General features: G+C 72.6%; 39 protein-coding genes and 1 pseudogene (1 of these 40 running past the window's edge). 9 read left to right on the top strand and 31 right to left on the bottom strand.

Translation table 11 applies throughout. The features are described 5' to 3' along the window. Positions 1 to 89: 89 nt before the first annotated feature. The 3 genes and pseudogenes from ACIQIB_RS27885 to ACIQIB_RS27875 all read right to left on the bottom strand — a co-directional run. Positions 90 to 839, bottom strand: a pseudogene (locus tag ACIQIB_RS27885) (ABC transporter substrate-binding protein); the annotation flags it as partial. Between the two features lie 36 nt (positions 840 to 875). Continuing rightward, positions 876 to 1,754 carry an ABC transporter permease gene (locus ACIQIB_RS27880; protein ID WP_400761346.1) on the bottom strand — a complete coding sequence of 293 codons (879 nt, stop codon included), beginning with the start codon at positions 1,752 to 1,754 and terminating at the stop codon, positions 876 to 878. Continuing rightward, on the bottom strand, positions 1,744 to 2,580 hold the full coding sequence (locus tag ACIQIB_RS27875; RefSeq protein ID WP_400761343.1) for an ABC transporter ATP-binding protein: 837 nt from the start codon (positions 2,578 to 2,580) through the stop codon (positions 1,744 to 1,746). The genes ACIQIB_RS27880 and ACIQIB_RS27875 overlap by 11 nt, the downstream gene beginning before the upstream one ends. A 348-nt stretch (positions 2,581 to 2,928) precedes the next feature. Between ACIQIB_RS27875 and ACIQIB_RS27870 the strand changes: the two genes are divergently transcribed. Both ACIQIB_RS27870 and ACIQIB_RS27865 read left to right on the top strand, forming a co-directional pair. Next, complete coding sequence (locus ACIQIB_RS27870) at positions 2,929 to 4,500, top strand: ATP-binding protein (protein WP_400761340.1); 1,572 nt, start codon at positions 2,929 to 2,931, stop codon at positions 4,498 to 4,500. After that, positions 4,500 to 5,189: a response regulator gene (locus ACIQIB_RS27865; RefSeq protein WP_400761337.1), complete on the top strand. Its 690-nt coding sequence runs from the start codon at positions 4,500 to 4,502 to the stop codon at positions 5,187 to 5,189. The genes ACIQIB_RS27870 and ACIQIB_RS27865 overlap by 1 nt, the downstream gene beginning before the upstream one ends. A 77-nt stretch (positions 5,190 to 5,266) precedes the next feature. On the opposite strand, the gene ACIQIB_RS27860 is transcribed toward ACIQIB_RS27865, so the two are convergent. The 6 genes from ACIQIB_RS27860 to ACIQIB_RS27835 all read right to left on the bottom strand — a co-directional run bounded on the left by ACIQIB_RS27860 (position 5,267) and on the right by ACIQIB_RS27835 (position 12,260). Continuing rightward, the gene (locus tag ACIQIB_RS27860; RefSeq protein ID WP_363613171.1) at positions 5,267 to 6,937 is read right to left on the bottom strand and encodes a cation acetate symporter; all 1,671 of its coding nucleotides are present in this window, start codon (positions 6,935 to 6,937) and stop codon (positions 5,267 to 5,269) included. After that, entirely contained in the window at positions 6,934 to 7,392 is a 459-nt protein-coding gene (locus tag ACIQIB_RS27855; RefSeq protein WP_363613169.1) for a DUF485 domain-containing protein, read from the bottom strand. The genes ACIQIB_RS27860 and ACIQIB_RS27855 overlap by 4 nt, the downstream gene beginning before the upstream one ends. 84 nt (positions 7,393 to 7,476) lie before the next feature. Further along, entirely contained in the window at positions 7,477 to 8,259 is a 783-nt protein-coding gene (locus ACIQIB_RS27850; RefSeq protein ID WP_400761334.1) for a response regulator, read from the bottom strand. An 18-nt stretch (positions 8,260 to 8,277) separates the two neighbouring features. Next, positions 8,278 to 9,468, bottom strand: a complete 1,191-nt coding sequence (locus tag ACIQIB_RS27845; protein ID WP_363613165.1) for a histidine kinase — start codon at positions 9,466 to 9,468, stop codon at positions 8,278 to 8,280. Positions 9,469 to 9,502: 34 nt separating this feature from the next. Next, positions 9,503 to 9,988 carry a DUF1453 domain-containing protein gene (locus ACIQIB_RS27840; protein WP_400761331.1) on the bottom strand — a complete coding sequence of 162 codons (486 nt, stop codon included), beginning with the start codon at positions 9,986 to 9,988 and terminating at the stop codon, positions 9,503 to 9,505. A 160-nt stretch (positions 9,989 to 10,148) separates the two neighbouring features. Next, the gene (locus ACIQIB_RS27835) at positions 10,149 to 12,260 is read right to left on the bottom strand and encodes a DNA topoisomerase IV subunit B (protein WP_363615332.1); all 2,112 of its coding nucleotides are present in this window, start codon (positions 12,258 to 12,260) and stop codon (positions 10,149 to 10,151) included. Positions 12,261 to 12,797: 537 nt separating this feature from the next. Between ACIQIB_RS27835 and ACIQIB_RS27830 the strand changes: the two genes are divergently transcribed. Further along, positions 12,798 to 13,031: a hypothetical protein gene (locus ACIQIB_RS27830; protein WP_363615334.1), complete on the top strand. Its 234-nt coding sequence runs from the start codon at positions 12,798 to 12,800 to the stop codon at positions 13,029 to 13,031. Positions 13,032 to 13,209: 178 nt separating this feature from the next. On the opposite strand, the gene ACIQIB_RS27825 is transcribed toward ACIQIB_RS27830, so the two are convergent. From ACIQIB_RS27825 to ACIQIB_RS27795, 7 genes are all read right to left on the bottom strand, one after another. Then, entirely contained in the window at positions 13,210 to 14,106 is an 897-nt protein-coding gene (locus ACIQIB_RS27825) for a S1 family peptidase (protein WP_400761328.1), read from the bottom strand. Positions 14,107 to 14,322: 216 nt separating this feature from the next. Next, the gene (locus tag ACIQIB_RS27820) at positions 14,323 to 15,969 is read right to left on the bottom strand and encodes an RNA polymerase sigma factor (protein WP_363609508.1); all 1,647 of its coding nucleotides are present in this window, start codon (positions 15,967 to 15,969) and stop codon (positions 14,323 to 14,325) included. A 432-nt stretch (positions 15,970 to 16,401) separates the two neighbouring features. Then, a complete protein-coding gene (locus ACIQIB_RS27815) occupies positions 16,402 to 17,334 on the bottom strand; it encodes a FadR/GntR family transcriptional regulator (protein ID WP_363609510.1) in 933 nt (310 codons plus the stop codon). A 118-nt stretch (positions 17,335 to 17,452) separates the two neighbouring features. Then, entirely contained in the window at positions 17,453 to 18,358 is a 906-nt protein-coding gene (locus tag ACIQIB_RS27810) for a hypothetical protein (RefSeq protein WP_400761325.1), read from the bottom strand. Between the two features lie 3 nt (positions 18,359 to 18,361). Then, complete coding sequence (locus ACIQIB_RS27805) at positions 18,362 to 19,816, bottom strand: ATP-binding cassette domain-containing protein (RefSeq protein ID WP_400761323.1); 1,455 nt, start codon at positions 19,814 to 19,816, stop codon at positions 18,362 to 18,364. 272 nt (positions 19,817 to 20,088) lie between these two features. Continuing rightward, on the bottom strand, positions 20,089 to 20,847 hold the full coding sequence (locus tag ACIQIB_RS27800; RefSeq protein WP_363609516.1) for an NUDIX domain-containing protein: 759 nt from the start codon (positions 20,845 to 20,847) through the stop codon (positions 20,089 to 20,091). A gap of 148 nt (positions 20,848 to 20,995) precedes the next feature. After that, on the bottom strand, positions 20,996 to 23,104 hold the full coding sequence (locus ACIQIB_RS27795; protein ID WP_363609628.1) for a glycogen debranching N-terminal domain-containing protein: 2,109 nt from the start codon (positions 23,102 to 23,104) through the stop codon (positions 20,996 to 20,998). Positions 23,105 to 23,885: 781 nt separating this feature from the next. On the opposite strand from ACIQIB_RS27795, the gene ACIQIB_RS27790 reads away from it, so the two are divergent. Next, on the top strand, positions 23,886 to 25,199 hold the full coding sequence (locus ACIQIB_RS27790; protein WP_400657372.1) for an alpha/beta fold hydrolase: 1,314 nt from the start codon (positions 23,886 to 23,888) through the stop codon (positions 25,197 to 25,199). A gap of 87 nt (positions 25,200 to 25,286) precedes the next feature. Here ACIQIB_RS27790 and ACIQIB_RS27785 read toward each other — a convergent pair whose 3' ends face one another. Next, positions 25,287 to 26,840, bottom strand: a complete 1,554-nt coding sequence (locus tag ACIQIB_RS27785) for a DUF4192 family protein (RefSeq protein WP_400761320.1) — start codon at positions 26,838 to 26,840, stop codon at positions 25,287 to 25,289. Between the two features lie 229 nt (positions 26,841 to 27,069). Between ACIQIB_RS27785 and ACIQIB_RS27780 the strand changes: the two genes are divergently transcribed. Together ACIQIB_RS27780 and ACIQIB_RS27775 are read left to right on the top strand one after the other, a co-directional pair. Next, entirely contained in the window at positions 27,070 to 29,310 is a 2,241-nt protein-coding gene (locus ACIQIB_RS27780) for a RecQ family ATP-dependent DNA helicase (protein WP_400761318.1), read from the top strand. Between the two features lie 464 nt (positions 29,311 to 29,774). Then, positions 29,775 to 30,431, top strand: a complete 657-nt coding sequence (locus ACIQIB_RS27775; RefSeq protein WP_363609526.1) for a hypothetical protein — start codon at positions 29,775 to 29,777, stop codon at positions 30,429 to 30,431. Between the two features lie 125 nt (positions 30,432 to 30,556). Here the strand turns inward: ACIQIB_RS27775 and ACIQIB_RS27770 are convergent, their stop codons facing one another. The 3 genes from ACIQIB_RS27770 to ACIQIB_RS27760 form a co-directional block, all read right to left on the bottom strand. After that, positions 30,557 to 31,234 (bottom strand): hypothetical protein, encoded by a 678-nt coding sequence (locus ACIQIB_RS27770; RefSeq protein ID WP_400761316.1) that lies wholly within the window; start codon positions 31,232 to 31,234, stop codon positions 30,557 to 30,559. A 100-nt stretch (positions 31,235 to 31,334) separates the two neighbouring features. Beyond that, the gene (locus tag ACIQIB_RS27765) at positions 31,335 to 32,045 is read right to left on the bottom strand and encodes a ribonuclease HII (protein ID WP_363609530.1); all 711 of its coding nucleotides are present in this window, start codon (positions 32,043 to 32,045) and stop codon (positions 31,335 to 31,337) included. Between the two features lie 134 nt (positions 32,046 to 32,179). Further along, on the bottom strand, positions 32,180 to 32,773 hold the full coding sequence (locus ACIQIB_RS27760) for a TetR/AcrR family transcriptional regulator (RefSeq protein ID WP_363609532.1): 594 nt from the start codon (positions 32,771 to 32,773) through the stop codon (positions 32,180 to 32,182). A gap of 427 nt (positions 32,774 to 33,200) precedes the next feature. Here ACIQIB_RS27760 and ACIQIB_RS27755 point away from each other — a divergent pair, with 427 nt between their 5' ends. Then, positions 33,201 to 34,748 (top strand): MFS transporter, encoded by a 1,548-nt coding sequence (locus ACIQIB_RS27755; RefSeq protein ID WP_400657385.1) that lies wholly within the window; start codon positions 33,201 to 33,203, stop codon positions 34,746 to 34,748. A gap of 115 nt (positions 34,749 to 34,863) precedes the next feature. Here the strand turns inward: ACIQIB_RS27755 and ACIQIB_RS27750 are convergent, their stop codons facing one another. Further along, positions 34,864 to 36,447 (bottom strand): DUF4153 domain-containing protein, encoded by a 1,584-nt coding sequence (locus ACIQIB_RS27750; RefSeq protein WP_400761314.1) that lies wholly within the window; start codon positions 36,445 to 36,447, stop codon positions 34,864 to 34,866. Positions 36,448 to 36,665: 218 nt separating this feature from the next. After that, positions 36,666 to 36,797, bottom strand: coding sequence for a hypothetical protein (locus ACIQIB_RS27745; protein WP_400761311.1), 132 nt, complete (start codon positions 36,795 to 36,797; stop codon positions 36,666 to 36,668). Here ACIQIB_RS27745 and ACIQIB_RS27740 point away from each other — a divergent pair. After that, the gene (locus ACIQIB_RS27740) at positions 36,796 to 37,002 is read left to right on the top strand and encodes a hypothetical protein (RefSeq protein ID WP_400761308.1); all 207 of its coding nucleotides are present in this window, start codon (positions 36,796 to 36,798) and stop codon (positions 37,000 to 37,002) included. The two genes, ACIQIB_RS27745 and ACIQIB_RS27740, sit on opposite strands and share 2 nt — an antisense overlap. A 106-nt stretch (positions 37,003 to 37,108) precedes the next feature. Here ACIQIB_RS27740 and ACIQIB_RS27735 read toward each other — a convergent pair whose 3' ends face one another. The 7 genes from ACIQIB_RS27735 to nrdR all read right to left on the bottom strand — a co-directional run bounded on the left by ACIQIB_RS27735 (position 37,109) and on the right by nrdR (position 45,451). Further along, positions 37,109 to 38,029 carry a carbohydrate ABC transporter permease gene (locus tag ACIQIB_RS27735; protein WP_363609538.1) on the bottom strand — a complete coding sequence of 307 codons (921 nt, stop codon included), beginning with the start codon at positions 38,027 to 38,029 and terminating at the stop codon, positions 37,109 to 37,111. Continuing rightward, a complete protein-coding gene (locus ACIQIB_RS27730; RefSeq protein WP_363609540.1) occupies positions 38,026 to 39,048 on the bottom strand; it encodes a sugar ABC transporter permease in 1,023 nt (340 codons plus the stop codon). Before ACIQIB_RS27730 ends, ACIQIB_RS27735 begins: the two co-directional genes overlap by 4 nt. Positions 39,049 to 39,210: 162 nt before the next feature. Continuing rightward, positions 39,211 to 40,596 carry an ABC transporter substrate-binding protein gene (locus tag ACIQIB_RS27725; RefSeq protein WP_400761306.1) on the bottom strand — a complete coding sequence of 462 codons (1,386 nt, stop codon included), beginning with the start codon at positions 40,594 to 40,596 and terminating at the stop codon, positions 39,211 to 39,213. Between the two features lie 286 nt (positions 40,597 to 40,882). After that, entirely contained in the window at positions 40,883 to 41,446 is a 564-nt protein-coding gene (locus ACIQIB_RS27720; RefSeq protein ID WP_363609544.1) for a Clp protease N-terminal domain-containing protein, read from the bottom strand. A 3-nt stretch (positions 41,447 to 41,449) separates the two neighbouring features. Continuing rightward, positions 41,450 to 41,686 carry an RNA polymerase subunit sigma-70 gene (locus ACIQIB_RS27715; RefSeq protein WP_400761304.1) on the bottom strand — a complete coding sequence of 79 codons (237 nt, stop codon included), beginning with the start codon at positions 41,684 to 41,686 and terminating at the stop codon, positions 41,450 to 41,452. 163 nt (positions 41,687 to 41,849) lie between these two features. Further along, complete coding sequence (locus ACIQIB_RS27710; RefSeq protein ID WP_400761302.1) at positions 41,850 to 44,741, bottom strand: vitamin B12-dependent ribonucleotide reductase; 2,892 nt, start codon at positions 44,739 to 44,741, stop codon at positions 41,850 to 41,852. A 212-nt stretch (positions 44,742 to 44,953) separates the two neighbouring features. Continuing rightward, complete coding sequence (gene nrdR, locus ACIQIB_RS27705; RefSeq protein ID WP_363609550.1) at positions 44,954 to 45,451, bottom strand: transcriptional regulator NrdR; 498 nt, start codon at positions 45,449 to 45,451, stop codon at positions 44,954 to 44,956. Positions 45,452 to 46,013: 562 nt separating this feature from the next. Between nrdR and lexA the strand changes: the two genes are divergently transcribed. Continuing rightward, on the top strand, positions 46,014 to 46,676 hold the full coding sequence (gene lexA / locus ACIQIB_RS27700) for a transcriptional repressor LexA (protein WP_400657444.1): 663 nt from the start codon (positions 46,014 to 46,016) through the stop codon (positions 46,674 to 46,676). Between the two features lie 252 nt (positions 46,677 to 46,928). On the opposite strand, the gene ACIQIB_RS27695 is transcribed toward lexA, so the two are convergent. Further along, positions 46,929 to 49,082 (bottom strand): ATP-dependent DNA helicase, encoded by a 2,154-nt coding sequence (locus ACIQIB_RS27695; protein WP_363609554.1) that lies wholly within the window; start codon positions 49,080 to 49,082, stop codon positions 46,929 to 46,931. 12 nt (positions 49,083 to 49,094) lie between these two features. Then, a protein-coding gene (locus ACIQIB_RS27690) for an IucA/IucC family siderophore biosynthesis protein (protein ID WP_363609556.1) crosses the window boundary here: on the bottom strand, positions 49,095 to 49,795 show its 3' portion. 1,126 nt of this gene lie beyond the right edge of the window; 701 of the gene's 1,827 nt are visible here — the last part of the coding sequence; the start codon falls outside the window, past its right edge; the stop codon is at positions 49,095 to 49,097.

The raw sequence follows: 49,795 nt of genomic DNA, 5'->3' as shown, positions 1-49,795 counted from the left end.
CTGCCTCCAGCTTCACCCCACCGCTACGGCGGAAGGGAGATGAAGGTCTTCCACCCCCATTCGGTACAACAACAGAGCCTCGTGGCGCACTCGGTGTTCATGTAGAGCGAGGACGAGGGGTAGAGGCCGCCGAGCGCCTCGCGCGAGCCCTCGGGGGTCCGCATGTCGTAGAGGATCTTGCCGAGGCCCTTGTCGAGGACGGTCGCGACCGTCGGGTCCGTCGTCATACCGGCGTCGATGCTGCCCTGTTGGAGGGCGGCGATGAAGGTCTGGCCGGCGCCGACCGCGATCGGGCTGAACTCGGCCACCGCGGTGCCGTTCTTGACGGCGAGGTACTTGGTGAGGAAGTCGGTGGAGGAACCGACGCTGGTCACGCCGAGCTTCTTGCCCTTGAAGTCCGCACCGGACCTGATGGCCTCGGCCTGCTTGGTGGAGACGAGCTCGACCTCGCCCGGGGCCTGGGAGAACTGGACCACGGACTCGACGTTCTTGCCCTTGGCCTGGAGGTCGATGGTGTGGTCGTAGAAGCCGACCGCGCCCTGGACGTCCCCGGCGAGCAGCGCGGTGGTGGCGTTGACGCCGGCGGGCTCGCTCATCAGCTCGACGTTGACACCGGCGTCGGCGAAGAAGCCGAGGCGCTGGGTGAGCATGGCGGGCAGGTAGATGACCTTGTCCAGGCCACCGACCATGATCTTGACCTTGGGCCCGTCGACCTGCCGGCCGGCCGGGGCCGCGCCGTTGTGCGAGGAGGCGGCGTCGTTGGCGCAGGCGGCGAGCGGGAGGAGGAGGACGGCGGCGAGGGCGGCTGCGGTGGTTCTGCCGATCGGGTTGCGGCGCATGGGTGGGGGTGCCTCTCTACGGAACGGGGGTGGGGGTCAGCGGCCGTCGCCGGAGTCGGCGGGCTTCCAGCGGAACAGCTTCTTCTCGGCGAAGGTCAGCAGCCCCTCGGTGAGCAGCGCGACGACCGCGAGGATCGTCATGGCGGCGTACACACCGGCCGCGTTGAAGGTGCCCTGGGCGGCCGCGACCAGCAGGCCGAGACCCTTGGTCGCGCCGATGTACTCGCCGACGATGGCGCCGATCAGCGCGAAGCCGAAGCTGACGTGCAGGCTGGTGAAGATCCAGGTGGTGGCTGCGGGGATGACCACCTGAAGGGTGACCTTGCGGTTGTCGGCGCCCAGGATGCGGGCGTTGGCGACGAGGTTGCGGTCCACCTCGCGGGCGCCCTGGAAGGCGTTGAAGAACACCGGGAAGAACACCAGGACCACCGCCGAGGCCACCTTGGAGGCCGGGCCGAGACCGAACCAGATCAGGAAGATCGGGGCCAGCACGATCCGCGGAATGGCGTTCAGCACCTTGATGTAGGGCCCGAACACATCGGCCAGGAAGCGGATCCGGCCGAGCGCGATGCCCAGCAGCACACCGCCGGTGACGCCGATCACCCAGCCGGTGAGGGCCTCGTAGAGGGTGTAGCCGATCTGCTCGCCCAGCGAGCCCTGCGCCGTGCCGTGGGTGGTCCACTGCCAGATCTGCGCCCAGATCTTCGACGGCTGCGAGAAGTTGAACGGGTCGACGACCTCGGTCCGGGCGCAGAGCTCCCAGAGGCCGAGGAAGGCGACGAGCACCGCGACCCGGGCCCCGTACACCCCCAGTCTCCGGTTGCGGGCGGCCCGTTGGCGGGCCTCGGTTCTGCTGGCGGCGACGGCCGCGGGCTTCCCGGCGACGGCGGCGGTCGAAGCGGTCTCAAGCGGCACGACCCGCTCCTCTCTCCCGGGTGATGCGCACCTCTTCGCCGAGCGAGGCCCAGATCTCGCGGTACAGCTCGACGAACCTCGGCTCCAGCCGGACGGCCTCCACGGTGCGCGGGCGCGGCAGGTCGACGGTGAAGATCTCCTTGACGGTGGCCGGGCCGGCCGTCATCACCACGACCCGGTCGGCGAGCGCGATCGCCTCGTCCAGGTCGTGCGTGACGAAGACGACCGAGGCCGCGTTGCCGGCGGTGCCCGCACCGGCCCACAGCTCCAGCAGCTGGTCGGACATCAGGGCGCGGGTCTGCACGTCCAGCGCCGAGAAGGGCTCGTCCATCAGCAGGATCTTCGGCTCGTTGACGAAGGTCTGGGCGAGCACGACGCGCTTGCGCATACCGCCCGACAGCTGGTGCGGATAGCGGTCCTCGAACGCGCCCAGGCCCACCCGGGCCAGCCAGTCCCGGGCCCGTTCCCGGGCCTCGGTGGCGGGAACACCGCGAAAGCGCGGGCCGGCCGTGACGTTCGACAGAACGGTCCGCCAGGGGAACACGGCGTCCTGCTGGAAGACGAAGCCGACCTGCGGGTTGATCCCGTCGACCGGCTCGCCGTACACCCGGACCTCTCCCTCGGTGGGCTCCTCCAGGCCGCTGACCAGGGTCAGCGTGGTGGACTTGCCGCAGCCGGTGGGGCCGACGACGGCGACGAACTCGCCCTCGGCGACGGTGAGGCCGAGATCGCGGACGGCGGTGTGCAGGGCCCCGGAGGGGGTGCGGAACCGCTTGGTCGCGCCGGTCAGCTCGATCGCCGGGACCGGCGCCGGGGTTGTGCTCATATGACCTCCCGGGTCTGTGCTTGCTCCGGGAGGCTAGGAGTGGCCCGGGGGGTGGCGGGAGGCTTCTCGGCGTACTGCGGGTTCTCCGCGTTGAGGGGTGTTCTGCTCGTTTTGCTTCCGCTACAACAACGGGGGGCGCGGCTGACAGAAACACGTCGGAAACATAGGGTGTGCCACCACCCCTGCGGCGCGCACCAGCCGCACCACCCGCCCGTCCGCTGCCGAGAGGAGGCCCGGATGTCGCGCCCCCACCGCCCACACCGACCGCACGGGCCGCACGGGCCTCGTCCGTCCCATCGGCCCCGCCTGACCCACCGTCCCCGGTGGCCCCGCCGGGTCTTCGCCCAGTTGCTGCTCGGCCAGACGGTGGTCACCGTCGGCGTCACCATCGTCACCGCCGGACTGTTCCTCGCACCGGTCAGCTCCGAGCTGGACCACGACGCGATGCAGCGCGCGCTGTCGATCGCCCAGGCCACCGCCGCCGACGAGACGATCGCCCGGGCCGCCGAGGACCGCGACTCCGCCGCCGCCCAGCGCAACGCCGAGCAGATCCGGCTGGCCACCGGCGCCAGCTTCGTCGTGGTCACCGACCTGGACGGGATCCGGCTCTCGCACACCGACCCGGTCCGGATCGGCCACCGGGTCAGCACCGATCCCGAGCCCGCGCTGAGCGGGCGCAGCATCACCGCCATCCAGGAGGGCACGTTGGGGCGCACCGCGCGCGGCAAGGTGCCGCTGCGGGTCACCGACGGGCGGATCGTCGGCGAGGTGTCGGTGGGCATCAGCGACGACTCGATCCGGCGCCGGCTGCTGAAGATGCTCACCGGGATCCTGCTCTGCGCGGGCGCGGGCCTCACCGCGGGCACCGTCGCCACCCTGGCGCTGGCCCGACGGCTGAAGCGCCGCACCCACAACATCGCGCTGGCGGACATCTCGGCGCTGCTGGTCAAGCGCGAGGCGATGCTGCACGGGATCCGTGAGGGCATGGTGGCGCTGGACGAAGGGGGCCGGATCCGGCTGGCCAACGACGAGGCGGGCCGGCTGCTCGGCCTGCCCGACGACTGCGCCGGCCGGCCGATCGACGAGGTGCTGCCGGCCGGGCGGCTGGCCGATGTCCTGACCGGGCGGATCACCGGCGCCGATCTGCCGGCCGTCCGGGACGACCGGGTGCTGGTGGTGAACCGGATGGCGACGGCCGAGGGCGGCGCGGTGGTGACGCTGCGCGACCGGACCGAGCTGGAGTCGCTGGTCCGGGAGCTGGACACCACCCGCAGTCTCACCGAGGCGCTGCGGGCGCAGGACCACGAGCACGCCAACCGGATGCACACCCTGCTGGGGCTGCTGGAACTGGGCCGGCACGAGCAGGCGGTGGAGTTCATCTCGGAGCAGTCCGGTTCGCACGCGGCGGTCGCGGCGCGGATCGCCGAACAGGTGCAGGACCCGCACGTCGCGGCGCTGCTGGCCGGGAAGTCCGCGGTGGCGGGCGAGCGCGGGGTCCGGTTGGTGGTCGCCCCGGCCGCGCATCTGCCGGACGCGGTGGTGGACGCCCGGACGCTGGTCACCGTGCTCGGCAATCTGGTCGACAACGCCGTGGACGCGCTGGCGCCCGGCGGGGGCGGGCAGGTGGCGGTGACGCTGGCGGCGGCCGGCTCCACCTTGCTGGTCGAGGTCGCGGACAGCGGACCGGGCGTTCCGGAGCGTCTGCGTGAGCAGGTCTTCGAGGAGGGGTGGAGCAGCAAGGACGCGCCGGCGCACCGGCCGCGCGGGCTGGGGCTGGCGATGGTCCGGCGGCTGGTCGAACGGACCGGCGGCCGGATCGTGCTCGACACCGGACCGCTCGGCGGCGCCCGGTTCACCGTGGAACTGCCCGAGGCCCTGCGCACCGGGGCCCTGCCCGCCGCACCGCTCGTGGAGGCGTGATGATCGACGTACTCGTGGTGGACGACGACTTCCGGGTCGCCGATGTGCACGCCGCGTACGTGGCCAAGGTGCCCGGCTTCCGGGTGACCGGCACGGCGCACTCGGCCGGCGAGGCGCTGGCCGCGCTGGAGCGCCGCCCGGTGGACCTCCTGCTGCTCGACCACCATCTGCCGGACGAGACCGGGCTCGCCCTGGTACGGCGGCTGCGCGAACGGCAGGTGAGCTGCGACGTGATGATGGTGACGGCCGCCCGCGACGTCTCCACCGTGCACGCGGCGATGCAGCACGGCGCGTTGCAGTACCTGGTCAAACCGTTCACCTTCGGCGGGCTGCGGGAGAAGCTGGTGGCGTACGCGCAGCTGCGGCACGCGCTGGCCGGGCCGGCCGCACGCGAGGCCGGGCAGGACGAGGTGGACCGGCTCTTCGCGACCCTGCGCGGTACCGCCTCCCCGGCCACCGCCCTGCCCAAGGGGCACTCGGCGCCCACCACCGACCTGGTGCTCGGGGTGCTCCGCCGGGCCGCCCAGCCGCTCTCGGCGCAGGAGGTCGCCGACGCCACCGGGCTGAGCCGGTCCACCGCGCAGCGCTACCTCAAGCAGCTGGAACGCGACAGCCGGCTGCGGCTCACCCTCCGGTACGGCGACACCGGGCGGCCCGAGCACCGCTACGGACTGGCCGTCAGGGCGTGAGACCCGGACGTGGTGAACCCCGGCGGGCCCGAGGCCCCACCGGGGTTCACCGTCGCCGTTCGGTGCGGAGCGGCTTCTCAGGCGGCACCGGCGCCGGTCAGGGCGCGGACCTCCAGCTCGGCGTAGCGGTCCGGATCGGCCGGCTCGGCCGAGGTCATCGTCCCGATCCAGCCGGCCAGGAAGCCGAGCGGGATGGAGACCACTCCCGGGTTCTCCAGCGGGAACCAGTGGAAGTCCATCCCGGGGAAGAGCGCCGTCCTGGTGCCGGAGACCACCGGTGAGAAGACCACCAGCAGCACCGCCGGAATCAGCCCGCCGTACACCGACCAGACCGCGCCCCGGGCGGTGAACCGCCGCCAGAACAGGCTGTAGAGCAGCACCGGCAGATTGGCGGAGGCCGCGACGGCGAAGGCCAGACCGACCAGGAAGGCGACGTTCAGCTGCTGGGCGAAGAGGCTGAGCACGATCGCGATGGCCCCGATCCCCACCGCCGCGATCCGGGCGACGCCGACCTCCTCGTGCTCGACGGCCTCCCCGTCCGACTGCCGGGAGGCCGGAACCGCGCCCTGTCCGCGGCGCGGACGGCCGCGCCAGGCGCCCGCCCAGATGTCGTGGGCGAAGGCCGCCGAGGAGGCCAGGGTCAGCCCGGCGACCACGGCGAGGATGGTGGCGAAGGCGATCGCCGAGATCAGCGCGAACAGCACGACCCCGCCGGTGCTGCCGTTGCCGCCGCCGAGGACCAGGGCCAGCAGCGGAACGGCCGTGTTGCCCGCCGCGTTGGCGTGCCGGACCTCGCCGGAGCCGACCAGTGCGGTGGCGCCCAGGCCGAGCGCGATGGCCATCAGGTAGAAGCTCCCGACCAGCCCGATCGCCCACATCGTGGAGCGGCGGGCGGCCCGGGCGGTCGGCACGGTGTAGAAGCGGGAGAGGATGTGCGGCAGACCGGCGGTGCCCAGCACCAGGGCCAGGCCCAGGCTGAAGAAGTCCAGCCGGCTGGTGAAGCTCCCGCCGTACTTGAGCCCCGGCTCCAGGTAGCGCTGTCCGGCGCCGCTGTGCTGGGCCGCCTGGCGCATCAGCTCGGCCACGTCCCCGTGGAACCGGATCAGCAGCAGCACGGTGAGCAGAACCGATCCGGCGATCAGCAGGAACGCCTTGACGATCTGGATCCAGGTGGTGGCCCGCATCCCGCCGACCGTGACATAGATGATCATCAGACCGCCGACCGCCACGATGGTCCATGTCCGGGCCTGGGCACTGCTGGTGCCGAGCAGCAGGGCGACCAGGCTGCCCGCGCCGACCATCTGGGCGACCAGGTAGAGCAGGGTCACGACCACGCTGGCCCCGCCGGCCGCCGCCCGGACCTTGCGGCGGCGCAGCCGCAGCGCCAGCACGTCCGCCAGGGTGTACCGGCCGGCGTTGCGGACCAGTTCGGCGACCAGCATCAGCACCACCAGCCAGGCGACCAGGAAGCCGATGCTGTAGAGCGCGCCGTCGTAGCCGTACAGCGCGATCAGCCCGGCGACACCGAGGAAGGAGGCGGCGGAGAGGTAGTCCCCGGAGAGCGCGAAGCCGTTCTGCAGCGGGGTGAAGTCGCGCCCTCCGACGTAGAAGTCCTCGGCGGCGCCGCCCCGGCGGCCCACCCAGAGGGTGATCCCCAGGGTGACCAGGACGATGACGGCGAACAGCACGATGGCCAGGTCGTGGTGGTCGCCGGTGGCGGCGACGGGAGGCGGGGTGGCGGTCGTCATCGCAGCTGGTCCTGGGTGTCCCAGCGGAGCTCCAGGGCGGCCCGGTCGCGCCGGGTGCGCGCGTGGCGGGCGTAGAGCCAGGTGAGCAGGAAGGTGGAGGCGAACTGGAGCAGGCCCAGCAGCCACGCCACATTGATCGGACCGGCCACCGGACGGCGCATCACACCGGGCGCGCCCGCCTGGGCCGCGACGTACAGCAGGTACCAGCCCAGGAAGGCCCCACAGGCCGGGAAGACGAAGGACCGGTAGCTGCGCCGGATCTCCTGGAAGGCCTCGCTGCCCTGGACGGCGCGGTACACCGCGCTGCTGTCGGCGGCCCGGCCGGGGGCGGACTGCGCCGACCGGGTGGGGACGGGCGGGGCGGATTGGGCCGATTGGCCGGGGGCGGCGGCCTGAGCGGCCCACGAGTCCAATCGCCGCCCTTGCTCCGGGCTGCTCGTCTGCTGCTGTGGCACTACTGCTCCTGAGCCGGGGTCGTCTGACCGACACCATGATGGGCGCCCCCGGGCACCGCCAACGCCGGATACAGATACGTTCACTCAATGAGGTGATCGATCATCCGACTGGCACTCATCCGAGTACTGCTGCGTACTCGTGATTCCGTGTCGGAAGGCGTACGCGACGGCCTGCGCCCGGTCGCGGACGGCGGTCTTGGCGAACAGGTTGTTGATGTGCGTCTTCACGGTGGCCGGGCTGACGAACAGCCGCTGGGCGATCTCGGTGTTGGAGAGGCCCTCGGCGATCAGCGCCAGGACCTCGGCCTCCCGGGCGGTCAGCCCGTCGGGCAGCTCGCCCCGGTCGGCGGCGGCCGACGCCCCGGCGCCCGCCGAAGCCCCGGGAGCGGCCGGGGCCACCGGTCCGGCGTCCGCCAGCCGCTCCAGCAGGCGCAGTTGCACCTGCGGCGAGAGCCCGGCCGCACCCGAGCGGACGTCCGCGATGGCCCGGGCGATCTCCTCGCCGCCCGCGTCCTTGGTGAGGTAGCCGCGCGCGCCGGCCCGCAACGCCGGGAACAGCGAGTCGTCGTCGGCGTACGTGGTGAGCACCACCACCTCGGTCTCCGGGTGGGCGGCCCGGATCCGGCGGGTGGCCTCGACGCCGTCGCAGCGCGGCATCCGCAGGTCCATCAGGACCACGTCGGGGTGGTGCCGTTCCACCAGGGCGACGGCCTCCTCGCCGTCGGCGGCGGCGCCGACCACCTCGATGCCCGGCAGCAGCCCGAGCAGCATCACGATGCCCTCGCGCACCACCGTCTGGTCGTCCGCGACCAGCACCCTGGTCGGCCGCTCCCCGTTCACGTGTCCACCTCGCTCATCCGCGCTCATCCGCCTCGTACCGCCCGCTCACCCCGGCAGCCGCAGCAGCACCCGCCAGCCGCCCTCCTCCGGGCCCGCCAGCAGGGTGCCGCCGAGCAGTTCCGCACGTTCGCGCATCCCCAGCAGACCGTACCCGCTGCCACTGGCCGCCAGCTCACCGGGCGATTCGCCGCGCGGGGCACGGACGTTGCGCACCTCCAGCTCCACCGCCCCCGGCAGATAGCGCAGTTCGACCGTGCACCGCGCGCCCGGCGCGTGCTTGCGGACGTTGGTCAGCGCCTCCTGCGCCGTGCGCCGAACCGCCAGCCCGGCCTCGGCGGCGAGCGGGCGCGGTGTGCCGGTGACGGTGAGCGCGGCCCGCTCCCGGCCCGTCAGTTCCACCAGGAACTCCCCCACCGGGGTGAACTCGCCACGCAGCGCCGAGAGCGCCTGTCTGGTCTCGGCCAGGCCGTCCTGCGCCATCCGCCGGGCCGCCACCACCCGCTCCCGGATCTGCTCCCGGTCGGTCCCGGCGTCCAGCATCAGCCGGGCCGCCTCCAGGTGGACGAGCTGCGCGGAGAGGCTGTGGGCCAGGACGTCGTGGATCTCCCGGGCGATCCTGGCCCGTTCGGCGAGCGCCGCGCTCTCCGCCTCGGCGGCCCGGGCGGCGCGCTCCTGGGCCAGCAGCCGGCGGGCCGTGCCGCGCGCCTCGGTGTCCATCCGCAGCAGGTAGCCCAGCAGCCCGAGCCCGCCGACCGTGGCCGTGATGCCCAGCCAGTTCTCCCAGCCGGCCACCGTGTAGGAGCCGAAGCCCGCCACCGCCGTGCCGAGCGCGGCGACGGACGGCAGCCGGACCAGCGCGGTGAGCGCCAGCCCGCCCCAGACGAAGTCGGCCAGCAGGTGGGCCCGCCCCCACTCGGCGAGCCAGCCGCTGCCGACCAGGGTGACGGCCAGCGCGAGCGTGGGCCGGAGCAGCTGCTCGCGGCTGACCCGCAGGAAGGCCGCCGCCTGCGCGACCGTCGCGACCAGTCCGGCCCCGACCGCGACCGCGCCCCAGCCGCTGTACCCGCCCCCGGAATACGTCCCCCAGACCACGGTGGCGACCAGCACGGTCCGCCCGATCAGCGAGAGGGTCCGCCGGGCCGGGCTCTCGGGCTCCCGTTCCAGCCCCTCGCGGGACGGCCAGCGGGTCCGGTTCCACCCGGGCACGGGTACCTCCTCCTGGATTCGGCGGCTCATCGGCTCATCGGACCGACCGGTGGACGGCGGCGGTTCAGCCGGCCAGGCCGACGCGGTGCGGGCTCTCCAGGGTCCGTGCCCTCCAGTTCACCACGCCGGCCCTGACCAGCAGCAGGACCGCCAGGCCGAGCAGCAGCGCGTTGGCGCCCTGGTGGACGTGCAGCGCGACTCCGAGGCCGTACAGGCCCAGCCGGATGGCGATCAGGCCGGCCCAGGCGGCCACGGTGGCCCTGGTGCCCTGCGCCCAGACCGCGCCGTCCTTGCCGTGCCAGAGCCGGACGGTCCAGCCCCAGACGCAGCCCATCGCGAGCACGGCCAGCAGCGAGGCGGCCAGCAGCGCCACCGAGAGGCCGGGGTGCGCCTGGTCGACCAGCCGCGGGTCGCGCAGCGCGAGCACGGCCAGGATCACCGGCAGCAGCCAGAAGCGGCGTTCGGTGTCCAGACGCTGGGCGCGCAGCTGGCGGCGGGCCACCAGGGCGATCACCGCGATGATCACAAGTACGTTGACGAGGCCGGTCATCGGACTCTCCGTCCCGACGGGAAGGGCTGGGCTGACCTCTCCGACGCTACGGATCCGGCGCCGCCCGGTGATCGGAGCCGGGGTGGACCGGGGGTGGAACCGGCAGCGGGGGGGGGCCCCCCCCCCGGGGGGGGGGGGCCCCCCCCCGCGAAGCCGCCGCTCAGGCGTCGATGCGGGAACGGTCCAGGGTGGCCGCCGAGTCCACGATGAACTCCTTGCGCGGGGCGACGTCGTTGCCCATCAGCAGGTCGAAGATCTTCTCGGCCTGCTCCAGGTCCCCGAGGTTGATCCGGCGCAGGGTGCGGTGGCGCGGGTCCATGGTGGTCTCGGCCAACTGGTCGGCGTCCATCTCGCCGAGGCCCTTGTACCGCTGCACCGGCTCCTTCCAGCGCATGCTCTTGCGCTGGAACTCCAGCAGGGTGGAGCGCAGCTCGGCGTCGGAGTAGGTGTAGTGGTACTTCTCCTGGCCGCGCTTGGGGTTGGTGAGCTCGATCCGGTGCAGCGGCGGCACCGCGGCGAAGACCCGGCCCTGCTCGACCATGGGACGCATGTAGCGCTGAAAGAGCGTCAGCAGCAGGCAACGGATGTGCGAACCGTCGACGTCGGCGTCGGCCATGAAGATGACCCGGCCGTAACGGGCCTGGTCGATGTCGAAGGTGCGGCCCGAACCGGCCCCTATCACCTGGATGATCGCGGCGCACTCGGTGTTCTTGAGCATGTCGCTCACGGACGCCTTCTGCACATTGAGGATCTTGCCGCGGATCGGCAGCAGCGCCTGGAACTCGGAGTTGCGGGCCAGCTTGGCGGTGCCGAGCGCGGAGTCCCCCTCGACGATGAAGAGTTCGCTGCGCTCGACGTCGTCGCTGCGGCAGTCGGCCAGCTTGGCCGGCAGCGAGCTGGTCTCCAGCGCGGTCTTCCGGCGCTGCGCCTCCTTGTGCTGGCGGGCGGCGACCCGGGTGCGGGCGGCGGCCACGATCTTCTCCAGCACGGCCCGGGCCTGGAGCTTCTCGTCCTTCTTGGCGGAGGTCAGGAAGGACTTGAGCTCCTTGGCGACCACCGCGGCGACGATCCGGTTGGCCGCCGAGGTGCCCAGCACCTCCTTGGTCTGCCCCTCGAACTGCGGCTCGGCGAGCCGGACGGTGACCACCGCGGTGAGACCCTCGGTGGCATCGTCCTTGGTGATGTCGTCCTCGGCGACGCGCAGCAGCTTGCTGGAGCGCAGCACCTCGTTGACGGTCTTGGCGAGCGAGCGCTCGAACCCGGTCACATGGGTGCCGCCCTTGGGGGTGGCGATGATGTTGACGAAGGAGCGCAGGGTGGTGTCGTAGCCGGCGCCCCAGCGCAGCGCGATGTCGACGCCGAGGTGACGGGTGACCTCGGTGGGCGTCATGTGGCCGAGGTCGTCCAGGACGGGGACGGTCTCCTTGAAGGTGCCCTCGCCGTGCAGCCGCACGACGTCGGAGATCGCCTTGTCGGGGGCGAGGAACTCGCAGAACTCGGCGATGCCGCCGTCGTAGTGGAAGGTCGACTCCTCGACCTTGTCGCTCTCGGTCAGCCGCTCGTCACGGACCAGGATGGTCAGGCCGGGGACCAGGAAGGCCGTCTGCCGGGCCCGGTTGTGCAGGTTCTCCAGCGAGAGCCGGGCGTCCTTGAGGAAGATCTGCCGGTCGGCCCAGTAGCGGATCCTGGTGCCGGTGCGGGCCTTGGGCACCTTGCGGGCCCTGGTGAGGCCGTTGGCGGGCTCGAACGGGGCGTCCGGGCCGCCCTCGGTGAAGATGCCGGGGGTACCGCGGCGGAAGCTGATCGCATGGGTGTGGCCGCTGCGGTCCACCTCGACGTCCAGCCGGGCGGAGAGGGCGTTGACGACGGAGGCGCCGACGCCGTGCAGACCGCCGGAGGCCGCGTAGGAACCGCCACCGAACTTGCCGCCGGCGTGCAGCTTGGTCAGCACCACCTCGACGCCGGAGAGCCCGGTCTTGGGCTCGACGTCCACCGGGATGCCACGGCCGTTGTCGCGCACCTCGACCGAGGAGTCCTCGTGCAGGACGACCTCGATACGGTCGCAGTGGCCACCGAGCGCCTCGTCCACGGAGTTGTCGATGATCTCCCAGAGGCAGTGCATCAGGCCGCGGCTGTCGGTCGAGCCGATGTACATGCCGGGGCGCTTGCGGACCGCCTCCAGGCCCTCCAGGACGAGCAGGTGCCGAGCGGTGTAGTTGGAACCGTCGTCGCCGGCCAGCAGTGCGGACGGCACGGTCGTTTCGGCACTCACGCGGCACTCTCCTCGGTGAAGTTCTGTCTCATCGGTCACATCCGGGTCCATCCGAATCGCCCGCCAGTGCAGCACAGCGCACCGACAGCCGTTCCCCTGCGTGTGCGCACCCCTCCGCTCGGTACGCAGCACGGCGGGCCGGTCCCGCGCAGCTTGTACGCGCTGCGCGAACAAGAACTGTGCAGGATTCGGGGCGCCGGGGCGCCATCTCCTCCCTGTACCAGCGGTCCTGGCGGACCGTGGGGCCGGGCGCAGGCTCCGGAACTGCCGTTATGCAGGCTACCGGGGCCCAGGACGGGGCTTATGCTCCAACCCAGCAGAGGATTATGCTACGCGGACCTCGACCCCGGTCCCGATCGGGCGTTCGAGCGACTGGCGGATCCTGGGATTCGGTACGCATGAACCACCGGCCCCCGGGGCACGTCCTCATCAACACAGCAGAATCCTCAAAGAAGAAAAGCCACGAGCGGGAACGTTTTCGGCCTGGTTGGATGTTGACCCTGGTACGACAGCTCGTCGAGCTAGAGAAGAGGCGACGTGACTACTGTTCTGACACCTGCGAGCCCGCTGACCGCGGCTGACCGCTGCGACCGCTGCGGCGCCCAGGCATATCTGCGCGTCGTACTCGCCAGCGGCGGAGAGCTGCTCTTCTGCGCCCACCACGGCCGGAAGTTCGAGCCCGAGCTCAAGAAGATCGCCGTGGAGATACAGGACGAGAGCGGCCGTCTCACCAGCACCACCACCAACACGGCCACCGAAGAAGAGCGCTGATTCCCAGCACTTCATCGACACCCGGCGACGAGCTGTGTCCGGCCGCACACCCTGCGCGACCGGCGAGCCGGGCGACCGGCCCCCTCTTCGGGGGCCGGTCGCCCGGCTCCGCTGTTTTCGCCGACGCCGGTCACACCACCCGCACCGGGCAACGCGACGTCAGAGCGTAACCGGCTGCTCACAGTACCGAGCGCACCGCGTTCGAGACCGCGCCGAGCCGGGTGTAGACGCCGGGGTGGGCGGCCTCCGCGCAACCCGTTCCCCAGGAAACCAGTCCGACCAGTCGGCCCGCGACGATCAGCGGACCGCCACTGTCCCCCTGACAGGCGTCCTTGCCACCCTTCTCCTCGCCCGCGCAGACCATGCCGCGGGCGTCGAAACGCCCGTCCGGGCCGCCGGGGTAGGCGTGCGCACAGGTCTGGTCCGCGATGATCGGCACATCGACACCACGGAGCGTCGGCGAGTAGTTACCCGTTCCGCTGGTGTCCCCCCAGCCGAAGACCTGCGCCCTGGTCCCCGGCGCATACGGCTCGGCCTCCCCCTGGCCGACCAGGCCGATCACCGGCCGGGTGCCCTGTGACTCGGTGAGGGTCAGCACCGCCACGTCGTTCATGTTGGCGGCGAAGGCGTAGTCGGGGTGGATCCAGACCGACTGGACGGCCACCTCACGACCGATCGAGCCGCGCAGGTCGTCCCGCCCGACCACGACCTTCAGGCCCGGCCGGTCCACCCGCTGGCCCTTGGACTCGTCGTAGAAGCAGTGCGCGGCCGTCACCACCTTCGTCGCGGTGACCAGCGCGCCACCGCAGAACTGTCCCGAGCGGCCGCTGCCGAACTGCTGGCGGCTGGCGAGCGCCACCGCCCACGGGTGGTCCGAGGTACTCACCGCGACACCGCCGACGATCCTGCGCTGCGCCTCGGCCGGACCGGCCGGACCGAGCGCGAGCGCCGGCGCGGGCAGCGCCGCCAGCAGGGCCAGGGCGACCACCCGGCGGCGGCGTACCGGCCCGGCGGCCGGACGTGCCGGGGACGGGACGGCGGTCGACAGGTCCGTGCGGTCCGGATTGGGCAGCACCGTGTCTCCAGGTTGGCTCGACGGCAGGCAACCGACACAGCGTAGGCGGTCAGCTACATAACGAGACCGTGCGGCACCTCGCATCCACCCGTACGAGCGACGACAACCGTCCGGACGTTGACGCGCCCGGATGTCGCGGACGCCCTCCACCGGACATGCCGGAGGGCCCGGAGCGATACGCTCCGGGCCCTCCGACGGTACGAACCGCCGAACGGATCAGTCCAGGTAGTCGCGCAGCACCTGGGACCGCGACGGGTGGCGCAGCTTCGACATGGTCTTGGACTCGATCTGGCGGATGCGCTCACGGGTGACCCCGTACACCTTGCCGATCTCGTCGAGCGTCTTCGGCTGACCGTCCGTCAGGCCGAAGCGCATCGAGACCACGCCCGCCTCGCGCTCGGACAGGGTGTCCAGCACCGAGTGCAGTTGCTCCTGGAGCAGGGTGAAGGAGACCGCGTCGGCCGGGACGACCGCCTCGGAGTCCTCGATCAGGTCACCGAACTCGCTGTCGCCGTCCTCGCCGAGCGGGGTGTGCAGCGAGATGGGCTCGCGGCCGTACTTCTGGACCTCGATGACCTTCTCCGGGGTCATGTCGAGTTCCTTGGCCAGCTCCTCCGGGGTGGGCTCGCGGCCCAGGTCCTGGAGCATCTGGCGCTGGACGCGGGCCAGCTTGTTGATGACCTCGACCATGTGCACCGGGATACGGATGGTGCGGGCCTGGTCGGCCATCGCGCGGGTGATCGCCTGGCGGATCCACCACGTCGCGTAGGTGGAGAACTTGTAGCCCTTGGTGTAGTCGAACTTCTCGACCGCGCGGATCAGACCGAGGTTGCCCTCCTGGATCAGGTCCAGGAAGAGCATGCCGCGGCCGGTGTAGCGCTTGGCCAGCGAGACGACCAGCCGGAGGTTGGCCTCCAGCAGGTGGTTCTTGGCGCGGCGGCCGTCCTCGGCGATGATCTCCAGCTCGCGCTTGAGCTTCGGGGCGAGCTTGTCGGCCGCCGAGAGCTTGTCCTCGGCGAACAGGCCGGCCTCGATGCGCTTGGCGAGCTCGACCTCCTGCTCGGCGTTGAGCAGCGGGACCTTGCCGATCTGCTTCAGGTAGTCCTTGACCGGGTCGGCGGTGGCACCCGCGACGGCGACCTGCTGGGCCGGCGCGTCGTCCTCGTCGTCGTCGGAGAGGACGAAGCCCTCCGACTCCTCCTCCGGAGCGTCGCCCTCGGCACCGGCCTTGTCGCCGGGCAGCGCCACGTCCTCGATGAGCTCCTCGTCGCCGAGCAGCTCCTCGTCGCCCTTACCGGCCTTGGCGGTGGTGGTCTTCTTGGCGGCGGCCTTCTTGGCCGGCGCGGCGGTCTTCTTGGCGGCGGCCTTCTTGGCCGGCGCGGCCTTCTTCGCCGGGGCCGCCTTCGCCTCGGCGACGCCGGCGGCCGTCCCCGCGGTGGTGATCTCCGCGGACACCGTGCTGACCGAGGCCGTGGCGGCCGCGACCGCCGGAGCGGAGATGGTGGCGCCGGGCGCGATGCGCACCGGGGGCTTGGTGGGGGCCGCCGAGGCGGACGGGGTCCGAGTGGTGACCGCCTTGGTGGCGGTGCGCTTGGTGGGGCTCTTGGCCGCGACGCTCTTGCGCTTGGCGCCGGCCGGTTCGGCCGCGCTGACCATGAGATCCACCCCTTCCTCAATCAGTACCTGGTTGAGGCTGCGCATGACGTTCTTCCACTTGGTGACCGGGATCTGGTCCGCCTCGAACGCCTGGCGTACGTCGTCACCGGCGATCTGCCCCTGGGCCTTGCCCCGCTCGATGAGCGCCAGCAGAGCCGCGGACTCGGCGATCTCGGGGGGAAGCGAACGGGATGTGCTGGCCGACACGAACAACCTCTCGGACGATGAGTGGACTCGAACCCGTACCGGCCGCCCGAGCGGGCGGGGAAGGAAATCGCGCGTCGGACGCGCGGTGTCGATTCCGACCGACTCGGGCTTGAGGACTGGGTTTGCAGGACGGCAGCAGCGCCGCGGACCAACACAGCATTCTGACATGTTGGGCTATTCCGGAGCTGCTTCCGCTCAGGACACATCGCTGCTACTCGTCAAGTGTTACGCATGGCCTTGGTGTCGCGGGTCACACCGATCGGCGCCCGCGACCCCGGGGCCGACTTCCATCATCCCGCATTCGCGCCCAAGCCTTTGGCATGGACAGGGCGTCAAGGGGCTTTCCCAGGAAAAGGGCCCTCCGACTGCGCCAGGCGGTGCAGTCGGAGGGCCGTGGGTTCGCGGGGTTCGATCGGTCGCCGGATGGACGGCTCAGTGCTCCCGGGGAGCGGGAACGGACGGCTCGACCTCCGGGTGCACGGTGAGCAGCGCCCGCATCGCGGCCTCGCCCGCGGTGCCGTCACCGGTGCCGAGCGCGTCGACCAGCCGGGAGTGCAGGCTGACCGAGGCCTCCGAGGGCCGCTCGCAGGAGATGGCCGGGCCGCCCGACACCTGGAGCGCGCAGGAGACGATCCCGGAGAGGTGCTCCAGCATCCGGTTGCCCGCCATCTGCAGAACCAGGGCGTGCAGCTCCGCGTCGGCCCGCGAGTAGGTGGAGAGATCGGCCTGGGCGGCGGCGTGGCCCATGATCTCGATCAGCTCGACCAGCCGCTGCTGGACGTCCTCCCGGCCGTGGCCGGCCGCGAGCCGGGCCGCCAGCGGCTCGATCGCCCAGCGCAGCTCGAACAGCTCCCGGCGCTGCTCGTCGCGCTGCGGACCGAAGGCGCGCCACTCGATGATGTCCGGGTCGAGCAGGTTCCAGTCGCCGACCGGGCGGACCCGGGTGCCGACGTTCGGCCGGGCGCTGACCAGGCCCTTGGCCTCCAGCACGCGCAGCGACTCGCGGACGACGGTGCGGGACACCTCGAACCGCTGGCCGATCTCCTCGGGGACGAGCGGGCGGTCGGCGCCGAGATCACCCGAGACGATCATCTGGCCGAGCTGCTGGACGAGCTGGCCGTGCAGGCCGCGGCCGCGGCTGCTGGTGGTCTTGCGGCCGACCCGGGCCAGGTCCGACTCGGCGCCCTCCCAGCGGGGCGCCGGCGGGGTCGGCCGGTCGGCGTACGAGAAGCGGTCCAGATCGCCGGGGCCGTGGATGGCGCCGTCGGCGGAACGGGCAGGGGTCATGGTGGGGTGCGCAAGGGTACTCACAGGTCCTTTGTCGGCGATCGGCGGGCGCAGCTTGAGAATTCTCGTGAAAAGCACACGAAAGGGTGATCGGCCGCGACTGGATAATTGACTTCTTATCAGGAAGAACCGCGCATTACGGTCACTGCTGGTCGATCTTGGCAGACCGTCAGCGGCCGCCCGGAACAGCCGCCGTTCAGAGCGCGCGGCGGCGGACCTGGACCAGCAGGGCCACGAGCAGCAGGACGAACGCGGGCGCCGTCACCGCCGCCAGCAGAGCCGGATCGGTCAGCGCCGCCCCGCTCCGCGCAACCCGGTGGCCCCCGCCGTACACCCATCCGTACGCCCACTCGGCGCCGGACTGGAACGGCAGCAGCTCGGCCGCATGGGTGGGCCGGACCGCACCGGTCTGCCGCAGCAGCAGGGCCACCCCGGTCTCCAGCAGCGGCGGCAGCGCGCACAGCAACAGGACCCCGGCCGAGGCACTGCGGGTCACCGCCGCCGTCAGCACACCGGTCCAGCCCGCCACGACCACCAGCAGGACGAAGGCGAGCAGCGCGGCCGGCGCGCCCTGGCCGGCCCCGAGCGCCACCGGGGCGAGCGCCCCCGGCAGCTCGGCGAGCCCGGTCAGGCCGACCGAGGCCAGTGCCTCCGACACCCGGTCCGAGAGCACGGCCGGGTCCGACCAGGCGGCCGCCGTCACCCCGCCCGGCAGCGCGAGGTGCACGGCCACCGCGTCGACCACCAGGGTGACCAGCGCCAGCAGGCCCGCCACCGGGCCGATCACGGCCAGCTTGGCCAGCAGCAGCCGCACCCGACGCAGATACGACACCTGCGAGGCCGGCAGACCCGGGTGCCGCACCTCGTGTCCGTACGAGAGGGCGCCCAGCACCCCGGCGCCGAGGGCCGCGAACGGCAGCGGGACCAGCGGGACGGCCGCCGTCAGCAGCCGCACGCCCGCCGGACCGGCCAGCGGTCCGGTGGGCGTCTGGGCGGCCAGCAGGGCCGCCACCCCGGCGTCGCCGAGGAGGACGGCGGCGAGGAGCAGCCAGGTGGAACGGAGGCCGCGCAGGCGGCGCAGCTCATAGGCCAGGGCGTGCACGGTTCACTCGCTCCGGTGGTCGGGGACGGAGGTGGTCGCGGGGGCGGAGGTGGGAGCGGGGGTGCCCGCGCCGGGGGCGGGGGCCTCGCCGGGGCGGCCGAGGCGGACGGTGTCGGCGGTCAGCAGGTCGGTGGCGTCCTCGCGGTGCTCCCGGGAGGCGGGGCCGCCGCCGGCCTGCCGGGCCAGACCGTTGAGACCGTCCCGGAAGAGCCGGTCCACGGCGACCGTCGGGGAGGCCTCGGCCGGCCCGGCCGGGTCGTCCTGCCGGCGCGCGGGCGGGGTGGCTGGTGCGGGACGGCCGGGCTGGGCGGACGGTGTCGGCCCGGCGGGGCGGGCCGGCGCTCCCGATCGTGGGGTGACCGCCGACAGCGCGGTCGTGGCCGAGGCGGCGGCCGGCGAGGCCGGAAGCGCGAGAGCGGGCAGCGCGCCGGTGTTCAAAGCGCGCTCCGGCGTCACCGCTTCCGCCGTTTCCCTCACCTCCGCCGTCGGCTCCGTCCGGGCGGGGTCCGGCCGGGCCGGTGCCGACCGGATCCGGAGCTCGCCCGAGCGGCCCGAGGCGACGGGCAGGGCGGCGCGGGGAGCGGGCTGTTCGACCACCCGGTCGGCGAGCTCGTGCAGCAGGATGCCGTGGCGGTAGGCGAGTTCACCGATCTCGGTGCGGCCGATGCCCGCCACCGCGAGACCGGCCCCGCCGTCGCGGCGCACCTCGGCACCCTGGCTCACCAGCAGATCGGCGAGCCGGGCCATCTGGGGCCCGCGCACGGCCACCTCCGGGCTGAGCCGGGTCCGGCGAAAGTCCGCCACCGGCTGGTCGGCCACCAGCCGGCCCTGGTCCAGCGTGATGACGCGGTCCGCGAGCTGCGCGGCCTCCCGCGGCGTGCGGGTGGTCACCAGGACCGTCCCGCCCGCGGCTCCGAACGAGCGCAGAAAGGAGTGGAACCACTCCACATTGCGCGGCGAAAGGCCCTCGGTGGGCGCGTCCAGGAGCAGGGTCCCGGGGTCCCCCAGCAGGGCGGCGGCGAGGGCGAGCCGTCCGTGCATACCGGGCGAGAAGGCGCGCAGCCGCTGTCCGGCGACGGCGGCCAGTCTGGTCTGCTCCAGCAGTTCGTCGGCCCGCCGGGCGGGGACACCGGCGGCCGCCGCCAGCATCCTGAGATGGCTGCGCGCCTTCCGGCCGGGGTGTCCGGCCACCGATCCGGCGGCTCCGCCCGGACCGGGCAGCAGCACGCCGACCTCGCGTTCGGGGTGGCGCAGCCGACGGTAGGTGCGACCGTCGAAGAGCGTGACGCCCTGGCCGCGTTCGAGTTCGAGCATCAGGCGCAGGGCGGTGGACTTGCCCGCGCCCTCGGGGCCCAGCAGTGCCGTCACCACGCCGGGCCGGGCGTCGAAGGTGAGGTCGAGCACCGCCGGCGGCCCACCCGTGCGGTAGACCTTGGTCAGTCCGGTGATCTGGATCATCGCTGGCTGCTCCCATGCCCTTGGCCGGCCTGACAGGCGCGGCGCGGGGCCGTGCCCGCACGGGCCCGCGCCAGCACATTAGGGGGCCGGGCCGGGGATTCCGGGCATTGCGGGAGCGGCACGGGGCCGCCGCCTGCACACCTCACCCGATCAGGGGAAAATCCGATCCTGCGACGGGGCAGGGGGCTCGCAGGCGGTAGGGGCGAGGGGTGCGAACTGGTCCGGGCGAGGTACGGGGCGGGGCCCGGGTACGGGGCGGGGCCGACGGCGGGTCAGGACTCCGGGCGCAGCATGGGCGGGTTGAGGACGGTGGCCCCGCCCGCGGTGAACAGCTGTGCGGGGCGGCCTCCCTGACGGGTCGTCGTGCCACCGGAGGGCAGCAGGAAGCCGGGGGTGCCGGTCACCTTGCGGTGGAAGTTCCTGGGGTCGAGGACCACGCCCCAGACGGCCTCGTAGACCCGGCGCAGCTCGCCGACGGTGAACTCGGTCGGGCAGAAGGCCGTCGCCAGGGAGGAGTACTCGATCTTCGAGCGGGCGCGCTCCACGCCGTCGGCCAGGATCAGGCCGTGGTCGAAGGCGAGCGGAACGCCGTCGGCCGGGCTCTGTCCGAGCAGTTCGGCGACCGGGGCCCAGCGGGCGCCGCTGGCGTCGCCGCCGGCGCGGGGCGTCGGCAGGTCCGGTGCCAGGACCAGGTAGGCCACGCTGACCACCCGCATCCGGGGGTCGCGCTGAGGGTGTCCGTAGGTCGCGAGCTGTTCCAGATGGGCGCCGGCCGTGCCGGGGCCGGCCACGTCGTGGCCGGGGGCGGAATGCGCGCGCAGACCGGTCTCCTCGGCCAGTTCCCGGGAGGCCGCCTCGGCCAGGCCCTCGTCCGGGCGGACGAATCCTCCGGGCAGGGCCCAGTACCCCTGGAAGGGCGGCTCGCCCCGTCGTACCAGCAGGGCGCACAGGGCGTGGTCCCGCACCGTCAGCACCACCAGGTCAACCGTGACAGCGAACGGGGGGAAGGCCGACGGGTCATAACGCGACATGGCGACGATCATAGTCGTCTCTTTGACGATAAGCACAGGCCTGTGCACGGACCGTGCTGTGCCCCGCAGGTGGCCCGGCTGCCGGATGCCCCGGTCGGGGGCGGGCGAGGGCGGACCGGCGAGGTCCGCCCCCGGGTGGCGGGGGATGTCAGCGGGCGACCAGTTGCAGTTCGGCGGACGCCTCCTCGACCATCGCCACGCCGATCCGGCTGACCCGCACCGAGAACGGTTCGCCCGCGACCCGCAGACCGGTCAGCTGCAGCTCGCCGAGCGGCGCGGTACTGGCCGCCCGGACCAGCACCCGCCCGCCCGGGACATCGGGCCGGACCCCGGCGAGCGCGAACACGGCGTGCACCGCGCCGGCCGCCGAGACCGCCGCCGGGCGGCAGGCGGCCGGGTGCGGTACGGGCGGGCAGCCGGGCGTGCGCTGCTCCCCCGCGTACATCTCGGGCAGCCGCCCCTCGAAGTGCGCGGCCGCGCCGAGCAGGCCCTCCAGCAGCGCGCCGGCCTCGTTCTCGTGGCCGGCCTCGGCCAGCCCGGCGATCGCCAGCGCGGTCTCGTGGACACGTACCGCGCCACCACGGTGGCCCAGCGGGTTGAAGCGGGGCGACTTGGCGCTGAGTGTGCGCAGCCCCCAGCCGCTGTCCAGCTCCGGCGCGGCCAGGCGCTGGGCGAGCAGCCTGGTCTGCTCACGGTCCAGCAGGCTCTGGTGCCGGCCGCCGTCGGCGCAGAGCCCCGGGTCGAGGAGGTGGACGAGCGAGGAGGCCACCGCGGGCAGTGGCTGGCCGCCCGGGGCGAGCCCGGCCGCCGGGCGCCCGCCGGAGAGGTCGTCGATCCAGAAACGGTCGCGGAAGCGCCCGCGCAGCGCGGCCGCCCAGTCGCGCCACTCCTCGGCACCGGGGCGTCCGAACTCCTCCAGCAGTTCGGCGCCGTGCAGAGCGGCCCGGTGCGCCTGGGCCTGGACCTCGGCCCGCACCGCCACGGGATGGGCGGCGCGGTCCTCCACCGGGCGGCTCAGATCGGTGACGAAGCCGTCGACCAGACCGCCGCGCAGCGCCCCGAGCGCCCGCTCGGTGGCCGGGAGCAGTTCGGCGACCTCGTGCCGGGGCAGGCCCCAGCGCCAGGCCTCGGCCAGCACCGTGACGAACAGCAGCGTCGCCTCGGTGGCGGTGCAGCTGGGCGGGAGCTCCGGCCCGCCGTGCCGCAGGGCGCCGGGCAGCAGCCCTTCGGGGCGCGGGCCCGGCTGACCCGGTCCGCCCTGGCCCGGAACGGGGGCGAGCTGCTGACGGCGGGCCAGGGCCCGGAGGGTGCCGGCGGCCAGCCGGGTACCCAATGGAAGCGTCAACCGCGCCGCCCACAGCGCGTCGGCCGGGGCCAGCCCGAACCGCCAGGGCGCACCGGAGGCCGGGTAGAGGTCGGTGGGGCGGTCCGGGTCGACGAACAGCAGCCGGCCCAGGGTGTCCAGTGAACGCGCCACCAGCAGTTCGACCCGGGGGTCGTCGCAGCGGATCTCCGGCTCGGACCAGGGCAGCGGCACACCGGGGCCGCGCCCGCCCGGTGGCCGCGGGCCGGGGACGGTGCTCTCCAGCTCGGTGCGCAGCTCGACCGACCAGCGGGCGCCGGGCTGCACGTCCAGGTCCCAGCGGAGCACACCGGCTCCCGCGAGGACGGCGTGCGGCGACGGCTTGGCACTGACGGTGGCGCTGTGGGCCGGGCCCGCCCAGCGCAACCCGGCGGACTGCACCTGGCCGGGCAGGTCCGGCGGGCGATGTCCGGCGGCGATCTCGCCGACCGGGCCGAGGTCCGTTCCGACGGCGATCTCCAGCGGCAGCCGGGCCGGGCGGCTGCCCGTGTTCCGCACGGTGACGGTCTCGACGCCGTCGGCGTGGCGCAGCCGCTCCACGGTGAGCGCCGGGTCGGGGTCCAGATCGCCGGGGAGCCGGACCGCGCCGAGGAAGCGGGCCTGCGCCGCGGTGGTCAGGGTGCCCTGGAGCGGCAGCGGTTCCATACCGCCGAGCCGCAGCTCCATCCGGGCCAGGACCCGGACGCCGGAGCGGTAGAAGCCATGGAGCCCGTGACCGCGCAGTTGCCCGTCCGGTCCGGAGGCGGCCATGGCGGGCGCGTTGACGCAGAGCACCGCGTGGTGGACGGCGGCGGGCTGCGGACGGGGCGGAGCCGCAGGTCGGGCCTGGCCGGCGGGCGTGCCCGCGGGTGCGCCGACCACGCTCTCGGCCGGCATGGCCTGTGGTGGCCTCATGGCGGTCACCGGACTCTCCTCCCCTCGGCGGTCCGGTGGCCGGTGAGGCCGGTGGGCCGCGAGCATGCTCGATCGCGTGCTGATGATGTCGGACCGGCGGGGGTTCCCGTCGGCGTGTGTGCCGTGTCTGGCCGTACCCGGCGCCGGGCCGTGCCATGCGGTGCGGGGTACCGCTGCGGTACCCCGCACCGCCTCGCGCCGGGCACCCCCTGGTGCCCGGCACATGGTCGCCTGCGGCGTCCGGTACCTGCCGTGGGGCAGGAGGCGTCTGCGGGGCGCTCGCACCGCGCCGCGACCGACTCGGACGGCCCGGGTACGGGCGTGCCCACACCGGGGTCTGACGGGCCGACGCCTCGGCCGCCCTCGCCCGGCTTCCGACAGCCCGCAGCCTCACTTCCGGCACCCGGCACGCCCGGGAAACCGTCCGTCTCCGGCCGGCCCGGTGGTCACCCGGGCGCGGTCCCCCGGGGTGAACGCCGCTCACCGGCCGCAGGTAACGCCCGTTCTGTCACTTCGACCAGCAGGCCCGGGCGCGGCAGGCGGTCGTGCCGCCGCCGTCACCGGACCGTTGCCGCCCCACTCCGGTGCCGTTCCGGGTCGAACCGCACGGGCCGAGGCTGTCTGCCGTTTTGTACGAACCACCGGGCGGACGGTCTGGGCAGCGACCGCCCAACCGGTGCCCGGCCGCCGCCAGGATACGGTGCGGGGGTCACGGCACCCGCACCGGTAACACCGTGAGCGGCAACGTGACTGCTGCGACCAGCGCATACCGAGGAGTTGTATGTCCACCGCCAGCCGGCTGCCCGGGATTGTCACGACCGACCACGTCTTCCAGTCGCCCCTCGACCACGCCGCCCCACAGGGCGAGCAGATCGAGGTGTACGCCCGCGAGGTGGTGGCCGCGGGCCGCGAAACGGACGACCTGCCCTGGCTGCTCTTCCTCCAGGGTGGCCCCGGTGGCAAGGCCGGCCGACCGCTCGGCCGGGACGGCTGGCTGGAGCGCGCCCTCGACGAGTACCGGGTGCTCCTGCTCGACCAGCGCGGCACCGGGCGGTCCACGCCCGCGACCCGGCAGACCCTCGCCCGGCGCGGCGGCGCGCGGGAACAGGCGGACTACCTGGCGCACTTCCGCGCGGACTCGATCGTCCGGGACGCCGAGCTGATCCGCCGCCGGCTGCTCGGCGACGACCACCGCTGGAGCGTGCTCGGCCAGAGCTTCGGCGGCTTCTGCGCCCTCACCTACCTCTCGATCGCGCCCGACGGCCTGCGTGAGGCCTTCATCACCGGTGGCCTCTCCGGCCTGCGCAGCTCGGCCGACGACGTCTACCGCGCCGCCTACCCCCGGGTCGTCCGCAAGAACGAGGACCACTACGCCCGCTACCCGCAGGACGTCGAGGTGGTACGGCGGATCACCGCGCGTCTGGCCGCAGCCCCTGCGGCCCTGCCCGGCGGCGGGCTGCTGACCGTCGAGGCGTTCCAGTCCCTCGGAATGATGCTCGGCGGCGGCAGCGGTTCCGGCAGCCTGCACTACCTGCTGGAGGAGGCGTGGGTGGAGGGCGCCGCCGGGCCCGAGCTCTCCGACACCTTCCTGGCCGGTGTCCAGGCGAAGCTCTCCTTCGCGGAGGGCCCGCTGTACGCCGTGCTGCACGAGTCGATCTACGGCCAGCGGTCGGTGGACCCGGCCGGCACCGCCTGGTCGGCCGAGCGCGTCCGCAAGGAGTTCACGGAGTTCGACGCCGGGGCCGCGCTGGAGTCCGGGGCGCCGGTGCTGTTCACCGGAGAGATGATCTACCCCTGGATGTTCGACACCGACCCGGCGCTGCGCCCGCTGAAGGAGACCGCGGACCTGCTCGCCGCCCGGACCGACTGGCCCGACCTGTACGACCCGGCCCGGCTGGCCGCCAACGAGGTGCCGGTGGTGGCGGCGGTCTACCACGACGACATGTATGTCGACACCGCCGACTCCCTGGAGACCGCCCGCGCCGTGCGCGGCCTGCGAGCGTGGATCACCAATGAGTGGGAGCACGACGGGCTCCGGGTGAGCGGCGGCAAGGTGCTGGACCGCCTGATCGCCATGGCGCACGGCGAGGCGTAGCGGAGCCCGGTGCCGACGGCGGAACCGCGGCCGACCGGCTGGCCGGACCACCGGTTACGGGCCGCCGGTCGCGGGCCGCCACGCATGTCACCGCGCATGACGGGCTCCCGCCGTCGGGCCCCGCACACCGCGGCACCGGCTGCGCACGGTCGCTGCCGTCGCCGGGGCCGCCCACGGTGTCACCCGGCCCAGCCGGGCCTTCCGGACGGCACCGGGCCGAGGCCGCGGTCGGCACCCTGGAATGCGGCGCGCCTGCGCGGGCAGGCACGCGCCCGGCCCGGGGTCGGACGGTCCGCCCTCGGACCGTCCGGGATCCCCGGCCACCGGCGCGGCCCGCAGTCCCGGGTTCGGGGGACCGGCCGGATGGTCCCCCGAACCCGGGACCGCCGGGGCGACGGACTCGGCGACCGCCCCTGAGGCAGCTCGGCGCGGGGACCTGGCCGGCGCCGGGGCGGGTTCACCGTCCGGGCCCGTCGGCGGGCCGCCCGGCTCGTCGGCGGCCGGGCCTGACACCACCGCTTCCCCGGCCGCTCCGCCGGAACGGACCGCGGTGCGCCGCTGTCGCTCCGCCGCCACGCTCGCCAGCAGCACATCCGGGGACATGCCTTCGTTCAGCGACTCGTACAGGAGCTGGGCCAGCAGGTAGGAGGGGGCGAGGCGGAGTGTGTGCGCGAGCACCACACGGGCCGTCGCGATGTCCCCCGCGACCCAGGACGTCCAGGCCAGCAACGTGAGCGGGGCCGCCGCGCAGCTCGTGTAGGGCGGGACACAATGCCGGGCGAGGAAGCGCCACAGCCGCTGTGCGGGGGCGATCTCCTCTGGCCGGGTGTACTCGGCGGCGCGGTCGCGGGTGATCCTGTCCTGGAGGGCGATGATCAGCAGCGCCGTCCGGTGCTCGTCGAGTTCACGGGCGCCGGCCGAGAACTCGGCGACCGCCTGGTCGAGCAGCTCGGCGCCCCGCTCCCGGGACAGCGGCGGCCGGCTCCCCACTACTCCACCGCCGCCCTTGACCCGGGCGATCGCCGAGCGCTGGGTATCGGCGCCGGGCGGGCCGATCGGAACCAGCCCGGCGATGATCGCCTTACGGCTCCCCCGGGGAGCGAAACCGGCGACGGTGGCCGCGGCGGCCACCGGGCCGGGGGCGGGAGAGCGCCGGATCGGATTGCCCGCCGGGTCACAGCACCCCTCACGGCGGCAGAGGAAGGACCACCAGCGGCCGGCCGAGACGCAGAGCGACTCCTTGACCGCCACCCCCCTGCTCTCGAAGGACACCCGCAGCCCCTCCGCGAGCGGTCCGAGCCCGTCCAGAACGGGCGGGCCATGGCTCGTGCCGGGATCCTGGCAGAGGTAGAGGAGCACCTGGGCCGGGCGGCGGTCCCGCCGCTCGGACAGACCGATGAGCAGGGCGGCCGTCTCCTCGGCCGCGGCCTGCCACTCCTCCGGCGATTCGGGGATGTCCAGCCGGATCACCCCGCCCTGGTGGAGGTCCGGGCCCTGGAGACCGACGGCGACGATGCTGTCGTCGGGGAAGAAGCCCAGGAGATAAGGCAGCAGCTCGGCCATGTCGGCCGGGCCCCGCATGGTGACCGGCCGGTGGCCGGAGGCCGGGCCGAGGGACAGCGCGATGCGTTCGTTGTTCATGGCCGGAAGACTGCCGCAATCCGCGAATGCCCCGGGAATTTTCTTTTTCCCTGTGGACAACTCCCGCCTGTGGATAAAACCTCCCTCCTTCGGATTATCCAGACCCACTCCCCCGGGGGACATATGACGGATGGTCAGCGAAAGAGCAGATGAAATACACCCCTGGTCCACCCGTCCATGGTGCACCGCCATTCGCCCATTGTCGGCCCCTCGGGGTTACATGGACGGCATGCAGCAGCCCCAGCCCCACATCACCGCCACCGACGCCCCCGCCACGGCCGGCACCGGCACCGGCAGCGCGACGGCCGCCGACCGCGCCGAGGTCCGGGCGCGGGCCGAGGCCGTCCTGCGCGAGCTGGCCGGGCCCGGCGCCACACTCCGCGACGACCAGTGGACGGCCATCGAAGCGCTGGTCGTCGACCACCGCCGGGCCCTGGTCGTACAGCGCACCGGCTGGGGGAAGTCCGCCGTCTACTTCATCGCCACGGCGCTGCTGCGGGCCCGCGGCGCCGGGCCCACGGTGATCGTCTCCCCGTTGCTCGCCCTGATGCGCAACCAGGTGGAGTCGGCGGCCCGGGCCGGCATCCAGGCCCGCACCATCAACTCGGCCAACACCGACGAGTGGGACGAGATCCAGGCCGAGGTCGCGGCCGGCACGGTGGACATCCTGCTGGTCAGCCCCGAGCGGCTGAACAACCCCGACTTCCGCGACCAGGTGCTCCCCAAACTCGCCGCCTCCACCGGCCTGCTGGTGGTCGACGAGGCCCACTGCATCTCCGACTGGGGTCACGACTTCCGCCCCGACTACCGGCGGCTGCGCACCATGCTCGCCGAGCTCTCGCCGGGCGTGCCGGTGCTGGCCACCACCGCCACGGCCAACGCCCGGGTGACCGCCGACGTCGCCGAGCAGCTCGGCACCGGAGCCACCGACGAGCACGCCCTCGTCCTGCGCGGCCCGCTCGACCGGGAGAGCCTCACCCTCGGCGTGCTCGCCCTGTCCGATCCGGCGCACCGCCTGGCCTGGCTGGCCGACCACCTCGACCGGCTGCCGGGGTCCGGCATCGTCTACACGCTGACGGTGGCCGCGGCCGACGAGGTGACGGCGTTCCTGCGCGAGCGCGGCTTCCCGGTGGCGTCCTACTCCGGCCGCACCGAGGACGCCGAGCGCCGGACCGCCGAGGCCGACCTGCTGGCCAACCGGGTCAAGGCCCTCGTCGCCACCTCCGCGCTGGGCATGGGCTTCGACAAGCCCGACCTCGGTTTCGTGGTGCACCTGGGCTCGCCCAGCTCGCCGATCGCCTACTACCAGCAGGTCGGCCGGGCGGGCCGCGGCGTCGACCGGGCCGAGGTGCTGCTGCTGCCCGGGCGTGAGGACGAGGCGATCTGGCGTTACTTCGCCTCGCTGGCCTTCCCGCCCGAGGAGCAGGTGCGCCGCACCATCAACGCGCTCGCGGAGGCCGGCCGGCCGCTGTCCACGGCCGCGCTGGAGCCCCGGGTGGACCTGCGCCGCGCCCGGTTGGAGACCATGCTCAAGGTCCTGGACGTGGACGGCGCGGTCCGGCGGGTCAAGGGCGGCTGGACGGCCACCGGGCAGAGCTGGGAGTACGACACCGCCCGGTACGCCAAGGTCGCGGCCTCCCGTGAGGCCGAGCAGCGGGCCATGCGCGAGTACGCCACGGGCACCGGCTGCCGGATGGAGTTCCTGCGTCGGCAGCTGGACGACGAGCAGGCCCGGCCCTGCGGCCGCTGCGACAACTGCGCCGGTGCGCTGCACGGCCCCGAAATTTCCGCCGAGGCGCTGGACGCGGCCCGGGCGGCGCTCGGTCGGCCCGGGGTCAGCTTCGAGCCCCGCCGGCTCTGGCCCACCGGTATGGAGTCGCTGGGCGTGCAGCTCAAGGGCCGCATCCCGGCGGGCGAACAGGCGGAGACCGGCCGGGCCCTCGGCCGGCTCTCCGACATCGGCTGGGGCAACCGGCTGCGGACCCTGCTCGCGGACCAGGCCCCCGACGTGCCCGTGCCCGGCGAGGCGGTGGACGCTCTGGTCGCGGTGCTGGCCGACTGGGCTCGCGGCCCGGGCGGCTGGGCCGGGCCCGCGACGGCCGAGGGCACCCGGCTGGACCGGCCGGTCGGCGTGGTGACCATGGCCTCGTCCAGCCGCCCTCAGCTGGTCGGCAGCCTCGGCGCCCGGATCGCGGAGATCGGGCGGCTGCCGCTGCTCGGCCGGATCGAGTACGCGGCCGGGCAGCCTCCGCACGGGGCGCGCAGCAACAGCGCGCAGCGGCTGCACGCGCTGGCCGGGGCACTCGTCCTGCCGCCGGAGACCGAGGCCGCGATCGCCGGGGCGGGCGGCCCGGTGCTGCTGGTGGACGACCTGGTCGACTCCGGGTGGACGATCACCGTCGCCGCCCGGCTGCTCCGGCGGGCCGGGGCGAGTTCGGTACTGCCGCTGGTGCTGGCCGTACAGGGCTGAGCGGCGCCGGGGAGAGGTGCCTGACGGGTGCGGCACAAGTGGCCGCGCCGGGTCAGGCCCTCACCCCCTCACCCGAATGGACGAAGGGAGAAGTCGAGGAGTCGGCAGGAACACGCGCGGGAGCGAGGAACACCGGTGGTGGAGAGGAGTGGTTGAGTTGCTGAAAGCGCTCGCCAGAGGCCTTCTGGCGGCCCGGTTCACGATCGGGCGCCACCTGAGCAGCACTCGCACGATCGTGGAACATATCCGACAGAGCGTTGACTTTCGGGCGGCGTTCATCATTTCATCATTGCCGCCCCACCCCCTCTGCCCTGAGAATTGGACCGTACCCGGAACCCGGTCCGCTGGACCCGGCCTTCGGCGTACGCGGGGGCCCGCGTGTTCGCGGGTCGGGAAGGAGGATCGCGATCAACGGTATCGACCGAGGTCAGTATCCCCTCGCCCGGAGCTCGGCGCCCAGACGGGTGCTCGACCTGGAGACCTGGACCGCCTCGGGGATCCCGTTGCTGCGCGATCCGCGCGAGTTCGTCCTGGAAATCCACCAGCGCCACCTGCCGCAACCGGGCACGGTCGTGGTCACCGTCCTGAACGCGCTGCACCGGGCGACCGCCTCGGCCTCGTTCACACCCTGGCCCCACGACACCGACGGCTGGCAGCACCGCAACCTGATCCTGTCGCACCTGCGCCAGGTCACCCCGCACGACCTGCGACTCGCCGCTCCGGTCCGGACGGCCGTACTGCTGCGCTGCCGCGAGGGCCCGGCGGGCTGGACGGAACAGGACGGCGCCTGGATGTGGGCCCTGCGGGACGCGGCCGCCCTGCACGGGCTGCGCTGCGGCTCGTACATCGCGTTGACCCCGGCGGGCTGGCAGATCCTCGGCGACGAGCGGAGCGGCCGCAATCCACACGCGGGATCCTGGGCGGACGGGCCGGTCCACACCGTGACGGAGCTGCCGCCCCGCCCGGCGGCCGACGGGCCACGCGGCCAGCGGCCAGCGCACCAGCCGGCCGAACACCCCCAGCTCGGCGACCGGGCATCACGCTCCCGCCGGCCCGAGCATCCCTGGCCGCCCGCCCGGGTGGCGGCCGTCGAGCCGGTCCGGCGCACCGGCACCCGCTGACGCGGACCCGCCCGCCGGGCGCACACGGCACAACCCGGTCTCCGGGCCCGGAGGGTACGGCTCGGCACCGTTCGGGCCCGGCACCTCACGGCGCCGGACTCGAACGGTCCATGACTCCCGGACGGCTAGGCGGACGCCGAACGACCGGTCGGCGCACCGGCGGCGGGGCCCGCGTCGCCGCAGACCACCAGCAGCGCGGCCGCGTGGCCGAGCGCCTTGGTGTACGTCTGGGCGGCGCGGTCGGCCGAGCCCCCGTTGACGACCAGCACGACCACCTCACGGCGGACCGGGCGGGTCAGCCCGGCCTCCGCGTAGAACACGTCGCCGCCCTCGGTGAGCTGCGCCCAGTAGCGCTCCTCGCCGAAGGAGAGTTCGTGCTGCTGCCAGGGGTGTGCCCCGCCGACGGTCAGCACCAGGATCTCGCCGGGACTGCGCCCGGAGTCCAGCAGCCGGTCGACGGCTTCGTCGGCACGCTCCAGTGCCTCGGCCGCGGTGGCGGCGACGTGCTGGACCGCGACCCGCGGTGCGGCGGGTGCCGGGCGGCGCGGCGCGGGACCGGGCTTGGGGGTCTGGGCCGGGCGGGGCGGCCCCGGGCGGGCGGCGCGCGGCGGCGCCGGCCGAGGAGCTGTGGGGCGGGGGCCCGGCCCGGGGGCCGGTGCCGCGCCGGCGGCGGAAGGTACGGAAGTGGTCGCGCTGCCGGTGGCAGGCGTGCGGAGGGCTTGTGCGTCCGACTCGCGGGGGAAGGGAACGCCGGGGCCCGGGAGGCTCTCGTGAATCTCCGGCTCCTCGGGGAAGACAGGCATACCCGGATATCTATCAAATGCCGATCGAACGCGCACGGGCGCCCCACCCCTCGGGCACCGCACACCGGCCGGCCCCACTCGGGGCAATTCAGACGGACTGTCAGAAACCGAGCGTCAGCTGTTCGTCGGCGGGGCCCGCGGAGCCGGGAGCACCACCCGCCGCCATGGCCCGATTCCGCTTCAGATGGCGCCACTTGGGCAGCCCGTCCAGGTAGGCCCAGGAGAGCCGGTGCTGATCGGTCGGGCCGAATTCCTCCAGCGCGGCGCGGTGGACCGGGGACGGGTAGCCGGCGTTGTCGGCGAACCCGTACCCGGGATACGCCTCGCCCAGTTCGGCCATCATCCCGTCCCGATGGACCTTGGCGAGCACCGAGGCGGCCGAGACGCAGATACAGGACTGGTCGCCCTTGATGACCGTGCGGACCCGCCAGGGGCCGCCGAGGTAGTCGTGCTTCCCGTCGAGAATCACCGCGTCGGGCTCCACCGGCAGGGCCTCCAGCGCGCGGACGGCGGCCAGCCGCAGCGCCGCCGTCATGCCCAGCTCGTCACACTCCAGCGCGGAGGCGTGGCCGAGCGCGTACGCGGTGACCCAGTCGGCGAGAACCGGGGCGAGCGCCTCGCGCCGCAGTTCGGTGAGCAGCTTGGAGTCGGTCAGACCGTCCGGCGGCTTGCGCAGCCCGGTGACGGCCGCACCCACGGTGACCGGCCCGGCCCAGGCGCCGCGCCCGACCTCGTCGAGGCCGACAACGGTCTTGGCGCCGGCCCGGCGGAGCGAACGCTCGACGGAGTGCGTCGGCGGGACGATGGGCATCGTGGAATCCGTTCAGCTGGGGCGACCTCCAGCCTAAGCCCCGCCCCGCGGCGCCCCGGCCGCCGGGCCCACCCCCTCGGAGCCGAGCCGCCGCACGCCCGTCAGGCTCCCGCCGCACACCCGCCAGGCGCTCGTCAGACGCGGATCAGCGGGAGCAGCACCTCGTCCACCAGCTGGTTCGCGAAGTCGGGGCCAGTGTCGCGGCCGTAGACCTTGACCCGGTACATCAGCATCGCCGGGGCGACATCGGCGACGATCACGGTGGCCGCGTCGGGCCGGACGTCGCCGCGTTCGACTCCCCGGCGGAGGATGTCCAGAATCGTGCCCTTGGTCGGCTCGACCACCCGCTGCACGATGAACCTCTTGAACACCTCGGCCTGTTCATGGTCCAGCTCGGCCATCAGCGCCTGCAGCGCACCACCCGCCCTCGAGGTGAGAGCGTCGGCGAACCCCCCGATGAGCAGCAGCAATTCACTTCGGGCGGACCCGAGGTCCGGGGTGTCGGAGGGGCGTGGCAGAGTGGAGTCCAGGGCGTCGATGACCAGTTCGGCCTTGGACGCCCAGCGCCGGTAGAGCGCGGCCTTCCCGGTCCGCGCGGCACCGGCGACGCCCTCCATCGTCATCCGCGCGAATCCGCCGGAGATGAGCTGGTCGAGCGCGGCTTCGAAGATCGCACTCTCCAGCTCCTTCCCGCGGCGGCGCACGGGCCGGGACAGGACCTCGGCCACCACCCTCACCGGGCAGTGGGCCGCGGACCTCGCACCCGGGACCGCCGACGACCCCCTCGCGCCCGCCCGCCCCGGCGCCGGCTCGACCGGCCACTCGGAACCTGGCTCCACCCGCTCGGAAGACCGCCCGGAAGACCGCTCGACAGGCTGCCCGGCAGGCCGCTCGACAGACCCGTCGGCGGACCCTTCGACGGACTGCTCCGCCGACCGCTCCACCGGCCGGCCGGCCGCACGATCCGCCGCCTGGCGCCGCACCAACTGATCCATCGTCACCAACCTTAGGGAACGCTTGCGTTCATAATATCGCCCAGGATATCGTCCACCTTAGTGAACGATTCCGTTCCTTCATAGCCTGCGGGACGCCGCAGAAGCGCTTCGGGCCTCGGGTCCACAGCATACGAAGCAATAGCCAGCAGGGGGCATCAACTTGGCTATCTCCGACACACTCGGCAAGACCTCTCCACCGCAGGGCAGCCAGGACCGGCACAAGGGCGTCACCCTGACCGTCATCGCGGCCACCCAGCTCATGGTGGTGCTCGACGCCACCATCGTGAACATCGCGTTGCCGCAGATCAGGGACACGCTGAACTTCTCCACCACCAACCTGTCGTGGGTGATCAACGCCTACACGCTGACCTTCGGCGGCCTGCTGCTGCTCGGCGGCCGCGCGGGCGACATCCTGGGCCGCCGACGGGTGTTCGTCTTCGGCACGCTGCTGTTCGGCCTGGCCTCGCTGCTGGGCGGCTTCGCGCAGGACGGTGGCATGCTGCTGGCCGCCCGCGCGCTCCAGGGGGTCGGCGGCGCGATCTGTTCGCCGACGGCCTTCGCCCTGATCGCCACCAACTTCAAGGAAGGGCCCGAGCGCAACAAGGCCTTCGGGGTCTTCTCGGCGGTGGCCGGCTCAGGTGCGGCGATCGGCCTGCTGGCCGGCGGCCTGCTCACCGAGTACCTGGACTGGCGCTGGGTCTTCTTCGTCAACGTGCCGATCGCGGTTCTGATCGCGATCGCCGCCCCGCGCTACATCGCCGAGTCGGAGCGCCAGGACGGCCGCTTCGACCTGCCCGGTGCGTTCACCTCCACACTCGGTCTGATCAGCCTGGTCTACGGGTTCATCCGGGCCGCCTCGGACGGTTGGTCGGACAGCCTGACGCTGGGCTCGTTCGCGGCCGGCGTGCTGCTCATCGCCGCCTTCCTCGTGGTCGAGAACCGCACCGCCCAGCCGATCACGCCGCTGCACCTGTTCGCCAACCGCAACCGCACCGGCGGCCTGATGATGATGCTCTGCCTGACCGCGGCCATGTTCGGTATCTTCTTCTACATCACGCTCTTCATCCAGGGGCCGCTGGACTACAGCCCGCTGCGGGCCGGGTTCGCCTTCCTGCCGATCAGCGCGTCGATCATCACCGCCGCGCAGATCGCCTCCAGACTGCAGGTCAAGTACGGCCCGAAGCCGTTCATGGCCACCGGCGCACTGCTGGTCACCATCGGCCTCACCTGGCTCACCCGGATGGACGCGGGCAGCGGGTACGTGGACGGGGTGCTCGGCCCCACGGTGGTGTTCGGCTTCGGCATGGGCCTGATCTTCGTCCCGGTGATGCTGCTCGCCGTCGCGGGCGTCGCCGGGGAGGACACCGGCGCCGCCTCCGGGCTGCTCAACTCGATGCAGCAGATCGGCGGCTCGCTGGGGCTGTCGATCCTGACCACGGTGTTCGCGCACTACGCCACGGCGGAGGCCAAGCTCCAGGCGCCCGGCTTCATGGCCACGGCCACACCGGAGCAGCAGGCGGAGTTCCTGACGAAGCACGAGTTCCCCAAGGGCACGGTTGCGGCCAACGAGGTGCTCGCGCAGGGCATTTCGCACGGCTTCATCGTGGGCGCCGTGCTCGCCGGGGTCGCGCTGCTCATCGCGGTCTTCGTGATCAGGGCCAAGGCCGGCGACCTGCCGTCGGACGCGTCCGGCATCGCGGTGCACTGATCCGGCACCGGAAGCACGACGCGGGCCGGCCGGGAGCCGCACACTCCCGGCCGGCCCGCGCGCGTCACCGGCCGCCGGCCCTCGCGCGCCACGTCACCGCCCGGTCCGCCGCCGCTCAGTACCGCCCGATGTAGCCGTCGCCCCTCAGGCCCGCCCGGTCACAGGCGCTCTGCTCCGCCGACAGGCTCTGGGACAGCGGCCGCTCCGCCAGGATCTCCCGGGCCCGCGCCTCGGCCAGGCTGGTGGCGTACCAGGGCGAGGAGTCGTCGAGGCCGGCCCGGATCAGTTCCAGCGCGCAGGTCCGCTGGTCCCCCGGCAGCCGGTCCAGGGCCGGGACGGCGTCGGGCGAGAGGTCGCGGACGTTGCGCAGGTCGATCTGCTGGGTCCGCTCGAAACGGGCCACGTTCTGCTCCGCGATGATCGCGTCCGGGCCCATCAGCCCGTACACGGCGGCGGTGACCATGCCGCTGAGCACCACGGCGCGCGGGAGCCAGGCCACCGAGCGGGTCAGTCCGGCCACGATCAGCAGCAGGAAGACGGCGCCGAGCCAGACCTCGACCACCAGCACCCAGAGTCGCAGCCTGGTCAGCCCGGAGGCGTCGACGTAGAACCACATCCGGCCGAGCGCCGAGGCGACCACGACCAGGGTGAGCAGGCAGAGCACACCGAGCAGGATCCGGGCCAGCCGGCGGTCGGCGGCGGTGCCGCGCGGCGCCCAGCGCTTGGCCACCGCGACCACGACGAGGGTCAGCACGGTGACGGCCGTCAGCTGCCAGAAGCCCTGCCGGGCGTACTCGGAGCGGCTCATCCCGGTGTTCGTGATCGAGTCCCGGCCGCCGAGCACCACCACGGCCTGGATCAGTGCGAAGGCGCCGAACATCAGGTTGAGCGCGACCAGCGGCAGCGCCCATTCCAGCCGCCCGCGCTCGCGGCCCGGCCGGACCGCCGTACGGTCCCAGCGGCGCGGGCCGGCCGCGATGTGGGCGAATCCCAGTGCGGTGAGCAGGCCGAGGACGAACAGCGCGAAGCGCAGCGGGAGTTCGCTGAGGTCCAGGCTGGGAGTGAGGCCGGACAGGACGTCCGCCATGGCCGCGTCGGCGCTGGCGAACAGCCAGCCGAAGACGGTCAGCAGCACCGCCGCCACCACGACCGCCTTGAGCACCGGAACCACCTTGCCCCGGCCCGGCAGGCTGAGGCCGCGCAGTCCGTCCCGGGCCCAGAGCAGGCCGGGCGCGAGCTGCCAGAGGATGCCCGGCAGAGCGAGCAGGACGCCCGCCCAGCGGCGGCCGCCGTGCAGCGCGAGGGAGGCCAGGGCCAGCGCGCAGAGCGTCGACAGCGCCACCGGCCAGCCCGCCTCGGAGAGGGCCGGCACGGCGAGCAGGGCCAGTGCGAGCACGCTCCACAGGACCGTCCAGACCCGGACCCGCCGGCCTGCCGAGCGGGCGGCGATCCCGGCGCCGACGGCGGCCACCACACCGCAGAGCAGCAGGTTGACGCCCACCCCGTCGGCCAGCAGCCACGCCGCCAGCAGGCCGGTGATCACCGCCGCCGCGAGCGCCCGGGGGGCGGCGGCCGCCTTGCGCTCCGGCTCGCTGGGGCGCAGCCACGCGATGGGCTGCCAGGCAGGCGCGGCCGGCGCGCGGTACGGGTCGGTCCCGGGCGGGGCGTCGACCGAAGCAGGCGTGGACAATCCGGACATGAGTCCCCCTCAGAGGTCGGTGGGCATGCGGAAGCCACCCTGGGGCAGTCCGCCGGCAGACGCGATGGCGCCGCGACTGGAGCCGACTGTAGACCATTCTGAACAGGTTCAAAAACGCTGTGACGGGCCCGGCACCCGCGAGACCGGGCCCCCGGGCGACCGGAAGGGCCGGCCGCCCGGGGTGCCAGGCAGCCCGACCGCCCGGACGGCCCGTCGACTCAGTAGGACCCGTACAGCGAGTTCACCGGCGAGTCCCTCACCGCCGGTCCGAAGTCCGTCGGCCGGCTGCCGAAGGGCACCACCGTGTTGCTGTGGGCGCCCTGCCCGGTCGCGCCGGTGGAGTAGTTCATGTTGTTCACCGTCGCGCAGGCGCCGTTGCTGTTGCAGGCCGGCCAGTACGGGGTGTTGGCGGCCAGGGTGGCCGTCAGCGGGACGGTGTTCCAGTTGTTCGCGGTGAGCGTCGCGGAGGCGCTGCTCGCCAGGACCGCCGCCGTGGTCAGGGCCGCCAGCAGGCCCGCCGGCCTTCTCCGCCCCCGTATGCCGCACCCGCCATGACAGCCCCCTGTGCCACATCGGCCGGCTGCCCCTATCGGTGTACAGGTCCCGCGCCGACCGTGCCCACGAAACCGCCGCATTCCGCTGCGGTCGGCCGGGAGACGCCCTACCCCTTGACGGATCCGGCCAGCAGACCGCGGACGAAGTAGCGCTGGAGGCTGAAGAAGACGACCAGCGGGATCACGATCGACAGGAACGCCCCGGCGGTGAGCAGTTCCCAGCGCCCGCCGAAGGAGCCGGACAGCTGCGCCAGCCGTACCGTCATCGGCGCCACCTCGGGGGTGCCGCCCGCGAAGGTCAGCGCGACCAGCAGGTCGTTCCAGACCCAGAGGAACTGGAAGATGGCGAACGAGGCCAGCGCCGGGGTGCAGAGCGGCAGCACGATCGAACGGAAGATCTTGAAGTGCGAGGCGCCGTCCACCACCGCCGCCTCCATCAGGTCGCGCGGCAGCTGGGCGATGAAGTTGTGCAGCAGGAAGATCGCCAGCGGCAGCGCGAACATGGTGTGCGCCAGCCAGACCGGCGCGTAGGTGCCCTTGAGGTCCACCGCCGGGATCAGCGTCACCGAGCCCAGGTGCGCGCCGCCGGAGAACAGCCGCAGCAGCGGGATCAGCGCCATCTGGATCGGCACCACCTGGAGGGCGAAGACCACGAAGAACACCGCGTCGCTGCCCCGGAACCGCACCCAGGCCAGCCCGTACGCGGCCATCGCCGCCAGGACCAGCGGGAAGAGCGTCGCCGGGACGCTGATCGCCAGCGAGTTCACCAGGAACGGCAGCAGGCCGGTGGAGACACCGGAACCGCCCTCGAACAGCACCGTGTGGTAGTTGGAGAGCCCGAGGTCCGGGTGGAGGAAGACGTTCCACCAGCCGTCCGCGGTGACGTCCTGTTTGGGACGCAGCGAGGTGGCGAGCAGGCCGAGGGTGGGGATGGTCCAGAGCACCGTCACCGCGATCACGAAGACCGAGGCGATCGGGCTGCTGAAGGTCTTCCGCACCGCACGGGCGGAATTGCGGCGCTCGCTCATCGGACCCCACGCTCCTTGCGCAGCTGGACGATGTTGTAGGCCACCAGCGGCAGCACCGCCAGGAAGAGGATCACCGCGAGCGCGCTGCCCCGCCCGGTGTTGAACTGCACGAACGACTGCGAGTACATCTCGTTGGCCAGCACCTGGGTGCCGAAGTTGCCGCCGGTCATGGTGCGGACGATGTCGAAGGCCTTGAGGGTGGTGATCATGACGGTGGTGAGGACCACCACCACCGTGGTGCGGATCATCGGCACGGTGACGTACCAGAACAGCCGTACCCCGCCCGCGCCGTCGAGCCGGGCGGCCTCGGTGACCTCGTCCGGGATGGCCTTGATCGCCGCCGAGAGCACCACCATGGCGAAGCCGGTCTGCACCCAGACCATCACCGCCATCAGCAGGAAGGTGTTGAGCGGCTGGGAGAGCATCCAGTTCGGCGGATGCTCCCAGCCCAGGGCGATGGCGACCTGGCTGAGCAGCCCGATCTGCTGCTGCGAGGAGTCGCGCGACTCGTAGACGAACTTGAAGATGATCGAGGCGCCGACCAGCGAGATCGCCATCGGCATGAAGATCAGTGACTTGTACACCGCCTGACCGCGCATCCGGTCCACCAGCAGGGCCAGCACCAGGCCGAGGGCGGTGGCCGCCAGGGGCGCGATCACCAGCCAGAGCAGCGTGTTGACCAGCACCTTCCGCACCGAGTCGGTGGTCAGCGCCCAGCCGAAGTTCTCGCCGCCGACGAACCGGCTGCTGTCGTCGCTGTAGAGGCTCAGATAGACGGTGCGGACCAACGGCGCGACCAGGCCGACGAGCAGCAGCACCACCGCCGGACCGAGGAAGACCGCGACGGCCAGCGGGCGGGCGATCCGGCCGGTGGCCCGGCCGGCGGCGAGGAAGACCAGCAGCAGGATGCCGAGGAAGCCGGCGATGGCACCGAAGCTGTTGCCGAACTTGACGGCCGCGTCGCCCCAGGCGCCGTCGGCGAGCGAGGCAGCGGACGACAGGGTGCCGGGTACGGACATGACTGCGCGTCCTCCCATCGGAAGATCGGACGATCAGAAGAAAGGGCGGGCAGTGCGGGTGGGTGGTCCCGCACCGCCCTCGACAGGTGGTCCTGATCAGGTGGTTCTGCGGGGAGGGCGTCCGCCGCTCACCGCGGCCGGCCGCCGGGCTCCGGCCGCCGGTTACTGCGGCCAGGCCGCGTCGATGTCGGCGGCGGTCTTCTGGATGGACTGGCCCTCGGCGAACCAGGCGGTCAGCGACTTCCACTCCTGCCCGGCACCGATCGCGGCCGGCATCAGGTCCGAACCGTCGAACCTGAAGGTCGCGGCCGGGTCGGTCAGCGCGTCGGCGGAGAGCCGGTCGATCGGGTCGGTGTACAGACTCTTGTCCACGCCCTGGTTGGCGGAGACCCAGCCGCTGGCGGTCTTCACCCGGCTGCTCGCCCAGTCCGAACTGGAGAGGTAGTTCTGCACCGCCTGCACCTCGGGACGGCTCGCGAACGCCGTCAGGAACTCCCCGCCGCCCTCGACCGGGTTGGCCACGGCCGGGTTCACGGCCGGCAGGTGGAAGGCGAAGATGTCACCGTCCGGGCCGACCTTGGTGTCCTTGGGCCACTGCGCCTTGTAGAACGACGCCTGCTGGAGCATGAGGCACTTGCCGGTGAGGATCGGCGCGCCCGCGTCCTGGAAGGTGGTGGTGGCGATCGACTTCACGTCGCCGTACCCGCCGTTGACCCAGGCCGGGTTCTGCATCCAGTCCGCGAGGGTCTTCATCGCCGTGGTGATCTTCTCGTCGGAGAACTTCACCTTGTGACTCACCCACTGGTCGTACACCTCGCCGCCGTACGAGCCGAGCACCACCTCCTCCAGCCAGTCCGTGGCCGGCCAGCCGGTGGCCGTCCCGGAGGCGATGCCGCCGCACCACGGCTTGCCCGCACCGGCCTTGGCGATCCGATCGCCGAGCGCCATCAGATCGGTCCAGGTCCTGGGCACCTCGTAGCCGGCCTGCTTGAAGGCCTTCGGCGAGTACCAGACCAGCGACTTCATGTTGGCGCTCATCGGCGCCGCGTAGAAGGTGCCGTTGACCGAGCCGTACGTCTTCCAGACCGGGCTCCACTTGTCCTGGTTGGCGACGGTCTGCTCGGGCGGCTTGACCACCTTCCCGCTCTTGACCATCTGGGCCAGCAGACCGGGCTGCGGGATGATCGCGAAGTCCGGCGCGTTGCCGCCGGTCACCCGGACCGGCAACTGGGACTCGAAGTCGTTGGAGCCCTCATAGCTGATCTTGATTCCGGTGCAGGAGCTGAACTCGGCCCAGGACTTCTCCAGATTGTCCGACTCCGGGCTGAGGATCGACGCGAAGACCGTCACCGTCTTGCCCGAATGCCCCGCGTACGACTGGTACTTGGCACAGTCCCCGGCCAGGCTCTGGCCCCCTCCGCCCGAACCGCCTCCCGAGCCGCTCGAACTGTTGGAACAGGCCGCGGTCAGCGCCAGCGCCGCCAGCAGGGCGGGCACGACGGCCAGGCGGCGGGAACTCGTGGACGATGCGGTCGGGGTGAGGGTCAATGCGGTCCTCCATGCCAGGGCGCGGACGCCAGCAGTAAGACGAACGACATTGCGCTGTACCGGAGATCGACATGTACCCGGCGACGGCCGGTTCGAAGACGTTAACCCAGCTGCCAGCCGCCGCCAAGGTCCGCGTTCAACCTTCACCGGCAAGTGCCCCACTCGTGACCCCGGCGCGTCCGGGCACTCTCCCCCGGGCCGGGGGAAACGCCCACGGCCCCGTCCGGCCCGGACGGGGCCGCGACATGACGCCGCGTCACCGGCGGCGGGCCGGCCGCCGCGGGACTCAGCCCAGGACGGCGTCCACCGCCCGCCGGAGCACCGCCGGGTCCAGCCCGTGGTCGGCGATCACCCGGGCCCCGGTGCCCTCGCCCTCCCGGATCACCCCGAGCAACAGGTGACCGACCGCGATCCGGCCGGACTTCAGCCGCAGCGACTCCCGCAACGACAGCTCCAGCGCCTTCTTCGCCCCGGCCGTGAACGGAGTGCGCCCGCCCCTGGCCTCCGACCGGAACCAGCCACGCCGACGCGGACCCTCCCCCGGCGGCGCATCCAGCGCCCCCTCCCCGAACACCGACTCCACGGCCTCCCGGACGGCGTCCAGGTCCACCCCGATCGCGGCCAGGGCCTGGGCGTCCTCCCCTGGCCCCAGCAGCCGCCGGACCGCCAGCTGCGCGGCGCCGTGATCCAGCCCCGCGTCGACCAGCACCGCCGCCGCCGGGTCGTCCGGCACGGCCAGGACCGCCAGCAGCAGGTGCTCCGTGCCGATGCACCCGTGCCGGAGCGCCGCCGCCTCCCGCTGCGCGCCGGCCACCACCTGTCGCGCCGACTCGGTGAAGCGCTCGAACATCGCTCAGCCTCCGTCCTCGTCCTTGCCGACTCCGCGCCGGGCGTACTTCTTGTGCACCGCCTGCCTGGTCACCCCGAGGCAGACCGCGATGTCCTGCCAGGACCAGCCCTGCTCACGGGCGCTACCCACCTGCAGACCCTCCAGCCGGTCCGCCAGGTCACGCAGCGCACGGACCGCCCGAAGCCCCACCGCGGGGTCACGACTGCTCGCCGCCGCCGCGAGTTCTCCGCTCTCGCTCATGCCGTCAACCTAGGTTGACACCCTCCATCTGTCAACCCTGGTTGACGCCATCGCCCCGTCTCCCGGGGAACGCGAAAGGCGGGGCGAGGACGTGAAGTCCTCGCCCCGCCTCAGCGGAAGGTCACCTCTGCGAGGCCACCTCCCCGGGGTTCAGCGCCCGCTGTCAGCTGCAGCCGCTGGTGGAGCCGCAGCCCTCGCAGAGGTAGCAGCTGCCGGCGCGGCGCATCTTGGTGCCGCAGGAGAAGCAGAGCGGAGCGTCGGCGTTGAGGCCGAGCTGGATCTCGATCAGCTCCGTCGAGTTGTGGGCCTGGGCCGGGGTGGCCTTCGGGGCCTCGGCGACGGGGGCCGGCTTGGCCGGGACGACCGGCTCGGCGGTGCGCGGCGCGGACTGGGCGAGGGTCTCGGTGTCGAGCTCCTCGGCCTCCAGCGGCTCGTAGGAGCCCGTCTCCAGGTGACGCTGGCGCTCCTCGACGGAGTGGATGCCGAGCGCCGAGCGGGTCTCGAACGGCAGGAAGTCCAGCGCCAGCCGGCGGAAGATGTAGTCGACGATCGACTGCGCCATCCGCACGTCCGGGTCGTCGGTCAGACCGGCCGGCTCGAAGCGCATGTTGGTGAACTTCGCGACGTAGGTCTCCAGCGGCACGCCGTACTGGAGGCCGACCGAGACGGCGATGGAGAAGGCGTCCATCATGCCCGCGAGGGTCGAGCCCTGCTTGGACATCTTGAGGAAGACCTCGCCGAGGCCGTCGTCCGGGTAGGAGTTGGCGGTCATGTAGCCCTCGGCGCCACCGACCGTGAAGGAGGTGGTGATGCCCGGACGGCCCTTGGGCAGGCGCTTGCGGACCGGGCGGTACTCGACGACCTTCTCCACCGCGGCGGCCGGGGCCTCCTCGGCCTTCGGCGCGGCGTCCTTCTTCTTGGCCGAAAGGGGCTGGCCCACCTTGCAGTTGTCGCGGTAGATGGCCAGGGCCTTGACGCCCATCTTCCACGCCTCGAAGTAGATCTCCTCGATCTCCTCGACGGTGGCGGTCTCCGGCATGTTCACCGTCTTGGAGATGGCACCGGAGATCCACGGCTGGATGGCCGCCATCATCCGCACGTGGCCCATGGCCGAGATGACCCGCTCGCCCATCGCGCAGTCGAACACCTCGTAGTGCTCGGTCTTCAGGCCGGGCGCGTCCACCACGTTGCCGTGCTCGGCGATGTGGGCGACGACCGCCTCGATCTGCTCGTCCTGGTAGCCGAGGCGCTTCAGGGCGCGCGGCACGGTGCCGTTGACGATCTGCATCGAGCCGCCGCCGACGAGCTTCTTGAACTTGACCAGGGCCAGGTCGGGCTCGACGCCGGTGGTGTCGCAGTCCATCATCAGGCCGATGGTGCCGGTCGGGGCGAGCACCGACGCCTGGGCGTTGCGGAAGCCGTTCTGCGCCCCCAGGCGCAGCACGTCCTGCCAGGTCTCGGTGGCGGCGGCCCAGACCGGGGCGTCCAGGTCGTCGAGCGACACGGCGGCGAGCGAGGCGTCCGCGTGCTGCTTCATGACCCGCTGGTGCGGGGCGGCGTTGCGGGCGTAGCCGTCGTACGGGCCGACGACACCGGCGAGTTCGGCGCCGCGGCGGTAGGCGGTGCCGGTCATCAGGGAGGTGATGGCACCGGCCAGGGCGCGGCCGCCCTCGCTGTCGTAGGCGTGGCCGGTGGCCATCAGCAGGGCGCCGAGGTTGGCGTAGCCGATGCCGAGCTGGCGGTAGGCGCGGGTGGTCTCGCCGATCTTCTCGGTCGGGAAGTCGGCGAAGCAGATGGAGATGTCCATCGCGGTGATGACCAGCTCGACGACCTTGGCGAAGGTGACGGCGTCGAAGGAGTCGTCCTCGCGCAGGAACTTCATCAGGTTGAGCGAGGCGAGGTTGCAACTGGAGTTGTCCAGGTGCATGTACTCGCTGCACGGGTTGGACGCGTTGATCCGGCCGGACTCCGGGCAGGTGTGCCAGTGGTTGATGGTGGAGTCGTACTGGATACCGGGGTCGGCGCAGGCCCAGGCGGCCTCGGCCATCTTGCGGAAGAGCTTCTTCGCGTCGACGGTCTCGATGACCTCGCCGGTCATCCGGGCGCGCAGACCGAATTCGGTGCCGTTCTCGACGGCGGTCATGAATTCGTCGGAGACGCGGACGGAGTTGTTGGCGTTCTGGTACTGGACGGAGGTGATGTCGTCCCCGCCGAGGTCCATGTCGAAGCCCGCGTCGCGCAGGGCGCGGATCTTCTCCTCCTCCTTCACCTTGGTCTCGATGAAGGCCTCGACGTCCGGGTGGTCGACGTCCAGGACGACCATCTTGGCCGCGCGGCGGGTGGCGCCGCCGGACTTGATGGTGCCGGCGGAGGCGTCGGCGCCGCGCATGAAGGAGACCGGGCCGGAGGCGTTGCCGCCGGAGGAGAGCAGTTCCTTGGAGGAACGGATCCGGGAGAGGTTGAGGCCGGCGCCGGAGCCGCCCTTGAAGATCATGCCCTCTTCCTTGTACCAGTCGAGGATCGACTCCATGGAGTCGTCGACGGCCAGGATGAAGCAGGCGCTGACCTGCTGGGGCTGCTTGGTGCCGACGTTGAACCAGACCGGCGAGTTGAAGCTGAACACCTGGTGGAGGAGGGCGTGGGTCAGCTCGTGCTCGAAGATCTCGGCGTCACCGGGGGTGGCGAAGTAGCCGTTCTTCTCACCGGCGGCGCGGTAGGTGAGCACCACGCGGCCGATGATCTGCTTGAGGCTCCACTCGCGCTGCGGGGTGCCGACGGCGCCGCGGAAGTACTTGGACGTGACGATGTTCACCGCGTTGACCGACCAGAAGTCGGGGAACTCGACGCCGCGCTGCTCGAAGTTGATCGAGCCGTCGCGCCAGTTGGTCATGACGACGTCGCGGCGCTCCCAGCGGACCTCGTCATAGGGGTGGACGCCAGGGGTGGTGTAGATGCGCTCCATCCGCAGACCGCCCTTGGGCGCCTTGCCGGCTCCCTTGGCCGCGGCCTTGTCGGACTTCGACCCGCGTGCGGAACCGCTCGTGGTGTCTGTCACTTCTCGCTCCTCCTCCTGGGCAAACGCCCAAAGTGCCCCGAAAAATCCGGGCACCGCTGGTTCGCTTCTCCTGGTGTGCGGGCAGCCGAGGCCCTCGCCTGCCGATGCACGGTTTGTGGTGTTCTGTGCCCTTTTTTCGGGCATACGTCGGCCCCGAAGGGCCGCTGTGGCTGGTGGCCCCGGGGGGCCGGTGGTGCTTGGAGCCGGGCCTCCTAGGGCGCGGCGGCGGGGACGGGCACGCAGGTGCCGTCCGCCTCGGGGACGGGCCGTTCGGCGCGGAGTTCCGCGATGGCGGCCTCGAAGTCTTCCAGTCCGTCGTACGCCTGGTACACGCTGGCGAAGCGCAGGTAGGCGACCACGTCGAGCTCCTTGAGCGGTCCGAGTATGGCCAGCCCGACGTCGTGGGTGGTGAGCTCGGCGTTGCCGGTGGCCCGCACGCACTCCTCGACCCGCTGGCCGAGCTGGGCGAGGGCGTCCTCGGTGACCGGGCGGCCCTGACAGGCCTTGCGGACTCCGGAGATGACCTTCTCCCGGGAGAACGGCTCGGTGACGCCACTGCGCTTGATGACCATCAGCGCGGCCGTCTCCACCGTGGTGAAACGGCGGCCGCAGTCCGGGCACTGCCGACGACGGCGGATCGAACTGCCGTCCTCGGTGGTCCGGCTGTCGACGACGCGGCTGTCGGAGTGCCGGCAGAAGGGGCAGTGCACCTGAGGATCCCTCCCTGGCAGGACGTGCGGACCGGTTGAGTCTATGCGATGCGGACCGGGCCTCGGCAAGCTGATCATGAGGCGTGACCACTAGTACTGGGCACGGTGAGGACTGTAGCCACTACATGTAGGTCTTCGGGGGAAGCGACACCCCTGGCGTGTCGACGCGGATTAGACTGCCGGAGCCGATGATCGATCGAACATTTAATCGATGTACAACAAAGCCTTGATCGAGTCAGCCAACTCCCGAATAATTCACTCGAACGTGTGTTTGGCGCAACCTTTCGATAGGAGGTGCCGTTGGGCTGGAAAAGGGAGAGGACAGCCGTCGAGAGGGGCCGCCGTGAACACCATCGAAAGCAACACCATCCCGGTGCAGGAACACTCCCAGCTCAAGGTGGGGCTGCGCACCACGAATCAGCAGAGTGTGGATGTCAGCATGGACCGTAGCGAAGAACACCGCCTCTCCGGCCCTGCTGTTTCCAGCACGAGCCGCGTTCCCGACCAGCCGATCGAGCACGCCCCCGTGCTGGACGAGGCCCACCCCGCCCCCACGCGGGCGATGCCGGGGCGCCCCCCCGGGATCCGCACCGACGAGGCCGGTCTGACCGAGCGCCAGCGCCGGGTGATCGAGGTCATCCGGGATTCGGTCCAGCGGCGCGGCTATCCGCCGTCCATGCGCGAGATCGGCCAGGCCGTCGGCCTGTCCAGCACCTCCTCGGTCGCCCACCAGCTGATGGCCCTGGAGCGCAAGGGCTTCCTCCGCCGCGACCCGCACCGCCCGCGCGCCTACGAGGTCCGCGGCGTCGAGGTGGCCCGCCCCAACACCGCCGAGACGGCCGGGCGGCCGTCCACCTCGTATGTGCCGCTGGTCGGCCGGATCGCCGCGGGCGGGCCGATCCTGGCCGAGCAGACGGTCGAGGACGTCTTCCCGCTGCCGCGCCAACTGGTGGGCGAGGGCGAGCTGTTCGCGCTCACCGTACGCGGTGACTCGATGATCGACGCGGCCATCTGCGACGGCGACTGGGTGACGGTCCGCCGCCAGCCGGTCGCCGAGAACGGCGACATCGTGGCCGCGATGATCGACGGCGAGGCCACCGTGAAGCGCCTCAAGCGCGAGGACGGCCGGATCTGGCTGATGCCGCACAACCCCGCGTACGAGCCGATCAACGGCGACAACGCGACCATCCTGGGCAAGGTGGTCGCCGTCCTGCGCCGCCTCTGAGCACGGGCCGGGAGAGGCCGCCTCGGCGCCGGAACGAAGGCGCCGAGGGCCCGAAACGCTGGGGCCGGAAAACGGAGGGTCCCGAAACGCCGAGGCCGAGGAAACCCGGGGCCGAGGAAACCCGAGGGCCGAGGAAACCCGAGGGCCGAGGAAACCCGAGGGCCGAGGAAACCCGGGGCCGGAGACACCGGGACGGGAAGGGGCTCCACGCACCACCGCGCGGAGCCCCTCCGGCCTGTCCTGGGCCGCCGGTCAACCCCGCTTGACCACCGGGCGGACCGGCGCCGCCGAGGCGTCGATCGCCGCCAGCGACCGGCGCACCTGGTTGCGGTCGGTGGTGTACCAGAACTCCGGCATCGAGGACCGGAAGAAGCTCCCGTACCGCTTGGTCTCCACCCGCGGGTCGAGGACCGCCACCACGCCCCGGTCGTCCGCCGCGCGCACCAGCCGGCCCGCGCCCTGCGCCATCAGCAGCGCGGCATGGGTGGCCGCCACGGCCATGAAGCCGTTCCCGCCGCGCTGTTCGACGTCCTTCTGCCGGGCGCTCATCAGCGGGTCGTCCGGACGCGGGAACGGGATCCGGTCCATCACCACCAACTGACAGGCCGAGCCCGGCACATCGACGCCCTGCCAGAGCGAGAGCGTGCCGAACAGACAGGTGGACGCGTCCGACGCGAACTCGCGGATCAGCTCGCCCAGGGTGTCCTCCCCCTGGAGCAGGATCCGGTTGTCCAGCCGCTCGCGCATCGCCTCGGCGGCCGTCTGGGCGCCGCGCATCGAGGAGAACAGGCCCAGCGTCCGCCCGCCGGACGCACCGATCAACTCGGCCAGCTCGTCCAGCATGTCGGGCCGCTCGGGGTCGCGCCCCGGGTCGGCGAGGTGCCGGGCCACGTAGAGGATGCCCTGCTTGGGGTACTTGAACGGCGAGCCGACGTCGATGCCGCGCCAGTGCGGCACCGGGTCCTCGCCGAAGGCCGGCTCGGGGGCGTCGGCGGGCCCGCGCTCGTCCGGCAGCCGGGCCTCCGAGGGCAGGCCGACCGAGGCGGCGACGCCGTTGAAGTCCCCGCCGAGCTTGAGCGTGGCGGAGGTGAGCACCACCGAGCGCTCCTTGTACAGGCCCTCGCGCAGCAGCCCGGAGACGCTCAGCGGGGCGACCCGCAGCGAGGCGGTGCCCATCCCGAAGCGGTCGCTGCGCTCGATCCAGACCACGTCGTACTCGGAGTCCTCCAGCAGCCGGTCCGCCGTCTCGTGCAGCGCCTCGGCGGAGGCCATCGCCTGCTTGCGGACCGCGTCCTCGTCGGTGAGCGCCTTGTCCCTGGTCTCGCCCAGTGAGGTGATCACCTGCCGGCTGGCGTCCCGGATCGCGGTGACCGCGTACGCCAGGTACTCGGGCAGCTCCTCGACCCGGCCGGGCTGGGCCGTCTCCATCAGGCCGTGGAAGTTCTCCGCGGCGGCCTGCAGGGCGTCCACGGCCTTCTCGTTGGCGAGCCGGGCGGCCCGCTTCACGGCCCGGTTGACGGCGCCCACGGTCAGCTCGGCGGTGGCCGCGCCGGTGACCCGGTTGACCAGCTCGTGCGCCTCGTCAACGATCAGCAGCCCGTGCTCGGGCAGCACCGGCGCGCCCTCGATCGCGTCGATCGCCAGCATCGCGTGGTTGGTCACCACGACGTCCGCGAGCTTGGCCCGCTCGCGCGCCTTCTCCGCGAAGCACTCCTGCCCGTAGGCGCACCGGGTGGCGCCCAGGCACTCCTTGGAGGTGACGGACAGCTGGGCCCAGGCCTTGTCGGAGACGCCCGGGCTGAGGTCGTCCCGGTCCCCCGTCTCGGTCTCGTCCGCCCAGTCGCGCAGCCGCAGCACGTCCTGCCCGAGCTTGCCGGTGGGGCCGCCGAGCGCGTCCACCGGATCGAACAGTCCCTCGCCCTCCTCGCTCGGGGTGCCCTCGTTCGCCCGGTGCAGGCAGAGGTAGTTGGAGCGGCCCTTGAGCATCGCGAACAGCGGCCGGCGGCGCAGCACCGGGTGCAGCGCCTCGACGGTGCGCGGCAAGTCCCGCTCGACCAGCTGGCGCTGGAGCGCCAGGGTGGCGGTGGCGACCACCACGCGGTCACCGTGGGCGAGGGCGGGCACCAGGTAGGCGAGGGACTTCCCGGTGCCGGTGCCCGCCTGTACCAGCAGGTGCTCGCCGTGGTCGACGGCGTCGGCGACGGCTGCGGCCATCCTGGCCTGGCCGGGGCGTTCCACGCCGCCGACGGCCTCGACGGCGGCGTGCAGCAGCTCGGGGATACGGGCCCGGGGGACGGCGCCGGAGTCGTCCCCCGGGCCGTCGGCGGAGTCCTCGGCGACCTCGACGACGTCGTCAGCGGCGTCGTCGGCGTCGGCGGGAAGCTGGGATTCGGAGTCGTTCGTCATGACCCTCCCAGCCTACGGGGCGGGGGTGACAATCCGGTCCCGTTGACCGGGCAGCACCGTCGCGGCCTCGGCGGTGAGCGCGTTGGGGACGGTGCCGTGCCGGGCCGCGTGCGGGCGGTGCGGGCGGTCCCCGTAGCCGTCGAGCAGCAGCCGGTTGCGGTTGAGGCAGAGCCGTTCGATCCGCGGGCGGAACAGGTCGAAGAGCGCGAAGCGCTCGCCCAGCTCGGGGAAGCGTGCCTGGTAGCGGAGGATCTCGGCGCGCAGCAGGGCCCAGAACTCGGCCTCGGGCAGCCCGGTCTGCGTCTCCAGCAGCGGGGCGAGGTAGCGGTAGACGCCGACGAAGAGGCCGGAGTGGAGGAACTGGCAGAGGCCCTGCGGGTCCTCGCGCAGCAGTACCTCGTCCACCTCGGCGGGCAGGCCGCGCAGTTCGGGCAGGTCCTGGTCGCTCAGGTTGACGTCGTCGACGAAGTCCTTGACCGCGAGGCGGACCGGGGCGTCGTGCTCGTCGAAGACCAGGATGGCGTTCTCGCCGTGCGGGGAGAAGACCAGGCCGTAGTGGTAGAGGAAGTGCAGCAGCGGCGGCAGCATGGCGGCGAACAGCCGGGCGGTCCATGCGGCGGGGGTGAGCCCGGAGCGGGCGATCAGCTCGGCGGCGAGCGCCCGGCCGTCGGAGCCGGTCTGCAGCAGCGCGGCCAGGGTGCGGGCCCGCTCGC

Source organism: Kitasatospora sp. NPDC092286 (genome assembly GCF_044755565.1).
Taxonomy (GTDB): Bacteria; Actinomycetota; Actinomycetes; order Streptomycetales; family Streptomycetaceae; genus Kitasatospora.
This window is presented reverse-complemented; position numbering and strand designations above follow the sequence as displayed.

Coding starts and splice junctions, on each gene's coding strand:
- ACIQIB_RS27875 (WP_400761343.1), bottom strand. CDS start 2,580: ATGAGCACAACCCCGGCGCCGGTCCCGGCGATCGAGCTGACCGGCGCG.
- ACIQIB_RS27865 (WP_400761337.1), top strand. CDS start 4,500: ATGATCGACGTACTCGTGGTGGACGACGACTTCCGGGTCGCCGATGTG.
- ACIQIB_RS27860 (WP_363613171.1), bottom strand. CDS start 6,937: ATGACGACCGCCACCCCGCCTCCCGTCGCCGCCACCGGCGACCACCAC.
- ACIQIB_RS27850 (WP_400761334.1), bottom strand. CDS start 8,259: ATGAGCGCGGATGAGCGAGGTGGACACGTGAACGGGGAGCGGCCGACC.
- ACIQIB_RS27845 (WP_363613165.1), bottom strand. CDS start 9,468: ATGAGCCGCCGAATCCAGGAGGAGGTACCCGTGCCCGGGTGGAACCGG.
- ACIQIB_RS27840 (WP_400761331.1), bottom strand. CDS start 9,988: ATGACCGGCCTCGTCAACGTACTTGTGATCATCGCGGTGATCGCCCTG.
- ACIQIB_RS27805 (WP_400761323.1), bottom strand. CDS start 19,816: ATGATCCAGATCACCGGACTGACCAAGGTCTACCGCACGGGTGGGCCG.
- ACIQIB_RS27800 (WP_363609516.1), bottom strand. CDS start 20,847: ATGTCGCGTTATGACCCGTCGGCCTTCCCCCCGTTCGCTGTCACGGTT.
- ACIQIB_RS27795 (WP_363609628.1), bottom strand. CDS start 23,104: ATGAGGCCACCACAGGCCATGCCGGCCGAGAGCGTGGTCGGCGCACCC.
- ACIQIB_RS27790 (WP_400657372.1), top strand. CDS start 23,886: ATGTCCACCGCCAGCCGGCTGCCCGGGATTGTCACGACCGACCACGTC.
- ACIQIB_RS27785 (WP_400761320.1), bottom strand. CDS start 26,840: ATGAACAACGAACGCATCGCGCTGTCCCTCGGCCCGGCCTCCGGCCAC.
- ACIQIB_RS27780 (WP_400761318.1), top strand. CDS start 27,070: ATGCAGCAGCCCCAGCCCCACATCACCGCCACCGACGCCCCCGCCACG.
- ACIQIB_RS27770 (WP_400761316.1), bottom strand. CDS start 31,234: ATGCCTGTCTTCCCCGAGGAGCCGGAGATTCACGAGAGCCTCCCGGGC.
- ACIQIB_RS27765 (WP_363609530.1), bottom strand. CDS start 32,045: ATGCCCATCGTCCCGCCGACGCACTCCGTCGAGCGTTCGCTCCGCCGG.
- ACIQIB_RS27750 (WP_400761314.1), bottom strand. CDS start 36,447: ATGTCCGGATTGTCCACGCCTGCTTCGGTCGACGCCCCGCCCGGGACC.
- ACIQIB_RS27740 (WP_400761308.1), top strand. CDS start 36,796: ATGTTGTTCACCGTCGCGCAGGCGCCGTTGCTGTTGCAGGCCGGCCAG.
- ACIQIB_RS27745 (WP_400761311.1), bottom strand. CDS start 36,797: ATGAACTACTCCACCGGCGCGACCGGGCAGGGCGCCCACAGCAACACG.
- ACIQIB_RS27735 (WP_363609538.1), bottom strand. CDS start 38,029: ATGAGCGAGCGCCGCAATTCCGCCCGTGCGGTGCGGAAGACCTTCAGC.
- ACIQIB_RS27730 (WP_363609540.1), bottom strand. CDS start 39,048: ATGTCCGTACCCGGCACCCTGTCGTCCGCTGCCTCGCTCGCCGACGGC.
- ACIQIB_RS27720 (WP_363609544.1), bottom strand. CDS start 41,446: ATGTTCGAGCGCTTCACCGAGTCGGCGCGACAGGTGGTGGCCGGCGCG.
- ACIQIB_RS27715 (WP_400761304.1), bottom strand. CDS start 41,686: ATGAGCGAGAGCGGAGAACTCGCGGCGGCGGCGAGCAGTCGTGACCCC.
- lexA (WP_400657444.1), top strand. CDS start 46,014: ATGCCGGGGCGCCCCCCCGGGATCCGCACCGACGAGGCCGGTCTGACC.
- ACIQIB_RS27695 (WP_363609554.1), bottom strand. CDS start 49,082: ATGACGAACGACTCCGAATCCCAGCTTCCCGCCGACGCCGACGACGCC.